Source organism: uncultured Kordia sp., from assembly GCF_947489565.1.
Taxonomy (GTDB): Bacteria; Bacteroidota; Bacteroidia; order Flavobacteriales; family Flavobacteriaceae; genus Kordia.
In genome coordinates this window covers 230,686-288,356 of the sequence record NZ_CANLEA010000004.1, presented here as the reverse complement: position 1 = coordinate 288,356, position 57,671 = coordinate 230,686, and the positions used below count along the sequence as shown (strand labels likewise).

Below are 57,671 nucleotides of genomic sequence, written 5' to 3'. Positions count from 1 at the left end.
AAAAGGGGATTTATCCTGTTGATTTTGGGGAAGTTACGTTTTTTTTAAATGTTTTTTGGATATTATATTTGCGCAAAATATATAATCTAATAAACCTAACACCATGAAAAAAAAGAGTTTAAAATCACTAGCACTTAACAAAAAATCAATCTCAAAATTAAATCGTCACTATGTATCTGGTGGAGCAGTGCATCAAGGAAATAATGCGAATGCAAATCCAGTAGGAGATGATATACCTTCAAGAATTAACTTATGTGGTAAATCTTGGGATGAATCGTGTCAATGGTCTGTAGATTTTTGCCCAAGTATCGATATTCCTACTATAGACATTCCAACAATCAATGATAGTTGTTTTTCTCTTTGTAATGACAAATGCAACGATTGGTAAATTAAAGCACTAATATTAGTATAGGATACGTGTTCTTGGATTTCTTCAATGCAAAAACACGTATTTCTGGTTTTCATAAAACGTATAAATACGCACTCATTCTGCATGCAAATCCATCAATCTTTGTAGTAAACAAAGAAATTATGAAAACAACGAACGCAAACAAACAGCAGAATAGTACAAATTCAACAGGAAACGATTGGGATCAGGCGTATGCATACTCTTTAGGAGTGCAGGCCTATATTTATGGCTTTCCATGGGTGTATCTCTCGTGGTTAAAATGGTTGTGGTCTACCGAAGGAGGAAAAGCCTATACAGAAGCAACAGGGACGAGTCTTCCTTGGGCTCCTGTAAATTCGTTTTTTAAAAGTCAAGAATTGGCAACACCCGAAAATGCTACGGGCGGATCGCCAAATTGTGATACCTTGTATGCAACCGCTTGGTTAGATGTAACTGATGAACCTATGATTTTATCTGTTCCAGAAGTAGACAATCGTTATTATTGTATACAAATGGCTTGCATTGACGCTGATAATTTTGCCTATGTAGGATCGTATGCTACGGGAACAAAAGCTGCAAATTATTTGATTGGCGGTCCTGAATGGAATGGAGAAGTTCCAGATGATGTCATGGATATTTTACCAAGATCGCGTACACCAGAAATTTTATTAATGGGAAGAACTGGAGTGAATGATTCCACTTCGCAAGAAGACATAAACGAAGCCATAGCCATTCAGGAACAATATATAATTACACCGCTGTCCAATTGGGTAAGTGGGGAACCTTTTATTCCAACGGCAGAACCAGAACCAGACATTCCAATAAATCCAACAGAAGAAACGGAAGGTACTTGGGAAGCTATGAATAGAGCAATGAATATCAATCCGCCAGGTGTATTGCCAGGTGTTGATCAATCACAATTACTAAGTTTATTTGCAACGGTTGGTGTTGGTCCGAATCAACTTTTATCTGCACAATCTGATGATACTGTAAAAGGATTGGATTTGGCAGCAGAAGAAGGTTTATCGCTTTTAAGAGAAATGGGTCAAGTAGCCACAACTGCTGCGTTGAACTATTGGTCGTATCCACCAAGAGATATGGGACAATCTGGGCAAAATGGCGATTTTATAACCAGAGCAGCAATACAAGCTTTGGGAGGAATTATATCGCATTATCCTGATGAAGCTGTTTATATCAATACCGCATTAGATAATAATGGAGAAAATTTAAATTCGACGTCTAATTATGAAATGTATTTTAAAGATGAAACGACCTTTCCTTCGTATGATGACAATTATAATGGATTTTGGTCAATTACAATGTATGAATCGAGCGATTTCAATTTAGTACAAGATTCTACATCATATACCATCAACAGTTACGATCCGCAGTATCAATCGAGAGATAAAAATGGTGGAATGACGATCTATTTACAAAGAGATGAACCTTCAGGAAATGGAGAAGATGGCGTGTATTGGTTGCAAAGTCCAGAAGATGGCGATTTTTATCTAATCTTAAGAATCTACGTACCAGGGCCAGATATTTGGAATACACAAACCTATGTTCCGCCAGCATTGGTAAAACAATAATTGTAATTCTTTAAGCATAAAAAAACTAAGGGTATTCCCTGAATTATAGAGATTCAGAGAATATCCTTTTTTGATTTTTTTCGGATCAGAATTTACTTTGTAAGTGTTTTATTTTTAAATATTTACATCGTAAAAACGACACATTTGCTCAGTATCATTGATCTCACAAATTTTGAAGACATTTCTTATCTAAAATAGATGCAAAAAATAGTGTAAGTATTCTAAAAATTACGGTGAGTTATTTATATTTCACATGAATCCACAAAAAAAGCCAAGACAGCTGCCTTGACTCTTTTTTTACTTCATTTACATTAGAATTAACTACAGTAGAAACCTGAACAATAGTGTTGTCCAGAAGCACCACCGCCACCAGTTCCACCGCCGCCTCCGCCGCAGTATCTGTCATTGGTACATCCAATGGTGTGGTCTGTACATCCTCGGTTGATAGTTCCACAACCTTCGTTTGGATAAGTGATGTCATCTTCACACTGATCGTGACATGTATCCCAAGTTCCACCAACTAATTTGATGGTTTCCAAATGGTCAAGCTTGGACAGGATTGTCTTGTTTAATTTCAACTTCTTTTTCATGGTAATTAATTTATAAATTAGTAATTTTATTGTGACATAAAAATAATGATTTTCTGAGGTAGGCTATCTGAATTTAAGACTTTATTAACGTTTATGAGTACTTTATTTTTATTATGCGGATTACCCGGAACTGGAAAGTCTACGTTAGCTCGTGGTATTCATACCATGTTCTCTCATTTTAATTATTTTAGTCTTGAAAATACCAGAAGAGCTTTAAAACACTCCACCTATTTACCAGAAAGAAATTTTGAAGTATATCAAAAAAATTACTTTGATATGCAATTTGTGATGGAAGCGAAGGAACCAATTATTTTTGACTCCAATGCTTCTCTCATACGACGCCGTTTAGAAGTCATAAAACTGGCGAAACGATATCAATATCAGGTCATTATTATTGAATGTGTATGTCCAGAAGAAATAGCAAAAACACGAATAGAAAATCGTCCTGTATACAATGACGGTTTGTTTGAAGAACCCAATACCACTTTTGTTTATGATAATTTAAAGCAACGATGGATCGCGATTGGAGATGCCGAATTGAAATATGATCATGTGCATTATTTCGTATATCATTCGCACACAAAAAAAATAGAAACCAAAGTGAGTTCAGCTGAAATAAAAGAAACGCTTGAAAGAATGTTGAATGCACTCAATCATGAAAAAGAAGTCTAAGTATGGAATCGTCAATCATTACTGAATTCATTACTGCCAATTTTACGACAGTTTCTGTTATTGGTGTCATCGTATCGGGAAGTTTTGTACACGGAGGTTACAATACAGATTCTGATATAGATTTACGTATTATAACGGCAAATTCTTCTAAACTGCATCAAAAAGGGATACAGCAGTATAAAGGATATATGTTTTCGTTTGTCATGTACAATCATCGTGAGTGTTTAAAAATGATGGAAATGCAGTTTTTTCATCATTCTAAGTTTGAAGCACGCATGTTAAGTACCGGAACATTGGTCATCAATAATGATACAGAAAACATGAAACGCTTGCTGACAAAAGCCAAAAGTATCATGCAGCAACCCTTTGGGAATATACCTTCACAACAGCATAAAATAATAGCATATACCATTTGGAATCATTTTAATAAAGTGATTAAGATGGATTCCGAAAATACCTTCTTTACGTATAATTATTTTTATTTTTTGCGCAACGTGTTATCTCAATATAGTACTTTTTTACAGCTAGAATATATTGTTGAAGATAAACTAGAACGTTACTTTTTTGATGAAGAATATCGAAAAAAACATCAAATTCCTGAGTTTCCAGATACTGAATTTGTGAAGCTTTTTACAGACTGTTTGAGAGATGCTTCTAAAAATAAATTGCAACAGTTATTTACGCATGTATTTCAAAAAATAGGCGCATACGATATGAAACATTTTACCATAGAATTTTAACCGAAAATCATGAAAAATACCGATTACTCAAAAATTGCAGAAACCTACAATAAAAGCAAAACACGGCATTATATTCAGCCAGATCCAAACATTAGTGAGTTAATTTACAAGAAAAAATACCGTCGTGTCTTAGACATTGGCTGCGGAACAGGAAATTATTTATTAAAACAAAAAGCTTACTTTAAAAATAAGGCGGATATTCAATGGTTTGGAATTGAGCCTTCTGAAGCTATGTTTTCAGTACTATCAGAAAGTGTAAAAGACCAAGATATAACTACAAAGCAAGCAGCAGCAGAAGCAATTCCGTTTGAAGATGATTATTTTGATTATGTCATTTGCAATCACTCATACCATCATTTTGTAGATAAAGAAAAAGCATTTCAAGAAATATATCGCGTATTAAAAAGAGGCGGAAGGTATTATATCAATACGATTCATCCGTATGAGATGAAAAAATCGTGGGTTTATCAATTCTTTCCATCTGTATACGAAGAAGATATTTTACGATTTTATCCAGAAGAAAAACTTTTTCAAACCTTAGAAGCTACAGGTTTTGAAACGCGGGTAGAAAAAAGAGTATTCACGTACAGAAAAAGTATGTTACTCATTCAGGAAGAAGCCGCACTTAGAAACTATTCACAACTACATTTAATATCTGATGCTAACTATCAAGAAGGTTTACAGGCAATGGAAGCGTATATGAAATCGAATAAAACACTGTTGATTGAGCATGCAAAATTATATCCACTGTCGTATAAAGATTAAAAAAATAAGAACATTATAGTTACGCAAAAGGTTTTCGGAATTTCTGGAGACCTTTTTGTTTTTTCTATGCTTCAAACCAGTTTTAGCTTAGTATATAAAAATAATTTAGAAGACTTTTTTATGACTCTTCTTTGAGAAAAACTACAAATTGTGGAAAATCATACATATCAGTTTCAGGTTTAAGACGATAACTATTTTTTATATATGAATATTTTACATGGAATTTGATATGTTGTTTTTCTTTTTGGAGGTGTAATTTTAGAATTGGTTGTGTAAATATTGTTGCTTTTCTGTCAAAATACACTATGAAGTCCATGCCATAGCTTGCATGATTTTCATTGAGGATGGTTTTAATATCTCCATAGATTTCAGAGGTTTTAGAAGAGTCAAAAATAAGCTTGTTGTCTTTCCATTGCTTCAATTGCACTTCAAGTTTATCAATGAAATAAAAATATCTATTGTCAGCATCTAAATAGGTTTTGATCACCTTTTTTTTAATTTCTAATTCGAGTCTTTGTGTAGAATCTGTGTAGTTATATTTCCCAAGATAATCATCATAAATTCCTTTAATATCTTGGTAATAAATATTTTTTTTGGGTTTATCTAAACGATCTCTAAGATCAGAAACTGGACGAATATTATAGAAAACAAGTGGAAGTTCTCTTTGCGGAGTTGGATTGAATGGATGACCAAATCTACTATTTATCTTGTATCTATTTCGTTCTTCAGTAGTCATACCCAAAATATCTGCCATACAAGTTGGACTAAAATCAAGATACACATTGTATTTTCCAGAACGTCCTTTAGTCACAATCGCAAAATTTCTGTAAACCATGTATTCGTTGTAATTATGGAGATCAGAAAACAAAGCTGTCAGCGGTTTTACATTTTTTAGAGAACTTACAAAATCTTTTGAAACCAAATACACATAGTCAAGATGACATTTTAAATGAAATTTTTTATCAGAAAACACCATAAAATCTCCTTGTGCATACTTATTAATTTTATTGATTTCATCATATTTTAAATCCTTTTTTTCTGTTTTAGAAAGAATCATGTTTTCATCAAAATAGAAATACTGTAAACGATGCTTTTTCAACAAATATGTTTCATCTTCATTTTGAGCAAATAACAGCGTACAAAAAAAGGAGAGTACTAAAAATAGGTAAAATTTAGATTGCCGAGAATTCACTGTACAATAGGTTGTTGGTTTCATTAATAAACTGAATTTATGTACAATTATTTTAAAGAATCAAAATTTTAATAAGGTTTAAAATCTATCAAAAACGGATTCTAGAGCCCATGAATTATTTTGAAATTAAGAGAAAAGCTCCATAATTTAAAATTCTGTTCATCAGAAATTATTTAAGTATTCATACTTATTCTCCTATTTGTGAATGTTACTTACAAAAGTACTCTTTAACAATTAAGATGTTGTAAAATATAATAATTTCACAAACGAAACACCAGATGTTTTTAAAAGATATACGTCTGTTAAAGAATCATTATGTTCTAAATATTTATAATTGTTTTAAGTTGCCATATACAACCTTTAATTCGATAATGGCTGGTTGTATGTCTTTTTTAGAGAGTGTATTTGAAGTTTATTTGTGCTATTAGTTAAACTTAAAAATACATTATGAAAAAAACACTATTTACATTATTGGCAATGGGATTTATGATTTGCTCATGTTCAGATGAGATCAAAGAAACCTCTCAAATAGAAGAAACAGTTGGAGTAATAGCAAAGACCCAAAAGGTAAATTGGATTGATAGCAAGCTTACTGAAACTGTTGTTAATAATCAGAAAAAAATCTCACATTACGAATTTGATGTCAAAGCATTAGAAGAGTTGGTTACTACCAAAGATGTGACTTATGTTTGGTTTGATTTAGGACTCAGTAAAGAAAATCAAATCACATTTACAGCAACAGGAGAACTAAGAGCAACTGGAGAAATAATAGCACAAGTAGCTTCTAAAATTATAAAAGAAGATACTTATAAAGCGGATTTATCTATTTTTCAATCAGTAGGAAATGTTCCATTAGACGCTTCTAAAGCATCTTCACATATTTTAGAAAATACGGACGCTTATGAATACATCACTTCAATGAAAAAGGCATACAATACTTTTGAAGCAACTTTAGATCAAGATGGACAACGTGTAGAGCGTTTTGGACTTGATGTTGTTGTCATAAAGCGTATGTTAGCAACAGACAATATCCATTCGTTAGCATTGTTTTTAGGTAAAAACAAGAAACAAAAAATGACGACAGTCTTCATCGGAAAAGGAAAAAAAGGAAATCTTTTGATTGATAATGGAACAGACATTTCAACAGCAGGACGTGCATTTGATTTTACAGATCCATGTCCAAATACTTGTGATAATTGTGGTTGTCCTGATGGCTCTAGAGTTTGGTGTTGGGAAAAATGTCCTGATGGTAGTGAGCCAAAGCGTGATTAATGAAGAAGATTCATTAGCTGTCTATTATATACTTCTGAGATAATTAATTATTGAAGTATTAAAAAAATAAAAGTTTAAAACAAAAAACCAAGCTTATTCAGCTTGGTTTTATATGTAACCCTTAATTCGATAATTACTGGTTATACTGATTTAATTACTCCCAATAATAAGGTTTATTTGGGTAATTGTAAATTATAATAAAAAAAGATTCAATGAAAAAAAGAATACTCATTTTACTAGGTATAATAGGTTTTATACATACCAGTCATGCACAATGGACACAAATAGGTTCAGATATAGATGGCGAAAATATGAATGATCTCTCAGGAGCTTCAATAAGTTTAAGCGCAGATGGTAATATTCTTGCGATTGGAGCGCTTCATAATGGTGGCAATGGAGGCAATTCTGGTCATGTCCGTGTGTATGAAAATATAAATGGAACTTGGACTCAAATAGGTGCTGATATTGACGGAGAAAATGGTGGAGATCGTTCTGGAGCTTCAGTATACTTAAGTGCTGATGGTAATATTTTAGCTATTGGAGCGTATGCAAATGCTGATAATGGAGAATTCTCTGGTCATGTTCGAATATATAGAAATATTAACAATAGTTGGACTCAAATCGGCGCTGACATAGATGGAGAAAATATGAATGATCTCTCAGGAGATTCAGTAAGCTTAAATGCAGATGGGACTATAGTAGCTATTGGTGCGCCGGATAATGACGACAATGGTACGAACTCTGGACATGTAAGAGTATACCGAAACGAAAATGACACATGGATTCAGGTAGGTTCTGACATAGAAGGAGAAGCTCCTAGAGATAATTCTGGGATTTCAGTAAGTCTGAATGCTGATGGTAATATTCTAGCTATTGGAGCATATTTTAATGATGACAATGGAGATGATGCTGGTCATGTACGCGTTTATCAAAATGTGAATGATGTTTGGGTTCAAATAGGTTTAGATATCGATGGGGAATCCGCTCATGATAGATCGGGGTTTTCAATAAGTCTAAATGCAGATGGAAATGTTATAGCCATTGGAGCATATCAAAATAGTGATAATGGCTCTAACTCAGGTCATGTTCGAATATATAGAAATATTAATAATTCTTGGACTCAGGTAGGTTCGGATATTGATGGAGAATCTGCTGGTAGTGAATCAGGTGTCTCTGTAAGTCTTAGTGCTGATGGAAATATAGTAGCTATTGGAGCTCCAGGAAACAATGGAAGTAATGGATTAGTTTCTGGACACGCAAGAGTTTACAAGAATGAAAATAACAGTTGGATTCAAATAGGATCTGATATTGACGGAGAAGATTCTTTTGATCATTTTGGACGATCAATAAGTTTAAGTGCTGACGGAAGTATTGTCGCCATAGGAGCGCATTTAAATAATGGTAACGGTAGTGATGCTGGTCATGTTCGTATATTTGAAAATCCAGTATTATCTGTAAAAGAATCTGACTATCAAAATCTCACCATATATCCTAATCCGACAGTTACTGATTTATTTATAAAAACTAAAACTATCATAGAAACAATCGAAATACTAGATTATAAAGGAATTGTAATAAAAACAATACTACCCAAGAAAAGAACAGACAATTATATCATAGATGTTACTCATTTAGCTACCGGATTATATTTTGTAAAACTAAAAACTGGAAAAGAAATGATAACTAAGAAGTTTATCAAAAATTAAAAAAGAAGTTTAAAGCTTTAAAACTGAACAAAAATTCTGTTTCTAATCTTAATCCTAAATCTATAAAAGGAGGAGTTGCTACGGCGACTTATGAACTTACATGTCCAGATTCTTTATATATATGTGCTCCACCTCTGTCTACACTATGTGAACCAGAAGAACCAAAATGCTATAGACAACATGGAGGCGCTTCTTGTGGATGGGCTTGTCAGCTAACAGATCCTAATTATTCAATATCATGTTCAAAACATTTCTAATGAATACCTAAATAATAACAAAGGCGAATTTAAAAGTTCGCTTTTTTCTTTTTTTACTTTTCTATCTTCCCTGTTTCTGGGTTTCTCAAATAGAAATATACATATCAACGCTTTGAGAGATCGCCTTTTGCATCATATATCTTAGGCTCTGAAAACATTTTTTTGCAATAGAAACATGCTTGTTTATATACTCGTTTGTTAAAATTTCATTGAGATTAGTCATAAAAAAATGGTTTACCAAAAGTGGTAAACCGTATAAAGTACTGACTTAAAGCCTATTTTATATTTGTAGCGAGATCGGGAATTGAACCTAGGACTTCCTCTAGTTTAGAAAGCACTAATTATTTTTTAAAACTCTGTTAGTTAAATCAGTATGTTTTTTTAAGAATACTGCAAAACTATCCTTTTTCACCCATTTGGGACTCCATAATAAATAAAATGAAGTAGAATTACCTTAAATTAAAATTAGTTAATAAAACTTATTCAAGATACTATCTTTCTTATGAAGTGATTAGAACAAGATTTACAAATTACTAAAATTCAACTTTTCACCGTTAAAATATATAAATCAACTACTACTACCAATTACTCCTTTTGATATGTTTATAAAAGTGTTGAACTCTTGTGGAGGTAGTTTTTTTTGTGTTGATTATCAATGTGTTTGATGTTTTTGGGTATCATATTCTTATCAAAAAAAACTTTATTTGAGTAACTATATGCTTTCTGTTTATGGAATTCCATAATTTTTATTAAGACGATGAATTTAGCTTTGTGAAGTAAGTAAAAAATAAAAAACTCATATGGCTATCAATTTACAAAAAGGACAAAGAGAAGCATTGTCTACAGAGAAATTTACAATTGGTCTCGGATGGGACACGAATGAATCAGCAACAGGTCTAGACTTTGATTTAGATGCTTGTATTTTTATTCTTGGGACGAATAAAAAGTTAATTTCAGACGAATATCTAATATTTTATAACAACTTAAAATCTCCTGATGGAGCTGTAGAGCATACAGGAGATAACTTAACAGGAGATGGCGATGGTGATGATGAATCACTTCTAGTCGATTTCTCTAAAATAGACCCCAAAGCAGAAGAACTACTCATTATTGTGACCATTCATGATTGGCAATCTAGAAGTCAAAATTTTGGACAAGTGCGCAATGCATTTGTGAGAATCGTTGATAATAATACAAACACAGAGATTATGAAATTTGAGTTGGATGAAGATTTTTCTGTGGAAACAGCTATTGAATTTGGAAGAATTTATAAACGGAATAATGAATGGAAATTTGAAGCTATAGGAATAGGGACAAAAAGTGATATGCAGGATTTTGTGAATAAGTATAACTAATAAAAATAAAAGTATGGCAATTAATTTGGCAAAAGGACAAAAGATTGATCTTCGAAAATCATCAGGAGAAAAACTAACTAGTTTTTGCGTAGGTGTCAATTGGGGAATGATTATAAAAAAAGGGTTTTTAAGTACCAAAAAAGTAGCAGTAGACCTAGATGCAAGCTGTGCTTTATTTGATGCCAATAACAATCTTTTGGAAAAAGTTTATTTCGGCAGATTACAATCGGACGACAGATCTATTATCCATAGCGGAGATGATTTGACAGGAGACGAGGATGGAGATGATGGCTTGGATAATGAAATTATTTCTGTGAATCTATCAAAAGTAGCAATAAACGTAGATAAAATAGTATTCTTTTTAAATAGTTTCCAACAGCAAGATTTTGCATCGGTACCGTTTGCAGCAATTAGATTATATGAAGGAACTCCTGAACATGTTCAAAATGTAGTGGCTACCTATGATATCGCTACCGATTCTAGCTTCAGAGGTTATGTTTCTATGGTAATGGGGAAATTATACAAGAGAAATGGTGAATGGAAATTTAATGCAATAGGAGACCCAACTAGAGACAGAAATTTAGAAGAAACAATAAGCACAATAATTAAAAAATACATATAATGAGAAGACTTCCAGTATACCTTTTATTAGATACATCAGGCTCCATGATCGGAGAACCAATTGAAGCTGTAAGAAACGGAATTCAAGTGATGGTTAATTCATTGAGACAGAATCCGCAAGCAATAGAAACAGCGTTTTTAAGTGTTATTACTTTTAATAGTACAGCACAGCAAATAGTTCCCTTAACAGATTTGACAACATTTCAAATCCCAGATATTCGAGCCACCGGAGTAACAGCTATGGGACAAGCCTTAAGTGTTGTAAGTAACTGTATAGACAATGAAGTAGCTAAAACAACAGCAGAAAGCAAGGGAGATTGGAAACCAATGATTTTTATTATGACTGATGGTATGCCTACAGATAGTTTACAAAATGGTTTGAATGAATTAAACAAAAGAAGAACAGCTGTAGTCGTAGCCTGTGCTGCTGGAAGTGGAGCAGATACAAATGTCTTAAAGAAAATTACAGAAAATGTGGTAAGCTTAGATACTGCTGATAGTCAGAGTATTGCTAAATTCTTTGCATGGGTAACGGCTTCTATTAGTACATCATCTACAAAAGTTGAAGAAGCAGGGCAAGAAGCATCTGGGCTGAATGAATTACCGCCGCCGCCTTCTGAATTAAATATAGTTGTATAACATTTACGCATAAAAAAATGAGAAGACTTCCTGTTTATTTTTTGTTGGATACATCTGGTTCTATGTTCGGAGAACCTATCGTTTCTTTGAATAATGCTTTAAGTGGTATGATCAATACATTAAGAGCAGATGCACAAGCTTCTGAAACACTCTGGATTAGTATTATTACTTTTAATAGAGAAGTAAAAGAGATTTTACCGTTAACGGATTTACAATCATTTCAATTACCTGAAATTACCTGCCCACAAAGCGGACCAACTTTTACAGGAAAAGCATTAGAATTTTTATGTAAAAATGTAAAAAACGATATTAAAGTAGGTACTCCAGAACAAAAAGGAGACTGGAAACCATTACTATTTTTATTTACAGATGGAAAACCATCAGATATTCAAAAGTATAATGAGTTCATCCCTAAGGTTAAGAAATTAAATTTTGCAGTTATTGTTGGTTGTGCAGCAGGAAATACAGCAGATGTTTCCAAATTAAAAAGGCTTACAGATGATGTGATTCGCCTAGAAACTACTGATAGTAATACGTTAAAACAATTTTTCTCATGGGTTTCTGAAACCATAGAACATGGAAATAAAAGTATTGGTACTACTGATAAGATACAATTACCACCACCGCCTTCAGAAGACATTATTGTTATCTAAATCAAATATGAACACCTAAAATCAAAAGTTAATGAGAAGACTACCCATTTATTTCTTAATAGATGTTTCAGAATCTATGATTGGAAACCCAATTGCAAACGTAGAAAAAGGAATAGAATCTATTATACGAGAACTAAAAACAAATCCTGTTGCACTAGAAACTGTATGGATTTCTATCATTGTATTTGCAGGGAAAGCAAAGACAATTATTCCATTACAAGATATCATTAGTTTTTATCCACCAAAATTCCCTATTGGAAGTGGAACATCATTAGGATATGGCATAGAACATTTAATAACAACACTTGATACAGATTTAGTAAAAACAACTCGAGAGAAAAAAGGGGATTGGAAGCCTATTATATTTTTATTCACTGATGGCGTGCCAACAGATGATAGTAGTAAAGCCATAAATGCATGGAATATAAAATGGCGGAATATGGCAAATATGATAGCGATTTCACTCGGAAGTGGTGCAGATAAAAATGTTTTAGGTCAACTAACAGATAATGTATTATTGTTTAAAGATAATGATATAAACAGCTATAAAGTGTTTTTCAAATGGGTGACTGATTCAATCAAGACGAATAGTCAAAACATAGAAAAATGTGAAAATGCATTTGAGCTAGATACTTTGCATAAAGAGCATCTTGAAAAAATTGACCTATCTAAAAAAGAGTATAATTCAAATAAAAAAGCAGATAATAATTTTGTAGTGTTAGAAGGTAAATGTCAAAACACAAAAGAGAAATATTTAATAAAATATAAAAAGAATTTTAAAAGTAAAAAGTTTGCGGGGATTCCATTAAAGACCAAATCCTATCAATTAATAGGAACATTTTTAGTAGATGATATGTATGATAAATTATCTAAAGTTTCTCAAAAAAAACATCAAGTTAATACTGACGAACTTGTAGGGTTTCCATCGTGTCCAAGTTGTGGAAATCAGACAGGTTTTGCCTTTTGTTACTGCGGGCAAATTCATTGTATCGGTCAAGAGAAGTTAAATACATGCCCAAGTTGTGGGAACACAGCTGAATATACATATTCAGATAATTTTAAAGTCAACAGAAAACAAGGATAAAATGAAAAATGAATATAAAAATTACATACAAAGGATATGCTTTTCATCTACCAAAAAACAACCAGAAAAGATAAGCCTCATGGTTAACGATTTTATGAAAGATGAAAAAGTACATGAAATCTACACCTCAATAGTCGAATTAGAAACTGAAATTATGAAAAAATGGAAGATACAAACACTAGTAACTGCATTTAAAAATAACGGAATATCTACAGATAATGGAACAGAAAAAGTACCGTACATATACACTTTTCCTCATAATTTTTTAGAAAAAAATAATTTGATTAAAATGAATTGTGTTGACTTAGATAAGTTCAACCTTACTTATAACCAAGACACAATGACCATTGAAGGTACGCCAGAAGTGAAATTAGATGATTTTTTTACTATAGAATTTTTAGTTGATGGAGAAGAAGCTTCAGAAATAAAACATCAAAAACAAGTAAAACTTCTTATTAATCCTGACCCAAAATCATTATGGAAAGATATTCCGAGTGACACTAATGCTTTGTTTTGGAAAGAAGATGATAAATCTGAGGCAACCAAAATTGGAGAGAAATCTATCGTAGTTTCCTCGAAGAGAGGCCGATCCCATAAAAATGTCGGAAGTTTTAGAGACGATGATTATGCTTTTAAATACTTTGAAGATTCCGAATGGACAATTGTCGCCGTTTCTGATGGAGCTGGGAGTGCAAAATTCTCTAGAAAAGGATCTGAAATTGCATGTTCAGAAACTATTAAGTGTTTTGAAAATGTAGCTATAAAAGAATTGGAACTTTTTGAAGAAGAATTCAATCAGTTTATTGATTTAAAAGAAGGAAAGCAACTTGAACAAGCAAAGGAAACAGCAATTAAGGCCATTTATAAAGTAGCAGTGCATGCGCATACTGAAATTGAAAAAATAGCTAGTGAAACCGCATTAGAATCTCCCAAAGCATTTGATAAAACAAAAATTTTAAATAAAGCAGATTATTTTCATGCAACTCTAATTTTTATTGCTTTTAAAAAAATCAATAATAAATATGTGTTTCTAAGTTTTGGAGTAGGTGACTGCCCTATTGGAATCATCAATAAAGACAGAACGGAAGCTAAACTTCTAAATTGGTTAGATATTGGTAAATATGGAGGCGGTACTCGATTTATTACAAATAGAGAAATATTTAGTTCTAAAGAAAGACCCATTGTATCAAGGTTTAATGTATATATAACAGAAGATTTTTCATTCCTATTTTTGATGACAGATGGTATTTATGATGCAAAATTTATTGTAGAAGCTAATTTGGAAAAAACAGAAAAATGGCTTGAATTTATAGCAGATTTAGAAGGGAGAAACGAAGACAATGTAACATTAGATTTTAGTAGAGATCTTAATCAACTCGAAGAAAATCTTAATAACTGGATGGACTTCTGGAGTAAAGGTAATCATGATGATAGAACATTAGCTATAATTTTTTAAAAGTAAGGCAGATGAATACCAAAACAGTAAAATCTATAATCGATACTACAAAAGAATACTATTATGTTGATAATGGTGACCCGATGCGAGGTGGGATGAAAGATGTATATTTTAGCCCAGATAAATCTTATGTAGTAGCAATATATAGAGATAAACAAGATGCCAACTCTATTGATAGATTAAAAAACATTGTTACAAAATATTTTGATAGTTTTTTTAAAAGAGAAGGAGGCAATTATTATAAAGAATTGTATTCCTGGCCAACGGACGTAATTCAAGAAAATGATAAAATAGGTATTATTGTTCCTTGTTATTCAAAAAACTTCTTTTTTAAAAAAGGGTATCAAGACAATGATTTATTAAAAGGGAAGGAAAAAGATGGTAAATGGTTTTCAAGTGCTAAATTCCGAACAGGAAAATCAAGATTGAAATTAGATAAATCAGAATTAGGGAATTGGTTAAGCTATTTTCAAGTTTGTGTAAATATTTCCAGAGGCGTAAAAAGAATGCATTCTGCAGGATTAGCACACTCAGATTTATCTTATAAAAATGTACTCATAGATCCAGTCAGTAAAAAAGCTGCCATTATTGATATTGATGGCTTGGTAGTTCCTGGCTTATATCCTCCTGATGTTATTGGTACTGCTGACTTTATAGCTCCTGAAGTTTTTTCGACAAAACATTTACCTGTAAATGATCCAAAAAGAAAACTACCAAATCGACTAACAGATTTACATGCGTTGGCAGTACTAATTTATATGTATTTGCTATACAGACATCCATTGCGAGGAGGAAACTATTTTGGTGCTTTAGATTCAGATGAAGAAGAAGATTTATTAATGGGATCCAAAGCTTTATTCATAGAACACCCAACAGATGCGAGCAATAGAAATTTCAAAAGAGAATATGGAGATAACGAAAAGAAATTTTATCCATGGACAGACCTTAAGACAACCCCTTATTTAATTACAGGACCATATTTGAAAAAATTATTTGACCAAGCTTTTATAAAAGGACTTCATAACCCTAAAGAAAGACCACCAGCAGTTATGTGGGAAGAAGCATTGATCAAAACAAATGATTTAAAACTAAAATGCAGTAATAATTCTTGTGATCAACAATGGTTTATATACAATAATACCAAAGTTACCAAGTGTCCATTTTGCGGAACAACTTATAAGAACTCAATTCCAGTATTAGATTTCTTTTATCAATTTAAACCTAATATTTGGAAGCCAGAAAATATGCGGTTAGTTGTATATAATAATACCACATTACATGCATGGCATGTAAGTAGAGATGTTATTAGAAATGAAAAATTGACAAGTGATGATAAATTACGTGTAGGTTATTTTGCATATCACAATACTAAATGGTTGCTTATTAATGAAAGGCTTCCGTATTTAAAAGATGTCACAAATAATAAGATTGTAAACAAAGGAGAATCTATAGAACTTATTGATGGAAATAAGATTTTACTATCAAATGAAAAATCAGGTAGAGTAGTAACCGTTACTATAACTAACTAAAGAAATCTATCAATACTATTAATAATTTTTTGAAGCCTTGTCATATGACGGAGCAACTAATGGATTTAAAACAATTTCTGAATATTTAGGTAGAAACTTAAGCAAAGCACCTCGTGGAGCAACTATAAATGCAATTAGTTCTTCAACGCCAGAGTTTTTTTACTGCATTATTCTTTTTATTTGTTTTAAAAGGAAGTATTGGTACTACTGCAGGAAGTACATTTTGCTGCTTCTTATATATGTCGTATTCATCTTATATGTTCAAGGAAGGTCGCGAGATTCAGAAATAACTAGACAAATTAATGAATGGTAAATTCATATTAATAACTGTTTTAAATCTATTTAGATCTTTGTAAACAGTTAAACTAAAACATGTATATGCCTACGTTTAATTTTCTTCATTTCATTTATGGAATTCCATAATTTACTATGTAGTTGATTGTATACATTTATTTAAAAATAAATAACAATCATGACACAAAACAACACACAGGACAAAGAATATCATTTAGGAGGAATAGTAACTTTTATCGTTGGTATCGCAGGTTTATTTTTAGGGTTAGACTTCACAAACAACCATTGGGTCGGCGGGGTTATAGGATTCATTATTGGCGTAATCATTGGTTCAGTATTGGAAAGTATTGTAGCTAGAATTATATTTTTCGTAATAGGAGTTATAATTATAGTTCTTCGTCGAGAATTGATTTCAAATATATTTGAAGCTCTACTAGGTCTATTTTCGTAATGTATTTACTGGTAGGTGTTTAAGTGTAAATTATTAGATGGGTCATTCAATAGCTTATATACTATCAATAAAAGATATATAAATAAGGAGTTCGCAGAAAATCCTAAGAAGAGTATGCATTATTTAACAATAAATCATGAAATGGAAATGTAGTAAATGTGGTCAGGTAGTAACAAGTCCACCACTAAACAATAATTGCCCAAAAGGAGGAAATCATTCTTGGACTTCAGCTCAATATCAAGAAGTAAGTCATTTGTTAATTGAAAATTTACAGTGAATGAAGAAAAGTTACTGTATTGTAATAGTTGAAATAAAATAATAATACATGTGTCAATTTGTAAAAGAACAAGGTGTAATATCATGTATATAAAGAAAATCACAAATAAATTTAAAAAAAATGAAATTAGTAATAAGTAAGAATCAAGCAGATAAAAAAGGTTTTTTCGGAGGAAATAAAGGCGTTAATTTTTCTCTTACATATAGAGTACAATTGACGGAGGATGAACAAAAATTAATTAAAAAATATAAAGTTGAGGATGAAACATTGATGACTAATGACAGAGGAGACAGGATTACAATTCAAGATATGATTAATGGTCGTTCATTAACTACGCAAAATATAGAGGTATTACAGAATAATGAAAATATAGCGATCAATGTCTGTAAAACTTTTAAAAACTATTTAAGCACATTAAAATCTTTCGGAGGTAAATATATTTTAGACTTTAAGGATGATGGAATTTATACGCCGGATGGTGATAAATTAGAGTAAATAATAAAAATTATTAAAACTTTTACAAATGAGTGATGTTACAATAATGGACGCAGGTAATGAATTACCAAAACGATTTGAAGATAAAGATGATTATATATCTTTTCTAACAAAAATGCATGGCAAAAAAGCTAATAAAATACAATCACTTATTGATAAAGATGATTGGAATTTAATGCAGCGCATGTTTACACAAAAACAACTAATTCAAGTAGCCAAAGATCAACGATTAATTCAAACGCAAAGGCATTTTAGTCTGGTAAATAGAGCTGAAGAAATTATAAACGATGTAGTCATAACTTCTTTAGAAAATAGAGCTAAATCAATATTGGTACAGGATTTATTTAAACATAAAGCAGAAGATGTACAAAAAATGCTCGAGAAGCTATCAAAGCTAAAAATGAAAATTACTGATGCAAGAGAAGAGTTTAGCGATTATTATATTCAAAAGAAAAAAAACTTCAATGCTAAATATGCTGAAGATGACGAATTGCGAAAAGAAATGATTGATGATTTAGTTGAATTAAGAAAAAGCTATAGGGATGCTGGTCAAACAGCACTAGAAAGTATTAAAGAACAACTATCACAAATTGAACGTAAAATTTCTAGGTAAAATCAAATTCAAAACATGAAAAATTATTGCTACCATTTTTTTATTTGGTGTGCTGGCTCAGATACAAATATATTAGATGAATGCTCGCATTCTGAAAGAGTAAAACACGCCGGATATGGAGTCTTAATCTGTATTCCGGCGATTCTAGCTTTTGTATCCATGTCGTACGCAATATCAACACTTACAGATAATTATTTCTTCATTATTTTATCTGGACTCATTATGAGTGGGATCATATTTTCCATAGATCGTTTTATTTTAAGTACGTTTAGAAAAGGTGAAACGATAAAAGAAGATTTGTTTAGTCGTTCATTTATATTGCGATTGATTATGGCTTCTATTTTAGGATTTGCATTATCACATCCGTTTGTATTGTTCTATTTTGATGATAGTATCAATCAAGCTTTGAAAGAAGATCTTTTATTAAGTGTAAAGGAAAAAGATTCTGTATCCAAGATTGAAAGAAATGAATTAGTAGTCTCCAATAAAGAACGAATTGAAGTATTCAGAACAGATAGGTCTGATGTTCAAACTCGTATAACTAATAGAAATCAGCAAATTATAGATAAACAGGCATTAATAGATTGCAAAAGACGTTTACTAACAGCAGAACAGTCAGGGGCTAAAATTTCATTGCCTTGTGGTGAATCTTCTGGGAAACTTAGATACGGTCCAAGAACGAAGGCTATCCAAGATCAAATAAATATCTTAATAAATGAATTGGATGCTCTAAAGCAGGAAAGTCAATCCATACTAAATGTACTAAATGCAGAAATAATACGCTCTGATAGTTTGCGTACTTTGACAGAATTTCAGAATAACAAAAAACTTCGAGAATTTGATAGTTTGCAAAGAATTGAAATTGAAGAATTGAAGAATAACTTTTCTAACGATTATTTAGCAAAAGAAAATGCTTTGTATGGTAAACTAGCAGAGAAAAATCCAAGTACAGTTTGGATAACTTCTTTATTTATCATACTTGTATTTTTTATAATCGATGTTGTTGCTGTAATGTTAAAAGTCCTGGTGAAAAGAGGAAGTTATGATGATAAATTAGATGAATTACATTTACAGTCTTCGAGTTCTTGGTTTAGATTAAAAAATATGGAGACAATGAAGAGAAATGCTGAAAAACAATATTATGCTCAATATGCACATGACATCTATAAAGAGCAATTATTTGTGGAAGAAAAAGCAAAGCAACGCGAGAAAATGATTTCTTTATTATTAGACTCAGCACAAAAATTCAATAAAAAACTATGTAAGGATCATCAAAAATTTGCTGATTTTTATTTTGATAATTTAGAAAAAATAAACAAGAGAAATAATGTAGATGAAGAAATTCAAAAGGAAGACAAAGAAATGCTAAATGATGTAAAGTTTATTTTTTATAAAAACTCTAAAGAAGCAAGGGAGCAATTTAAAAAGTAAAATCAATTATGCTATGCTAGCATTTATAAATGTTTAAGAGAAGAAATTTTGAATTTGTTTAATATATTTTTTCAAAGAAACGATTAAATCAGTCCAAAATCTTTTAAAATAGCAATAAGATGTAGTGTATTATTTGCATTAAAGTCAATTTTTAATTTTTCTATTCTTTTTTCAATAATACTAATACTATTCGGAGTGATATTATGTTTTTTAAAGTACTGTTGTACTTCTCTTTGCGATAAACCTTCTAATAACTTTTCAATTAAAATTTTCTGGTAATCAGTTAATTCCATTGCCTTTTTTTGATCTAATATATTTTGTAGTTGAGTTGGCTTATAGATTTTACCTGTATATACTTCTCTTACAGCATTCACTAATTCTTTAGCATCATAACCATCCTTAGCTACAAAGCCATTAATTTTTTGATCACTAAATAATGAATTTATCTTTGAAATTTTATTTTCTATAGAATACACAATTACTTTAATACTCGATTGAATATTTCGTATTTTTTTTATGAGCTCTAAACCAGAAGCAATATCCTCATTCCAATAATTCCTTTCAAAAGATAAATCAGTAATTACCAAATCAAACGGATCTTTTTTCTGCATAGCTTCTTTGAACATAACAAAAGCTTTATCACAATACTGTGTATGTATAATTCCTGTTTTTAATATAATTTTTTTATCTACTAATATTTTAATAATGCCATAGTTTGCAATCTCTATGTCTTCAACGACTAAAATTTTTTTGAACATATAAAGTGTATTTTTGAATATTAATCAGTACTAGGAATCTTAATAATTACTTTTATTCCTTTTTCTCTATCTAATTCAAATGTAATTGTTCCATTAATGCTCTTAATAAGGTTTTCCATAATCATGAGGCCATTTTTTTTATTCTTGTTTGTTTTTTTTAAAAAACCAACGCCATCATCTGTATATGTGATGGATATCTTAGGAGCATCGTAACTAAAAATTAGACTTACTAGTTTTGCACAGCTATGTTTCTGCATATTTACCATCAATTCTTTAACTACTTTGTAGACAACTATTTTTTTAATAGTACTAACTTTCTCCCAAGGAATTGTTTCAATGCCTCTATCAAATACTTTTACATCATTTGTGATATAATTACGGATGCGATCTTGTAAATGTTCTGTATAATGCTTAAAATCAATATGACTGTTATCTCTAGAAATATCTCTAGCACTGTTATATATAATATTCAATTTATCAAGAATTTTAGCCTCATCTTCATTATTTGTTATCAGCATTTTAATAAGGTGAATATCATTGGCGATATGGTCGTGTACTTTTTTTGAAATTTTATTTTCTACCTCGTATACAGCTTGAATCTTCTCCTTTTTTGTACGTTCTTTTATCGTTTTACTTCTTTGTGTGAAAAATGCAATTGCGCCAAATAAAACGATTAATGCCATAATGATAATCCAAAAAGTTTTCTTTTTTTGCTCTTTTATTTTTAATTCTTTTTCTGCCGCTTCAGTTGCTAATTTTTCATTTTGAAATCGTGTAGGAGCATAAATTTGACGAATTTCTTTTCTAGCTTCTTCTAGTTGTTGACTAATAACTTTATACTCTAATAATTTATCTAAAGCAGTTGTATCTAAAGCGGTAATTAAATCCAAAGCATTGAGTGTTTCTACCTTATTGAATATTTTTTTTGCATTTGTATAAGCTTCTTCGGCATGATATAAAGCTTTCTCAGGATTTGACTTTGCATAAAATTTTGAAAGATGTGTGTGACTTGCGACGAGTCCAGATAAATCTTCTTCAGTAATCCTTATATCTAATGCTTTTAAGAGTAGTTTTTGTATTTCATGAATATTATCACCTCTTTTCCATTTTACAAAACCTAAATTACTCAATAAACGAGCATATTCAAGAATGTTCTTAGTAGCTATAGAATCTTGGAGTAACTCTTCATAAATTAAAATACTTGCATCAAATTCTTTAATGTCAGCATTTATATTTGCCTTAGTAATTTTAGTTTTAAACACTTCAGAGTATATTTCAGAATTCTTTTTTGCAAAATTTAGTGCTTTGGCATTCCAGTTTAGTGCTTCTTTGTAATTTGTGAGCTCTCTTAGTGAAGTAGATATAGAATGTAATAAACCTAACTTTGTTTTTAAATCTTTCGGGCTGTCAAAATTTTTCAATCCATCTGTTGCAATAATATTGCTAACGTGATAGCCTCCCAATTCTTTTTGAATATTTGCCATCGACAAAAGTCTTCTTCTAGCTAATACAGTATCCTTTAAATCTCTAGATGCTTTAAAAGATTCATTAAAATAAGAAAAGGTAGCTACAAGGTTTTTATCTTTTTTGTAAAGCTTTCCAAGCTTGTATGAAGATTTTGCAATATATTTTTTGGCGTTTTCATCTTTTGCAATTTCCAATAACTTTTCAGCAACTTTCTTAGCTTCATTATACTTTCTATATTTTTCTAGTAATTTTATTTTTATATTATATGCTTTATATTTTAGAGTATCTATATTGAGTAATATTGTAGTTTCAATAAAATCATCAACAATTCCTATAGAACCAGTGATAGTATCTAATTTTCTAATATTTTCTTGGTAGTATACACTCAAACTGTCTGCTTGTTTCCTAGAACTATCCTTTGAGCTATTTTGTATAATACTACCCTTTTGAAAGAAAAATAGTGTTATAGCTAAAAGAAAGAGGGACGATAAAATGTAAAATTTTATTTTCATCCCTCTAAAGTTACCATTTTTTTTGAATTGAAAAATGACTATTTATTCATTATCATCATCATCATCTGGATCAATTTTTGGATCTTCTCCTTCAATAGCTGTATAACCACAGTGAATGGGACAGCATCCATCATCGTCAGTATGGTCACATTCATAAACTTCATGTGTTTGACAATCGTCGTCATATTCGTTTAATGGTTCTTTTGTGCAGCTTGTGTTCATTGTTATCATTACGACAGCTACAAGTCCTAATACATTCTTTTTTGATATATATATTGATAAATTCATAATTTTTAATTTTTTAAAATTTGACATAAGTTTCCTATCACCTTTTTTAAGGCGAGTTGTTAAATAATTCCAAAGCGCTTTGGATATTTGAGAAGGGTATCTTGTTTAGAAATCTTTCTTTGTCTCCTCCACAGAGATTTCAATCAAAACAAGTATTGATACTAAGCTTAGTATTGTTACGATTGATCATACGTAACTATCAATGTTCGAAACAAAGAAATAGATATAAGAATGAATTTAATGTCCAGCTTATGGACAGCTTATGGACAGGTTGGACACTTTAGTGTTCGTAGAGATTTTTAATGATCTTGATGTCCGTATAACAAGTCATGAATAGCTGAAAAGCATAAAATATTTTGAGTATGATTATTATGGATTTCCATAATTATATACTCTCTTTTGATATTATGTTTGTAATATGGACACAGATAGTATTATAAAAGAGATAGTAAAAGAGGCATTTAAGATAGCTGAAGCTAATGTGATCAATTACAGTGTTAATGGAATGTGCGTTTTTGTTAGTAATTGGATAGACGAAAATATACCTAGTTCTGGAGTTTCAGCTAAAACACTCAATAGAGTCTACAATAAATATATTAATGGTAGCAAAGAAAATTATCAGATAAAGGAATTGACAATAAAATTACTCTGTAATTATATTGGATTTGATACTTACGAAGCTTTTGTTCAAAAATATAAATCAGAAATTCGTATTAGTGATTTATCATATAAACTTATATCCAAACTAACCAAATTAGAAGTAAGTAAGTACATAGCAGATTTATCTAAAAAGAGTCAAGAAAATATTAATAATGACTCAATTTTTTTCTGGCTAGGAGTGCTATTAATGGAAAGAAAACGATTTGATGCAGCAATAATATGTTTTAAAAAAGCTATAGAATTAAATCCTACAAGTGACGAATATTACTACAACCTAGCATTATCAAAATTTAAAGGGAAACACCCTTTCCGATTACATTTTAACGAAATCATAGAAATTTTAGAAGATGTAGATATGTCTATATCTATAAATGACAAAAAGTCAAAATATTATCGCTTAAAGCATTTAATACATGAAGACTTTTTTAAAAGAAGAGGTTTGCAAGTAAGAGAAAAAGTAATCGAATTACAAGCTGTAGATCGTTTGGAAAAAAATATTTCAGAATTACAACGTCTATGTAGATTACTAAATATTGAATACGAAGATTTACTATTTACTAAAAATAACCACCATAAAAACCACGACAATGACATTAAATGGAAGGAAGATTAAAAATTATTTTAAAAAGTATAGCTTTTCTAGAATTTCCGATCAGGAATTTGATAAACTAGTTAGGGAATCTATGAAAGGATTAAATGATAGAGCTTTAGCAAAAACTTTAATAGATCCTAACGATTGTATTCGACAACCTAAAATGATAACTGGTTTGAAAGCAAAAGATTTTGGAGGTGCAGAAGCAAACTATAGGAAAGGAAAAGACGGATATATTCGCTACATACCTAAAGTTGTTACTATACTAAACTTTACATTGAATGAAATTGTAATTTATCAATGTGTTTTTGATCCCACAAAAGAAATAGCTTTAAATGAATCTACATTTGCAGTTTTTTATGAACATGTAGTTTCAATAGAAACAATAACAGACTCACGAGGAGATACAACATATTCCACAGTTGAAAAACTTATGAATAAAATTCCTGTTATTAAAAACTTTATAGAAGGAGAGCTAAATCATGTCAATGTCTCAAAAAAGTTTGTTTTAAGCACACAAGGAAATACTAGTATAGAAATTAAACTGTCAGATTATGAGGTTGTTGATGAAATTGGAGGACAGTTTAGAACTTCAGATGTAGATAACGTAATAAGGGCCGTACGCACAGCACTAAATGACAAGAAATCCAGAAATTAAAAGTATTATGTTTGGCAGAGTAAGTGTGAAAACAATAAAAAAAGCAGACAATATTACTAAAGTAGTAATTGTACTAATTTTTTTAAGAATGATATATACTCATACCGTTCCATATGGAGCAGGAGCTATTATACTATTAATTTTATATATGTTCCTTAAAAAAAGCAATAACAATCTTAAGATTGGATTATGTATTCTTTCTATACTAGTTATGGTATTACAATATACAGATAGATTTGATATTGTGATAGGTAATATTTTATCACAAGTTTTTAGTTTTGTTATTGCAATAGCTTTTTTTTATTTCTTATTTAGAATGTTTTTCAAAAGGTAAGTTTTGGATATCAAGTTGTCTACCCAAATTCATAATTCAACTATAGCTTTAAGTTGTTTATATATCCTAAAATTTTATAAACACATCCTTTACATAATTTCTAGAAGATAAAACTCAGTAAACATGCTCTTGTAATTTTCAAGCAATTATGTGTTATTTGAAAAACATTATGAAGAAATTTCTTTATGATTAATGTTGATTATAAATATTAAATAAAAAAAATATTCTTATATTTTTCGAGTTTTTTATTTAATATTAAGAATTGGAATTTTACATCATGCACATACTTAAAATCATACACGGATTTCCACCTTTATATAATGCAGGATCAGAAGTATATAGTGAAGCTATTACAAAACAATTATCAAAAAAACATCGTGTTACCGTATTTACAAGAGAGGAAAATGTGTATCGTCCAGATTTTGAAATTAGACAAGAAATACGGAATCAAAATTTAGTTATCTATTATATAAATAATCCACAGAGTAAAGATGGTTATAAGCATTCTGAAATTGACAGTATATTCGAAAATCTTATTCAAGACTTACAACCAGACATTTCGCATGTAGGTCATTTAAATCATTTATCAACAGGTATTGTTGATGTATTATATAAACATTCCATACCTATTGTATTTACACTTCATGATTTTTGGCTAATGTGTCCTAGAGGTCAATTTTTAACACGTAGTATTGGTCAAGAAAACAACTATCAAGTTTGTAACAAACAAGATCATACCAAATGTGCTTCAGATTGTTATCGGGTATATTTCAGTGGGAAGAAAGAAGAAGAGAAGGTTGATCTAGGACAATGGACTCATTGGATAGAAAGACGTATGAAGGAAACCAAATCTATTGTAGATAAAGTCTCGACTTTTATAGCTCCTGCAAACTATCTAAGGAGTCGTTTTATTAATGATTTCAATATGCCATCAAATAAAATTCAATATTTAGACTATGGGTTTGATACAAGCTATTTGAAACCTGTTGAAAATAATACAGAGCGTCCTTTCACATTTGGTTATATAGGAACACATATTCCTGCAAAAGGCATCAACCTTTTAATAAAGGCTTTTAAAAAACTTGATACAACAGCAGAATTACTTATCTATGGACGCGATAGAGGACAAAGTACGAAAGCGCTCCGATTACTTGCATCGAGTTCAAAAAATAAAATTGAATTTCTACCTGAATATAAAAATGAAAATATTGTCAGCGAAGTGTTCTCAAAAGTTGATTGTATTGTTGTTCCATCCATTTGGGCGGAGAATTCGCCATTAGTAATTCACGAAGCGCAAGCATGTCACATTCCTGTGATAACTGCCAATTATGGAGGCATGAAAGAATATGTACATCACAAAGTAAACGGTTTATTATTTGAACACAGAAACCATGAAGATTTATATGGTAAGATGTTGTATGCTTTAAAGAATCCTAATGAGATGAAAATACTAGGAAAAAAAGGGTATTTGTATAGTGAAAATGGTGAAGTAGTTTCTATAGATATGCATTGTGAAATTCTTGAAGATATATACAAGAGTCAACTTGATACAAAATTATGGCGCTTAACGATTGACACAAATCCCGAAGATTGTAACCTTAACTGTATTATGTGTGAGGAACACAGTCCTTACAGTGATTTTATTTCTAATCTATATAAAACAACTGGAATAAAACGAAGAAGAATGAATTTTGAGATGGTCACTTCAATTATTGAACAAGCAAAGGATATAGGAATTAAAGAGATCATTCCATCCACTATGGGAGAACCACTTTTATACAAAGAGTTTGATGCGTTATTAAAACTAGCTTCCTCTAAGGGATTAAAAATCAACTTAACAACAAATGGAACATTTCCAAAAAAAACAGTATTAGAATGGGCAAAACTTATTGTACCTGTAACCACTGATGTGAAGATTAGTTGGAATGGAGCAACTTCAACAACTGCTTCAACAGTAATGAAAGGTATTGACTTTGATAAAGCCATAGAGAATGTGAAAGCTTTCATAGCATATCGAGATTCTTTTTATGAAAAAATGGGAGTTTATTGCCGTGTGACATTTCAACTTACATTTATGCAGAACAACATGCACGAACTAAGTGATATCATAAGACTTGCAGCATCTTTAGGAGTAGACAGAGTAAAAGGGCATCAACTTTGGGCACATTTTGATGAAATAAAGCACTTATCAATGCAGCATTCTAGCCAAAGTATATCAACATGGAATACCTATGTAAGTGAAGCAAATCACGCAGCAAATACATACTTAAAACCTAACGGAGAAAAAGTACTACTAGAAAACATTACACCGCTTACAAGTCATAATGAAAAAAACGTACCAACAGCTTACGAATGTCCTTTTTTGGAAAAAGAATTGTGGATTTCTGCCACTGGAAAAATATCGCCATGTTGCGCTCCAGATGAGTTAAGACAATCATTAGGTGATTTTGGAAATATTAATGAAACATCAATAGCTGAGGTTGTGAAAAGTGGGCAGTATAGAAATTTGGTGAAGAATTATAAATCAAATGCACTTTGTCAAAGCTGTAATATGAGAAAACCATGTTAAGTCACCCTTGTTTATCATTAGTCACGCAAGTAATAGCTGATCAAAGTAAGATCAAAAGTCTTGTGTTGTATGGTTCTTATGGAAGAAAAAGCGCGACTGTAAATTCAGATGTAGATCTTATATTAGAAACTGAAAAAAGTTTTGATAAAAGAGAACTCATACAATCGTTAGAACCTAGACTAGAAGATGTAATTGCTATTGTATTTGTAAAACTCCGTTCCAAAATTGTGATCTATTTTACTTCAAAACCAAAAATTGAAATTACTCTTTGTGTAAACCTTAAAGATCAAGCTACATATTATAAAGGTTCAAATATCGATAAAGAGCAGATCAAAAATTCTATATTGATTGACAGAACAGGAATTACGCAGCAAACTCTTGAAATGATTGTTGATACTCATCAGAATGTAGTTTACGATATTAATGATTTGATCACAAAATTTATATATGAATTTGAAAGTTCATCTCGAATGCACGCCAGAAGTGATGCATATCAAAGTTACTTTTTCTACAATATTGCTTTAGAAGTTTCGATTCAATTACATTGTTTGAACAATGGTATTCACGAATATTTATTTCTTCCTAAAAATTTTAGTACAACTGTTTTAAATACTGAATTAAAAAACGTGTTCTTTCAGTTATCAGGAGAATTGCTCTTATCAGAAGTAAACAAACAAAAAAGACAACTCCTAGATTTTTTTTACAAAGCAATCGAAAGCCAAGTCGAAAAAACCCGCTATTCAGAAATTAAAAAAATGTTAGAAAGCATCTACAAGAGAGATTATTTTTGGAATTATAGAGATGTCGCCACTTATAATGATAAATTAAAAAATGAAATGATTTATCGAGGAAGTTGCCCAACTTTGATACAACCTTTTGAAGCTTATAAGGAGTTATTGGTAGAGAGAAATATAAAAATAATCATTGATTTAAGAGCGCCAAGAGAAGTAGAGGAAGTACCATTTACAAAATCACACCTAAATGGTATTCAATATATAATTGCGGCTTTCGATCCTTGGAATCAATCGCAAGAATTTAAAGAAAAGTATGCACATGGAAGTAATGTAGAAATTGCATATCGTTTTTTCAGTAGATCGTGTAAAAAATCTATATATAAAGTTGTAAAAACAATTGCTGAAAGTGAACAAAACATTCTATTTCATTGTCATGCAGGTAAAGATCGAACAGGCATCATTGCCACAATACTGCATTTAGTTTCTGGGTCAAATTATGAAGTTATTTTGAATGATTATCTCGCATCTGAATCAGATACAAAAAAAGAAAACCTTCAGATTTTCTTGGATGTCGTGAATGAGCACGGAAATATTCAGTTGTATTTAGAATCTTGTGGCGTTAATGATATATTATTTAAAAAACTAAAAGCAAGAATTACGAAATGAACTATTTTGACATAACAGTAAATACATCACAAACTCAGTATTTATATCAAGGGAAACCTCTTTTTAGTCATACTTTTTTGAATGCACTTAACTTTCACAAAGAAGGACTTGCTGCGGTTCTTGATGAAAGTGGAGCATATCACATTAATATTAAAGGAGAAGCAATTTATAGAGAACGTTATGATAGGACTTTTGGATTTTACTATGAAAAAGCGGGTGTGATCAACAATAAAGGAGCTTTTCATATTGATATAAACGGAAAACCAATTTATAATCAGCGTTACAAATGGGTTGGAAATTATCAACAAAATGTGTGTGCAGTCAGAGATTTTTATAATTTCTACTTTCATATTGACGAAAAAGGAAATTCACTATATGACGAGAAATATACTTATGCTGGAGATTTTAGAGATGGAATTGCCTGTGTGCAATTGGAAAATGAAAAATTTACACACATTTATAAAGATGGCTCAAAAGTTCACAATAGGTATTTCTACGATTTAAATGTATACCACAAAGGATTTGCCTGTGCAAAAGATGAAAAGGGTTGGCATCATATCGATATTTATGGAAAAGAAATATACCAATATCGATTTTTAATGATTGAACCTTTCTATAACGGATTAGCCTTAGTAACAGATTTAGAAGGAAAAAAGGGAGTTATCGATGAGTATGGAGACTGCTCGTAACAGTCAAAAAAATAAAAATATTAATTTGTCCCTTCAATTAACCCCGAACCTTTAAAGTTTGAACTTTTTGGTGAGGAATTTGAGAGAGTTTTTTTTGTATAAACAGAATTACCCTTTAAGTACTCTTTAAGTATTATAAGAAAAATTAATATGTTAACGTCATGAAGGAGATTTCTTAAACATGTATGTTGTGTTATTAAAAATTGTACTTCACAAGCTACTATGATAGAAGATAAAAACCTATTAATTGAGAAAACGTAAGAAAGAAGATGAACGTTCTGATTTAAAACAGCACGCAGATGGTATGCTTCGCAATTTTGAAGAGTTCAATAAAAACTCATCTAATCGAGCTATTTTGGGAATTAGTGCAGAACGCTTGTGACTTAACTACTCAATGTAAAATTGAAATTGATTGTCGTGATAACAAATTTTCTTTCTCTTATAATCGCAAAGTGCTTACTATTAATGATTTAACAACATCAACAAATCTATTGTAATGACCATTCATTGTTCCCGCAGTTTTCTTTTTCCAATGCGGTTTACGTTGCTTTAAAGCAAAAAATAGCGCTTCTTTTACAGTATAATTTTTTCGTTGACTGTCAAATTCAATACCTTCTTCTTGTATTTTCTGTTGTTCAATGCGTTTATCAGTTTCTGTGTAAGATTCATAAGGATTATATCCCTTTTTCAGTAGTTCATGCAATACTATTTGATTAATGACGAGCATTTTCATTCGTTCTTTTTTAGTCTTTAATCTATTGACTCCCATATATAAAGGTGGTTGTAAGACTAATTTTTCTGTTACGGGATTCCGATAGTAGTAGTAGAAATAACAACGTTTGGAAAGATCACCTTTTGCATCATATATCTTAGGCTCTGAAAACATTTTTTTGCAATAGAAACATGCTTGTTTATATACTCGTTTGTTAAAATTTCGTTGAGATTAGTAATAAAAAAACGGTTTGCCAAAAGTGGTAAACCGTATAAAGTACTGACTTAAAGCCTATTTTATCTTTGTAGCGAGATCGGGAATTGAACCCGAGACCTCCGGGTTATGAACTCAATTACTAAAATAATCGTAGTTGATTATCAGTTTGTTAAGTTTTTAAAACCCTACTTATAATAGACAATCTATATGCGTTTGTATATGCGTTTAGATTTTCATCATTTGATGATTAAATATATCCAAAGATAGAAATAAATAAGTTAATAAAAGAAAGGAAATCTTCAATTACTTCAACATTTCAGGTGTTGCAACAGTTCTAAATCCTAAATGATCTGAACCGGAATCTTTACTCGTAGACATACGTGCGGAAATTCTAAAGCTTGCACAATAAGAATCGTGACACAAATAAGAACCACCTTTCATCACCATTTCTACTTGATACGGATTTTGAGGATTGTAATAGGTATCTGCACCTTTTGGATTCAAAATGGGTTTTGAAGTATCCAAACTATTGTAGTAATTCATATTATATACATCCGAAGTCCATTCCCAAACATTCCCTAACATATCGTAAATTCCAATATTATTCGGATCATACGAACCTACAGGCGCAATGTATGTAAACCCATCTTTTGATAAATTTTCAGTTGGAAACGTTCCTTGCCAAGTATTTGCTTTTTGGTTCAATACAGAAGTATCATTTCCCCAAGTAAACACAGCATCTTTTTGAGTTCCTTGTGCTGCGGCTTCCCATTCAGCTTCCGTTGGCAAACGTCTGTTGGCCCATTTACAATATGCCAGCGCATCTTCAAAAGCAACGTGTACTACAGGATGATTTTCTTTACCTTCTATCGAACTTCCTTTCCCTTCCGGTTGCTTCCAATTGGCGCCAACTTTCCATGTCCACCATTGTGCATAATTGTTCATATTTGCAACAGCATTCACGCTTTTATTAAAAATTAAACTTCCAGGCTGTAAAATAGAATCGTGTGGTTTTGGAGTGCCTTTTGGTAATTCTTTTTTCATAACTTCCCAATCAATTGGACGCTCGGCAACAGTAACATAACCTGTAGCATCCACAAATTTTTTAAATTCTTCATTTGTCACTTCGTGAATGTCCATAAAAAAACCATCAACAGTGACTTCGTGGGCTGGTTTTTCTCTTGGCATCGCATACGAATCACTAGCTTTGGCTCCTTGCGTAAAGGTTTTCCCAGCAACCCAAACCATTCCTTTTGGTGTATTTATATTTGAAGGTTTTTCTTGTTTAACAGGCGTTTCAACTTTTTTGGTTGTCTTTTGGTCATTTTTACAACTAAAACAGATCAAAATTAGAAGAATGGCAATTATGGGAAGTTTATATTTCATATTCTTGAAAATATTGAGGTATATTTAAAAAACAATTATATTTATCGTCAAATATAAGTATTAGCGCCTAAAATTGAAGCCCATTCAACACATATTCCTATTCCTCTTTGTAGTTTTTATAACAACTACGCATGCGCAACATAAAATTGCGTTTGAACAATTGGCAGGTAATAATGAATATTCGCAAAGTATTGTATACGATATCAAACAAGATAGTATTGGAAATGTTTGGATTGCTTCCGAAGAAGGAATCGCAAAACACAACAGCAAAACATTTAAATTTTACAATACATACAATGGTTTGCCAACGTCGTTAAATAATAGAATCACGGAAATTTTTATCGATTCAAAACAGCAAATTTGGGCAGGTTCGGAAAAAGGCATCTGTAAATACAACGCCAACAAGGATATATTTGACATTGTAGACAATAAAAAAGCAATCAATCCTTCATTGGTAGAAGCGTTTTGTGAAGATAAAAATAATACCGTTTGGATTGGTGGTTATAACGGACTTTGGAAATATTCGCCCAACAAAAGCGATGCGCAACTTGAAAACGTATTAGAAGGACATGTAATTCATGCGCTACATGCGTTTAATGATACCATTGTTCTCGGAACAAGCAAAGGTTTATATTCTTACGATATACAAACGGGCGAAGTTGTCAAAATCAAACTTGATGGCAATCCTCAAAACATCAGTAGTATTGTTTTACTGAAAGATCAATTGATGGTTGGAACAAAAACAGGAATGATTTTTACAGTTCACACGAAATCATTTGATGTAAATTCCATCGAACTTTCTAAAAATTTCAATTGTCCAATCAATGATTTTATTCTGGATGACAAGCAAAATATGTTCATTGCAACGGATGGCGACGGACTCTACTACACAGATCAAAAGTTCAACATACTTCAACATTACACAGAAGATGCGGACAATCCGAAATCAATCTCAAGTAACGGAATTTACGATCTAGAATTCGGTAAGCGAGGTATCTTATGGATTGCGTCCTATGGTGGTGGCGTGAATTATTTCAACTCAAATCAATTGCCATTCGAGAATATTACACATGAACTGAATAAAAAAAATAGTCTTGCGGTCAATTTTACACGTTCCATTGCAAAAGATAACAACGGTAAACTATGGTTTGGAACGAAAAAAGGAACAAGTATTTATGATAAAAAAAATGATTCTTGGACACATATTGAAAATCTCTCAAAAAAACCAGACAATGTAAAAGATATTGTATTGGCTTTTGAAGCAGATGGTGATGATATGTGGGTTGGAACCTACAATAACGGACTGTACAAAGTAAACATCAATTCGCTTTCAAGTGAACGTTTTACAGCGATAGATGACGATAAAACACTTCTCAAAAAAACATACACCATTTACAAAGACGTTCACGGAAACTTATGGTTTGGCGGAATTGGTGGGTATATGACAATACTTCGTAAAAACGGTGATTTGGACAACTATCCAATCAATAATATCAAAGCAATACAGTCTGATAACGAAGGAAATATCATTGCAGCAGGAAGAAACGGAATATATGTCATCAACGATGCAAAGAAAGAATTCAAGTTATTAGAAGCGTTAAAACCGAACGAAAAAACATTGGCTTTTTCAACCATAAATGCTGTTTATTGTACAAATGACAATCGCTATATTCTTGCAACCAATGGAGAAGGTTTGGTTTTTTACAATCCGAAGAATAAAGCAATTCAAAAATTATCAATCCAATCAGGAATGCCTTCCGATATCATTCAAGGAATTCTAGCAACAAATGACAACAATCTTTGGGCAAGTACGACTAAAGGATTGGTGCAAATCAACATTTCTGAAAAAGATACCATCATCAATACATTCGACAAAAAAGATGGTTTGACTAGCACCGAATTTAATTATGGAAGCTTTGCAAAAATAAACACGAACGAATTCGCATTTGGTGGTGTAGATGGTATTGTTCGATTTGATCCCACAAAAATAAAAGGAGAAAATCATCGGCCAATCATCGTTTTAGAAGAATTCAAACTGTTCAATAAAGCTGTGCAACCAGGTACAAAAATTCTTGAAAGCCATATCAATGTTACGGACAAACTCACACTAAAAAGTCACGAAAACTCCATAGAAATTGGTTTCACAGGAATCTCGCACGGAAGTTCATCCAAACTAAAATACTCATGGAAATTAGATGGTTTTGAAGAAGAATGGTCAACACCAACAGCAACAGACTTTGCAACATACACCAACCTAAATTCAGGAACGTACACATTTCGCGTGAAAGCGTCTAGCAAATACGGTGACTTTGGACCTGAAAGAAAACTACAAATTCACATAAAAACAGCTTGGTGGGCAAGTAATTTAGCTATCATATTATACATATTACTAGGAATTGCGATTGCATACACCATTTATCATTACATCTCTGTTTTGGTGAAAAAACGAAATGCCGATGAACAAATCAACTTTTTAAACAACATTACACACGAAATCAAAACACCGTTAACGATTTTAATTTCTTCGTTAGATAAAGTGACTGATTCCAAAGAAACGCAAGACACATCAAAAGATCAAATCAAAACAACAGTCAAGCGCATCAATTCATTATTTGAGCAAATGCTGAATTTCCACAAAGTGACTTCCCAAGAAACATTGGCACAAGACATTCAGAAAATAGCACTCAAAAAACACTTACTACAACTTATCAACGATTTTAAACCTTTACTATCAGAAAGGAATCTTGAAGTTGAACTCGATACTGAAAAATTACAACACGAAAACTTCTTCTTTGACATTGATACGTTTGAAAAAATTATATTAAATCTATTTTCGAACGCGATTAAATATTCACATGACAACGGACATATCAAAATTGTATTAGCACATACCAACAATCAACACTTAAAAATTGATGTCATTGACAACGGAATCGGAATTCCAAAAGACCAACAAAAATTTATTCTAAATCGTTATTACAGAGCGCGAAATGTCATTAATAGTCAACGTCCGGGAACTGGTTTGGGTTTAATTATGATTAAAAATTTGGTCGATAAAATAAAAGGAACAATTTCTTTTGTGAGTGAAGAAAACAAAGGAACAACGTTTACGGTCACGTTGCCAGATTACGTAAAAGAATTCCACGATCATGTAGCGAGTATAGAAGATACTGTAGAAGAAGTGCCAAATACGATTGAAATTCAGGAAGAATTAGAAGAATTCAGCGATAGCAAAATCTTAATCGTTGAAGACAATGACGAACTTCGTAAACTTTTGGTAGACACTTTAGCAACCTATTTTCAAGTACACGAAGCCAAAAATGGAAAAGAAGGTTTGGAAACCGCATCCCAACTCTTTCCTGATATCATTTTGACAGACTTAATCATGCCAGAAATGGATGGAATGGAAATGGCGCGTCAACTCAAAAAAGACATCAATCTAAATCATATTCCTGTATTTATGATGACTGTTTTACAAAACTCCAATCAAAAAATAGAAAGTTTGGAAAGCGGTATCTCAGAATACATTGAAAAGCCAATCAATATGAAAATATTGTTTGCTAAAATGATCAATACGCTCAAATTCCAGAAAAAACTACACAAAAAATACGTTCACGAAAGCGATGCAGAAAACGCATCCATGTTTCGAAACAAAAGCGATCAAGAATTTTTGAACAATCTCGAAAAAACCATCATCGAAAACATCAACAACAGTTCATTTTCGGTACACGATTTATCGGCAAGTTTTGGCATGAGTAGAACGTCACTATACATGAAACTCAAAAACTTGGTCGATCTTTCGCCGCAAGATTTTATCATTCATACCAAACTCAAACACGCCAAAGAATTACTCATCAAAGGTGACAAAACGATCAAAGAAGTGGCGTACAGTTCTGGATTTTCCAATCCGAAATACTTTAGTACATCGTTCAAAAAATTCTACAAAATGACGCCGAGTGGTTTCTTGGACAGTCTAAAATAAGTCAAAAAGACACCTTTTTTCAGAATAAAAACTGCAAATAGCTTTTAAAAATTATCAAAAATCAACTACGATAATTCATAAATTCCTATTTAAAACCGCCGTTTACTGCTTAATTTTAAAGGGTTTGACAATAAACAGACCTTTTGTGATGTATTTTAAAACCTTTAAAAAACATTTAAATAGTAGTTTAGCACAAACGAACGAATCAAAATTATGAAACACGTACAGTTTTTATGTTTTCTGGTTTCCCTTTTCACGATAACGTTATCGGCGCAAACCAACATTACAGGTAAAATTACTGACAACACAGGATTTCCACTTCCGGGCGCATCTGTAGTCGTAAAAGAAACTTCCAAAGTTGCCATTGCGGATATTGATGGTAACTATACCATTGAAATCAAAACAACTCCTGCAACATTGCTATTCAGTTACATTGGTTTCAAAACGAAAGAAGTCACCATTACCAACCAAAAAAATATAAACGTACAACTCGAAAAAGACGAACAAGCCTTAGATGAGGTCATCTTAATTGGATATGGACAAGTTGACAAAACAGACGTTACAGGAGCAATTACAAGCATCAAAGCAAATGAAGACATTGTAGCGCAATCGCAAACGGTTGAAAACCTCATTCAAGGTAGAGCCGCAGGTGTTCAAGTTACATCAAATGGTTTTGAACCTGGCGCGCCAATAAGTATCAAAATTAGAGGACTTAACAGTCTTACAGGAAATACGGAACCTTTATACGTTGTAGATGGAATCATTGTCGATTCTGCTACAGAAGACGCTGCCGATCCATTATCGGGCGGAAACAGCTATTTAGCACCACAAGGCGGACTTTCAGGAATCAATCCGAGAGATATTGCCGATATTCAAATCTTAAAAGATGCTTCTGCAACATCTATTTATGGTTCGCGAGGAGCCAATGGAGTTGTACTAATTACTACAAAAAGAGGAAAATCTGGAAAAACAGAATTCACATACAATGTAAGTACGCGCGTAGGAACAATCACAAATAACATTGACGTACTCAACACGGCAGAATATGCACAATATCAAAATGATGTTCGTGCCAATCAAGGATTCAGTCCACGTTATTATACCTATCCTGATGGAAGTATCGCGAATTTTCAAAACGACGAGCAATTCATGATTGACAATGCGGCAACCATTGCGCGTATTCAAGGTGTCGATTGGAGTGATGAAATTTACAAAGCTTCAACAGTAGTCAATCATCGAATTTCTGCCGCTGGTGGAAGTGAAAAAAATACATTCTACATTTCGGCTGGTTTCTTAAACAATGAAGGAATAGTGCCAAGAACATTTGTAAGACGTGCAGATTTCAATGCAAATCTCACCAATCAATTCTCTGAAAAACTAAAACTATCAACAAAATTTTCCGCAGCATTCACTAAAAATTCAGCTTCCAAAGGAACAGATAATTTAGGTGGAACAAACAACAATATCATTCGCCAAATAGTTTCCGCAGCTCCAATTTTAGAATTTGAAGACAACTTTGGCGGTTTTGAATTCAATCAAAGTATCGACGGACCAAGAGCTTGGCTCACTGATTACGACGATTTATCAAAAGAATTACGTTTGCTAGGTTCATTGCGATTAGATTACAAAATCTCAAATGCTTTCACCTACAGAACCACGGTTGGCGTAGACTACAGAAACAAAGAACGTCAAATTTGGTACGGAACAGGCTTATTTCGTGGGGAACGAAGCAATGGAGAAGCAGGAATAAGCACATTAGATCGTTTTCGTTACAACATTGACAACACCTTACTTTTCAAGCATAAATTCAATAGAAATCACCGTGTCAACGGAACCTTAGGATTTATTATTGACCAACGAGTGTCAACGAATACAATCAATTCTGCAACCAATTTTCCTTTGCAAGACTTGCGTGCGGATGGAATTTCTTCAGGACAAAATCAACAACCTGTATTCTACAATGAAAATCCAGAATCGTTACTATCGTACTTAGGAAGAATCAACTATACTTACAAAAACAAATACATTTTTACAGGAACATTCAGAGCAGATGGAAGTTCAAAATTTACCGATGGTAACAAATGGGGCTACTTTCCTGCGTTTGCTTTTGCGTGGAAAATCAACAAAGAAAAATTCTTGCGCAAATCAAAATTTGTCTCAGATGCAAAACTGCGTTTAGGTTGGGGAATGACGGGAAATCAAGCCATTCCAAACTTTAGTACGCTAACACGATTCAATCTCACACAAACACAATATTCAGATGCTTCTGGCGGACAATTAACTTCGATCGTTCCACAAAACCTAAAAAACACAGGACTAAGTTGGGAAACCACAAGTCAATACAATGCAGGTTTAGATTTTGGATTCATGGAAGATCGTATTGTAGGTTCGGTAGATGTTTATTACAAAGAAATCTATGACTTACTGCTAAATGTATCGTTGCCAGGTTCTGTAGGATTTGAAAACTATATCGCCAATCAAGGAGATTTAATTAATAAAGGAATTGAGTTAAGCATCAATGCAGATATAATTAAAAATGATAACTTTCGTTGGAATGTATATGGAAACATCTCATTCAATCGTAATGAAGTTGGCGATATCGGATTTGCACCTTCTTCATTCGGCACACAAACATACAGCGCTTATTTAGGAAGACGTATTTCTGCTGGAAACTTCTTCAAATCGGAAGCAAACATTTTCATAGAAGGTGAAGCACCAGGATTATTTTACGGATATGCCACCAATGGAATCATTTCAAACGATGAACAACTTGCAACTGCAGCGAGTTTCAACGGAACGGCTCCACAATTAGGAGATGTAAACTTAGTCGATCAAAATGGCGATGGTATCATTGATGCAAGCGATTTAACAATCATTGGAGATCCCAATCCAGATTTCAACTACGGTTTTGGAACAAGTATCGAATACAAAAACTTCTCACTATCTGCATTATTCAATGGAGTATATGGAAATGATATCGCAAACGGAAATCTTCTCAGAGATGCATACGCAGATAACTTATTTACCAATGTTCGCTCGGAAGCGTATTACAATGCTTGGAGTGTAGACAATCCAAACGGAACATTTCCAAGAGTTGGATATGACTTAGCTGACGAAACAGGCTTTACAGACAGAATTGTAGAAGATGGAAGTTTCTTGCGCTTGGCAAATGTCGCAATTGGATACAATGTGCCGATAAAAGAAAATTCATTCATCAAAAATGCATACATCTCAGTATCAGGTCAAAATCTATTACTATTTACAAAATATAGCGGATTTGATCCAGAAGTAAACAGTTTCTCTTTTGATCCGAGTCGTGTAGGAATCGATTGGAATTCTTTTCCAAACCAACGTTCTTATTCACTATCACTAAACCTAACATTCTAAACAACAGTAACATGAAAAAATATCAAATAATCATCAGTTTTGTATTGGCTACTTTTTGTGTAAGTTGTCAAGATTTCCTAGAAGAAGAACCAGAAACATTCTTCAGTGAAGAACAAGTATTCGGTACGGAAGATGGCGTAGAAGCTGCCATCAACGGACTATACCAAAGCTTTGCCAATCCTGCATATCACGGAACATCCATTCATGGATTTATTGCGCCGATATCAGGGAAATTCTTCTCCAACCAAGGAGCAAGTCAAGATGCAACAAGCCTCAACTGTTTGCCAAACAACATTTGGGTGACGCGTTTATGGCCACAAATGTATTCAACGATCAATGTATCAAATACAATCATCAATAACTTAGAAAACACAACACTAACACTAGCAAACAAAGAAACGGCGTTAGGACAAGCATATTTCATAAGAGCAGCAACATATTTTGACTTAGTTCGCTACTTTGGAGGCGTTCCCATCAGAACAATTCCAGCAACAGAAGACAATCTATTTCTGCCAAGAAATTCCAAACAAGAAGTGTATGATTTAATCATTTCTGACTTTGAAAAAGCAAAACTCATGTTGCCAAATGCAGGTGAATATTTGCAAGGAAGACCTGTAAAAACTGCCGCAAATGCATACTTAGCAAAAGTATACATGACACAAGCCAGCGAAACCAACGATGCGGCATTGTGGCAACAAGCTTATAACGAAGCAATTCAAGTGTACGGACAATACAGCTTAACAGCTACCTACGCAGAACTCTTTGAACCAAACAATGAAAACACATCGGAAGCTATCTTTGAATTGCAATACGGAGCCAACGGAGCCGTAAGAAACTCTGATGTTGTTCGTTCATACACACCAAAAGACTTGTTTTCGTATGCAACATTTGGTAGAATTCGTCCAAACAAAGAAACGTACGAGCAACACCTAACACAATATCCTGGCGATCCTAGAATTGACGCCATGTATCTCATTGATTCTTACACAAAAGTAGATGGTTCTGTGAAAAATATCTATCCAAATCAAGTAAATGGAAATGACGGATATACAGTATTGACAAAATATTTCGATCCAAGTTTCAACGGAACGACAACAGATAGAAACTTTATCAAAATCCGCTATGCAGATGTCTTACTAATGTTAGCAGAAATCACCAATGAATTAAACGGACCAACTACGGAAGCATTAGGCTATGTAAATGAAGTATTGACAAGAGCGCGAAACACAGAAACTGGAGTCGCAACTGAACCTGCTGATTTTTCTGCAACGCTTTCGCAAGATGAATTCCGAACACGTATCATGCGCGAACGTCAATACGAACTCTTAGGCGAAAATCACGAATGGTTCGATACACGTCGTCGCGGATACGAATACTTCTTACAAGAAGTCATTGAAAATCATAACAACTTTTCAAATCTTGGAAACACAGACTTTATCTATCCTGTGAGCGTAAAAAATATGCTATTACCAATTCCATCAACTGAAATATCAAACAATCAAGCAATCAATCAAGCAGACCAAAATCCAGGCTACTAATTGCCAAAAATATGAAAAGAACGACATACATATTTGCATTTCTTGCGATTACAATACTTTCACTTTCGTGTGAAAACAAAAAAAATACACAAAACGATCAAAACCCAGTTTACATGGATGCATCTGCAAATGTAAACGACAGAATTGACGACTTAATGTCTCGCATGACCATTGAAGACAAAGTCCATCAAATGTGTCAATACGTAGGTTTAGAACACATGAAAGCGGCAGAATCTAAAATTTCTCCAGAAGAATTAGAAAAAAATGATGCGCTAGGATTCTATCCAGGCATGCGAAGCGATAGTGTTGCACGTTTGGCAGAAGCAGGAAAAATTGGTTCTTTCTTACACGTTGTTACGCCAGAAGAAGCCAATCATCTACAAGAACTGGCGCAAAAATCACCACTAAAAATTCCGCTACTTATCGGAATTGATGCCATTCACGGAAATGGTTTAGTAGAAGGAGCAACGATCTATCCGTCACCAATCAGTCAAGCAGCTACATTTGATGATGTACTCGTAGAAGAAGGAAATGTACAAACGGCTTTAGAAATGCGCGCCAACGGAATGCATTGGTCATTTACACCAAACATTGACGTATTACGCGATCCACGTTGGGGAAGAACAGGAGAAACCTTTGGCGAAGATCCATACTTAGTAGGAAACATGGGAATTGCCACCATAAAAGGATTGCAATCTGATGATTTCTCTGGGAAAGAAAATGTAATAGCTTGTGCAAAACATCTCATCGCAGGAAGTTCATCCATCAACGGTTTAAACGCTTCACCAACAGATGTATCCAAACGTACACTCTTTGAAATATTCTTACCACCATATCGCAGAGCGGTACAAGAAGCAAATGTATTTTCCATCATGGCTGCACACAATGAAGTTGCAGGAATGCCAGGACACATGGACAAATATATGATGACAGAACTCATGCGCGATCGTTGGAAATTTGAAGGTTTCTACGTGAGCGATTGGAACGATATTTCACGAATTGATATATGGCATCATGTAGCAAAAGATTTCAAACAATCCATTGAATTCTCTATCAATGCAGGAATGGACATGAACATGCACGGACCAATTTTCGATGAACTCTTAATCGAATTAGTCAAGGAAGGAAAAGTAGACGAAGCACGTGTCAACGAAGCATGTCGCAAAATACTAGAAGTCAAATTCAAACTTGGTTTATTCGAAAATCCTTTCGTAGACATTGAAAAAACGAAACAAGTCAATTTTGCAAATCCACATCAAAAAGTAGCATTAGAGCAGGCGAGACGCGCTATTGTATTGCAAAAAAACAAAAACAAATTTTTACCATTAACTGAAAACGGTAACGGAAAAACGATCTTCATCACAGGTCCAAATGCAGACAATCAAACCACTTTGGGCGATTGGGTTTCTCCGCAACCAGAAGAAAACATCATTACAATGGTAGAAGGAATCACGAAAATCGGAGAAGAAAACGGTTATAAAATCAGCTATTTTGACTCGGGCGATCGTTCTAAAGAAATCACAGAAGAAAACATTAACAAAGCGGCACAAAAAGCAAAATCGTCAGACATTATTGTATTGGTGTTGGGTGAAAACTCTTTTCGTCACGACTGGAAACGTAAAACTACAGGAGAAAACATTGACAGAGCTACACTCAAACTCTCTGGAAACCAAATGAAGTTAGCAGACAAAATGTTCACGCTTGGAAAACCTGTTGTAGTGGTCTATGTAAGCGGAAGTCCAATTGCAGAACCTTGGTTAGAACAACGTGCAAAAGCAGTATTAAATACTTGGGAAAGTGGCGCTTTCGCGGGACAAGCTACGGCGGAAATCCTATTCGGAAAAATAAATCCATCAGGGAAACTACCATTAACCATTCCGCGCAGTGTTGGACAATTACAAATGGTGTACAACCACAAACCAACTGCGTACATTCACAAATACAATACAGAAAAGAAAAAACCATTGCATCCATTTGGTTTCGGATTGAGTTATGCAAACTTTGAATTTTCAAAACCAACAGTTTCAAAAGAAACATTCAACGGAATTGAGGACGAAATCAAAGTTACAGTCAACATCTCAAACAAAAGTAACGTTGACGGCGAAGAAGTTGTGCAACTCTACATTAGAGACAACATCAGTTCGTACACACGTCCTGTAAAAGAACTAAAAGCTTACAAAAGAATCATGGTCAAAGCAGGAGAAACGCAAACTGTTGAACTATCCATCACAGCCGAAAGTTTAGCGATGTATGATCGTGATTACAATTTTGTAGTAGAACCTGGAGAATTCACCATCATGACTGGAAATTCTTCTGCAAACAAAAATTTAAAAACAACAACGATTTCTGTGAACAACAAAATCATGTTAGACAAAAATAACGAACGATGAGAAAAAAACTCTATATAATTATTGTTGGAGTCTTAGCATTCTATGCGTGTAAAGAAAATAAAAAAGAGCAAGTGCTCAATACCGTAGAAGTTGCCGAATTTCAGCAGCCAAACATCATCTATATCATGGCTGATGATTTAACAACGCAAGCAATTAGCGCTTACGGCGGAATTTATAAAGACATTGCGCCAACGCCAAACATTGATCGTATAGCAAAAGAAGGTATGTTGTTTCAAGATGTATTGTGTACCAATGCCATTTGTGGTCCATCACGTGCCGCAATTCTCACAGGAAACTACAGCAATCTCAATGGATACTACAAAAATGAAAGTGGTGGAAAATTCAATGCTTCACAATGGACATTTCCACAAGAATTTCAAAAAAGTGGCTATCAAACCTCACTCTTTGGAAAATGGCACTTAGGAACGGAACCAAAAGGTTTTGATGTATTCAAATATCACAATTCCGCAGGACAACAAGGTCATTACTGGAATCCTAAGTACAACGAAAACGGAAAAAACGTTAAGGAAAAAGGATATGCAACCAACCTAAGCACCGATTTTGCAATGAATTGGTTACAAGAAGGACGCAAAAAAGACGCTCCGTTTATGATGGTATTGCAATACAAAGCACCACACAGACCTTGGCAACCAGACAAAAAATACGAACAATTGTGGGAAGATGTTGAAATGCCTTATCCTGCAACGTTTAATGACGATTACAAAGGTCGTGAACTCACGGCAGGCGATACAGAAATGACGATGGAATACTTTTCACGTCGTGATATGAAATTCGAAGAACCAGCAAATCTCAAAGGAAAAGAAAAACTAAAATGGGCGTTTTACGGAGCAAAAAAGGGCGAAGTAGTAAAACCAGAAGGTATGTCGGACGAAGAAGCGCGCAAATGGAGATATCAAACCTATATCAAAGACTATCTAGCATGTGTAAAATCAGTTGACGACAATATTGGTCGTGTGTTGGATTATTTAGACAAAAACGGATTAACAGAAAACACAATCATTGTCTTAACATCAGATCAAGGTTTTTACCTAGGAGATCATGGATTCTTTGACAAGCGTTTCATCTATGAAGAATCGATCAGAATGCCGTTTATGGTAAAATATCCAAAAATGGTAAAAGCTGGCACGATCAATGAAGATGTCATTACAAACATTGACTTTGCACCAACATTATTAGACTTGGCAAACATTCAGTCTGATCAAAAAATGCAAGGAAAAAGTTTCAAAACAATACTTGAAGGAAATACGCCAAGTGACTGGCAGCAAGCCATGTATTATCACTATTACGAATTTCCGTATTGGCATCACGTACAACCACATTATGGCATACGTACGCAAAAATATACGCTAGCACATTTTTACTATAACATTGACGTATGGGAATTGTACGATTTAGAAAAAGACCCGAAACAAGTCAACAATATCATCAACGATCCGCAGTATGCAAGTGTTGTTGAAAATTTAAAAGGAGAACTCAAAAATCTCATGAAAAAATATGAAAATGATAAATCATTGGCAGACTTTAGAATGATTACGGACAAAGATTTTGGTTCTATTGTAGACAAAAAAGATGATGAAACTTCGGTTCAAGATATTTTAACGAATAAAAAATAACATGAAAAAACTACTCATACGTCTATTGTGCATAAGCGCTATCATTGTAACGGCATGCAATGCACAAAAATCTGTGAATTCTACTGCTTCAACAGAAACGTCACAGACAGCAAACAACACGAAGAAAAACATACTTTTCATTGCTATTGACGATTTAAAACCGCTACTTTCCAACTATGGAGAAATGCAAATGGTCACACCAAACTTTGATCGTTTAGCAAAAATGGGCATGACGTTTACCAACGCACACGTGCAATACGCTGTTTGTGGTCCGTCGAGAGCAAGTGTGATGACAGGCGCAAATCCTGACAAAACGAAAGTTTGGGATTTGCATACAGACTTCAGAGAATCGGCACCAAATTTAGTTTCCATGCCAGAACATTTAATCTCGCAAGGGTATGAAACTACTGCTGTTGGAAAAATTTATCACAAAGGTTCATCTGCCAAAGGACATGATGGAAAAAGTTGGAGCATGCCACATCAACTACCAAAAAACTTCGACCCTAAATATGGAGAAGCAGCCTTTTACTACTATCAAAATCCAGAAACCAAACGTAAAATGGAAGCACTAGCTGCTGAAGCAAACGCCAAAGGAATTACGCGTAGTGGAAAAGTACGAAACTATGTTTTCAAACGTCTCAAACCTTCCACAGAAAGTGCTGATGTCAGTGATACGGCTTACCAAGATGGTTTATACACACAAACAGCATTAAAACAATTGGAAACATTAGAAAAAGGTGGAAAACCTTGGTTTTTAGGAGTTGGATATCAAAAACCACACTTGCCATTTGTTGCACCAAAAAAATATTGGGATTTATACGACAGAGATAAAATTGACTTAGCAAAATTTCAGCAAGTAGCCGATGGAACACCAAAACTTGCGTATCATTCCTTTGGAGAATTGCGTGCGTTCAGTGATATCGACAACAAATTAAGAGTAGGAGACAAGGTACCAGAAGCCAAACAACGCGAGTTAATTCACGGATACATGGCGTGTATTTCATACATAGACGCACAACTTGGATTATTATTAGATGATTTAGAACGCAGAGGAATTTTAGAAGACACAGTCATCGTACTTTGGGGCGATCACGGTTGGCACTTAGGCGATCATACGCAATGGTGTAAACACTCTAACTTTGAACAAGCAACACGAATTCCGTTCATGTTTGCAGGACCAAAAGTTGCTAAAAATCAAAAAAGCGATCATCCTGTAAATTTAGTAGACTTATTTCCAACTGTTTTTGAATTGGCAAACGTAGCACAACACTCACAAACCGACGGGAAATCCTTAGTTCCTTTGCTAGACAACGATAAAAACACGAACCTAGACATGGACTATGCGTATCATCAATACAAAAGAGGAAAACGTATGGGATATTCTATCAGAACAGATCGTTACCGTTACACAGAATGGCATGGAGACGATTACAGAAGTTACGAAAGCTACAACGGAAACAACATTGTAGGACGCGAATTGTACGACTATGAAGCAGATCCGTTGGAAACAAAAAACTGGGTAAAAGATGCCAATTATGCCAAAATTGTCAAAGAACTCAAAGCCAAATTGAAAGCGCATTTAACAAAATAAAAACTTTCAAATTAAACAAAATTCATTTTCAATAGTCTAATTGTTACAAATACTATAAACATGAAAAAACTAAGTTTCATCATTTTACTATTACAAATAGTTTTGTTGCATGCGCAAGAAAAACCAAACATTCTCATCATCCATACGGACGATTTAGGATACCATGATTTAAGTTTCACAGGTTCTCAATTATACAACACAAACAACATAGACCAATTGGCAAAAGAAGCTGTGTCGTTTACAAATGCATACAGTAGTTATCCACGTTGTACGCCATCGCGTTACGGAATGATGACAGGAATGTATCCTGTAAACGAAAACAAAGGACATTTAGGCGGTATTCCGAAAGAACGAAACTTTATCAAACTTTTCAATGATGCTGGTTACAACACTTCGTATGTCGGAAAATGGCATTTAGGAAAAGGTGATAGCAATCCAGAAAACTTTGGTTTCTCACACACGTATGCGGCAGGAGAAGCTGGTGGAATTTCATCGCGATTCTTTCCATTCAACCAAAAAAAGAATGGTAAAAAAGGCAAATATGTTGTTCCAAATGTAGAAGAAGATGGCGCAGAAGGTGACTACGCATCCGATTTATTAACAGATGCAACAATCAACTTCATCCAAAACAATCCAAAAGACAAACCGTTTTTGGCAGTATTGGCTTTCTATGCTGTACATACGCCAATTGAAGCGAAACCTGAAGATGAAGCAAGAAACAAAGAACAATTAAAAACAATTGAATTTGGTGACACGCCAGCATTTATCAAAGAAGGAGAAGGCAGACGTAAAATGCGTCAAGATGATGCCGCTTACGCGGGAATGGTGGAAAATGTAGATGAAAACGTAGGACGCGTACTCAAAGCATTAAAAGACTTGAACATTGACGAAAATACCATCATCATTTTTTCTTCAGATCATGGCGGATTGTCCAATGATGGAAACAAACGAGAACGTCAATTGGCAACAACAAACATTCCACTAAAAGCAGGAAAAGGACACTTATACGAAGGCGGAATTCGTGTGCCATTATTTGTAAAATGGAGCAAAGAATTACAACCACGTGTAGATGAAAAATCCATCGTGTTAGGAATGGACGTATTTCCAACATTACTAGAATTAGCACTGAACAAAAACGTAGCAAATGTTGATGGAGAAAGCTACGCGAATGTGTTAAAAGGAAAAGATTCTTGGGAAAACAGAACCGTATATTGGATTTCACGCAAAGCGCGTCCGCACAGTACTGGCGACAGCAAAGCAGCAGTTGTACGTAAAGGTGATTACAAACTCATACAATTCTTAGGTACGGACACTATCGAACTATACAATCTAAAAGAAGACATTTCAGAAGAAAACAATTTGGCAAACAAAGAACCTGAAAAGGCAACTGAATTGTTACAACTATTGAAAGATTGGAAAAAAACATACTTAGTTCCTGAGCGACTTGACGTGCTGAAACGTAATAAAAAGAATAAAAACAAAAATAAAAAAAGAAAAAACTAGCATACATTTCCCCAAGATGTACTGCCCCAAATCTTTTCAATCCTACAACATGAACTGTAAAAACTCCTATCTTTTTCTGCTCATTTTCACTTGCTTCTTTACAGGAAATAACAGTTCTGCACAAACGGTTACCACAAATTTAGATACTACAATTCAGGACATTACGTCATTGGATATTGGTTTCAATCGCAGATCTGATAACGGAACATGGTGGACAGATGCTTCTTTTCAAAACGTAGTTTCTGACATGAATCCAGATATAGTGCGTTATCCAGGCGGAACGCAAGCAAACTATTGGGATTGGCGCGAAGGACGATTTTTAGAAAACACAGACAAATCGTGGGGAAACAAAGAAATTTTAAAAATTCCACAATTTGTAAATGCACTGCCAACTCGCACCAAAATCATATATGTGGTCAACTTAACACGTCCGACACCAACAACAGGCATTTCTGTAAATGCTTCGGAAGCAATTTTAAAAAGTGATGCAACACTCCAACTGAAAATTACGGATATGATTGCCGCACTAGACGAATTTGTAGCACAAGGAAAAGAACCGTATGCGGTTGAAATTGGCAATGAATTTTACTTTGGAAACATTGAAAGTGGCATCTTCGAAATCAAAGAAATTAACGGACAATTCTATTCAGGTTGGGACGAAGCCAACAATCAACCTTACGTATCTGCAACCAAAAAAGATGCAACAGACATCACAGCAGCTTTCTATCTAAAACAATGCAAAACCATTGTAGAACAAATAAAAGCGGCATATCCAAACATAAAATTTGCGCTAGTAACCACAAAAGTTGGCAATGGAAACTCTGCCCGCGAACGTTGGAACAATACCATTTTCGATCAACTGGAAAACAATGCGACATACACTGCGCTCAAAAACGATATTTACGCAGTAACGCAACACCATTATTTAAACACAACGTACGGTGTGCAAACAACTATTACAGACAACGCTTCCGCAGAAATTGCGATTTCCGAAGGCATTCAATATCCGATTGACAAACAATCTGATTACAATCTTGTGCCAAATGATTACAAAATCTGGATTACAGAATTTGGTGAAGTCAAAGAAATCGCAGAAGAAACTTGGGCATCTGCCGTACGATACGCAGCTTTTGTGTACGGTTGGTTGAATTTGGGTGACAAAATCGATCAAATGGAATGGCATTACATTTCTGACAACAATGTGGTCAATGACAACAACAATCCGATGATTTTAGCGCCTGTAGGAATTGGTTTTAAACTCTTTTCGCTCGCTTCCGCAGATATGACGCAGATGCAAAAAATAACATTCAATAACAACCCTACTGTCGTAAACAATGTACCATCGTTGTTTGGTTACAAATTTTCAAATGCAGAAAAAGAAACCTTACTCATCATCAACATCAGTGATACCAACTTTTCACAAGTACAATTTAATAATCTATTTACGTACACAGGACAACCAACAATGACACAATACTATTCAAATACGCCGTACGTGACAAATGTATTTGATGGGAATTCTAATATCACTTCAAACATGAATACTGTCAACAATTCCACCGCAATTCCAAACTTTTCTATAACCGTAATAGAAGCAGAAAGTGGCACTTTAGCTGTAGAAGAAATCATTTCAGACGAAATCAAACTATATCCAAATCCGACAGCGTCTAAAATTCACATTCAAACCAACAAACAACTGGAAAGTATCGCAATTTATGATCGAACAGGAAAATTAATTCAAAAAAGTGATATAATCTCTCAAAACACCATACGCATTACTGATTTACAAGCAGGAATCTATTTCATTACAATAGAAACTACCGAAGGAATCATCACCAAAAAACTCATCAAAAAATAACATGAAAAGGCTTCAATTACATATCGGATACTTGCTAATATTGATGGTTTTATGCAACTGTAAAACCAAAGCGATTGATGCAAAAAGTAGCACTTCCGTAGAAAAACCAAACATTCTCATCATTCATGTTGACGATTTAGGATATCACGATTTAAGTATGAACGGTTCACAAATCTACCAAACGCCAAACATTGATGCGCTCGGAAAAGAATCGGTCGTATTTACCAATGCGTACGCGAACTATCCGCGTTGTGTGCCGTCGCGTTTTGCAATGATGACAGGAAATTATCCCATTCAAAACGGAAGTGTTCCTGATGATGGTTTTAAAATGAATTCCGTTCGTGACGATCAAAATTTTATCAAAAACATTAAAAATTCAGGCTACCAAACAGCATATTTTGGCAAATGGCATTTGGGCAACAAAAACAGTTTACAACAATTTGGATTCGATTACAGTTTCGCGGCAGGTCATGCAGGTTCGCCCATCAGTTTTTTATATCCGTTCAACGAAAAAAAAGGAAAAGGAAAAACGAAGAAAAAGCCAATTACTGATGTTGATGAGGTTGGTAAAAAAGGCGATTATCTCACAGATGTCATGACGAATCAAATAATTGATTACATTCAAAAAGCAGACAAATCCAAACCGTTTTTAGCCATGTTTTCTCTGTACGCAGTTCACCAACCGTTGGAAGCGAAAAAAGCAGACATTCAACGAAATCGTAAAGAAATCAAAGCATTTAATTTTGGCAATCAGCCTGAATACATTTCGGAAGGAACTGGACGTACCAAAATGCGTCAAGATCACCCAACGTATGCCGCAATGGTAGAAAATATGGATGAAAATATTGGTAAATTGCTAAAAGTGTTGAAAGACTTAAACATTGACGACAATACAATTGTTATCTTTTCTTCCGATCACGGCGGATTGTCCAATGATGGCACAAAAAAACGTCAATTGGCAACGTCCAACTATCCGCTTCGTGCAGGAAAAGGTTGGTTGTATGAAGGTGGTATTAAAATTCCGTTATTCATCAAATGGAAAGGAAAACTAAAACCAATAACTGAAAAAAAATCATTGATTATGTTGATGGATATTTTTCCAACCTTACTAGACATTACAGCAAATCAAAGCATAAACACAGCAGGCAAAAGCATACTTCCGATATTAGAAAATAAAGAATCTTGGAGTAATCGAACGGTTTTTTGGCATTCTGAAAAAGCACGACCTGTCAATACAGGAGACACGAAATCGTCTGCCATTCGCAAAGGAAATTACAAACTCATTCATTGGTTTAAAGAAAATAGAATCGAATTGTACGACATCGAAAAAGATCCGTATGAAAGGAATAACATAGCAACTCAGAAGCCAGCGTTTACAAAAATGCTTTTGGATGAATTAAATCAATGGAAAGCCACATTTTAATATGAAATCAATCTCAAAAAACATACAAAACCTCGGTTGCATTTTTGTTTTCCTAATAACAAGTTTGGGAATTGCTCAAAATTACAAACAAATCAAAGCGGAAACGATTACGTACAAAAAGATTGATTCGATCAATTTAAAACTTCACGTATACAAACCGTTGGATTTTGACGCGAACAAAACTTACAATTGCATTGTTTTTTTTCACGGTGGCGGATGGAATAGCGGAAATCACAAAGCATTCAGAAGACAAGCACAATACTTGGCATCACGCGGAATGATTGCAATTTCGGCAGATTATAGAATCAAAAACAAACACAATACGACACCTTTTGAAGCGGTAGAAGATGCAAAATCTGCCATACGATTCGTTAGAAAAAATGCAAAATCATTACACATCAATCCGAATAAGATCGCTGCTGGCGGTGGCTCTGCAGGCGGACATTTAGCCGCAGCGTGTGGAAACATAGAAGGTTTGGAAGGCGACAATGAAGATTTGAGTATCAGTTCCAAACCGAATGCATTGGTATTATTCAATCCTGTATACGACAACAGTAAAAACGGATTTGGATATCGTAGAATGAACGGAAGACATTTAGAAATTTCTCCATTGCATAACATCACCAAAGGTGCGCCACCAACGATTGTATTTTTTGGAACGAAAGACAAGACAACGCCTGTAGCATCCTCAAAAGCTTATGAAAAACGTATGAACGAAGTAGGAAGTCGATGCGATTTATTTTTATATGAAGGACAAGAACATTCGTTTTTCAATCGTGGAAAATATTTTATAAAAACGCTTTATGAAACAGATGTTTTTCTAGCATCTTTAGGATATTTACAAGGAAAACCTTCGATAGTAGCAACACAAAATCGACCAAAGGGCACAGATTTAGTAAACAAAGACAAATTGCCATATTTACGAACAAAAGGTGATTTTTCAAAGATTACAGCTTCAAAAAAAAATAAAACAGTGGAGTTTTTAATAGAAACTATCAAAGAGCCAAAATTCATTTACAATTGTGCTACGAGCATTCCAATTGAAAAGAAAAGTTATCCAAAAGAAACTGTTTTTTTACTGTCGTATCAAGCGAAAACAGTATCCGCAAGCTTAGAAACTGGAGAAGCCAAACTCTTATGGTTGTTCAAACAATTAAAATCGTACAAAGGGAACATTTCTTCTACGCAAAGTATTTCTTCCGAATGGCAAACGTATTACATTCCGTTTCAAGCCAATCAATCGATCGACAAAAAAGATTTAGCAATTGTGATGCAATACGGATTTCGTCCACAATCATTTCTAATTAAAAATATCAAATTTGAAGTCTTCCCGAAAGGAACAAAACTCGCAAAGCTTCCCAAAACAAAAATAAAATATGCGGGAATGGAAGCAAATGCCGAATGGCGAACATTGGCAAATCAGCGTATTGAAGCCATTCGAAAAGGAAATTTTACGGTTGAGTTCACCAAAAATGGCAAGCCTGTCACCAACAAAACCATTCAAATAGAATTAAAAAAGCACCTGTTTCCATTTGGTGCGCGCATGGCGGCTAAAGACATTGTAGAGAATACTAATGACTATAAAAACTTCAAAAAAGCATTCAATAGTTTGGTATTAGGAAACGATTTAAAAATCAAACATTGGCAACGAGAAGACAAGCGTGAAACAACATTGGAGGCTTTGGAAATTTTAGAAAAAGATGGTTTTCCAGTAAAAGGTCATGTTTTGGTTTGGCCAGGATTTCGATATTTACCAAAATCGATCCAAACTCATAAAGACAATCCTGAGAAAGTGACGCAAATCATTGAAAACCATGTAAATAGTGTTTTGGAAGCAACAAAAGGTAAAATTACGCATTGGGACGTTGTCAATGAAGCATACACAAATCAAGACGTACAAAAAATTACAGGAAGCGAAACTATTCTGTACGATGCTTTCAAAATAGCTGCCGAAAAACAACCAAAAGCGCGACGTTTTACCAACGAATACGGAATCATTAGTAAAGGCGGAACAGACACACAAAAACAACAATGGTATTACGATTTCATCAAGCGAATTGACAAAAATACCAACGGTTTGTTGCAAGGAATCGGAATTCAGTCACACATTGGAAGCGATCTCACACCGCCAGAACGCGTGTTGGAAATTCTATCTTACTACGCTACCTTAGGGAAACAAATCAGTATTTCTGAATTCACGATGGACATTCAAGATGCAGTAATCCGAGAACAATACACGCGCGATTTTATGATTGCGGCGTTCAGTCACCCAAATGTAGTAGAATTTCTATTTTGGGGGAATACGGAAGACGGACGCAACAAGTGTGATATTTTTACAGAAGAAAACGAAATAGGAATCATGGGAAAAGCCTTTTTCTCATTAGTGCACAACGCTTGGAAAACAACACTGAACGGAACCACTTCCAATGCGGGACTCATTACGGGACGCGGTTTTTATGGAGAATATGAATATTCATTTGTGGAAGATGGAAAAGTAAAAAAAGGAACGTTTGTTTTAAAACCTAGAGGTGAGCGAATTATTAAAATTGAATTGTAGATTGGATTTTAGTATTGAGTATTGAGTATTGAGAATTTCTGATGTCATATCTGTGAAGGCAAAAATCTAGGATTATGTAGTAAAAAATGAATTTCAAAGCTGTTCTCGATACATTTTCCTTCGGAAAATACTCGAACTGACGGTTTGAGTTTTGAATGTACAGATTGAAAAAAAACAAAACGTCACTTCGAGTGAAATTCTGAAAGAATTTAGTATCGAGAAGTACTATGAAAGGCTAAATGTAATATGATAAATTTTAAATTTAAAAGTAAGTTACGTATAAGAAGCTGAATCAAGTTCAGCTTGACGAACTTCTTATTTTAAACTTAAATATAAATATACAAGTCTAAAGGATTGAAATTCTGTACATTGAGTGGAGTCGAAATGAAAGAATTTTGTATCGAGAAGTACTATGAAACAGCAATAAAATGAAACTAAAACTTGGCTTTATAATTATCATTCTCTGTGTTTCTTGCGGAACAAAAGTTAGCGAAGAACCTGCATCTACTACTGAAAAATCACAGCCAAATATACTATGGATTGTCACAGAAGACATCAGTCCAACACTTTCATTTTACGGCGATTCTACTGCAAAAACACCAAACTTAGATGCAGTGGCAAAGGAAAGTATGATTTACGACAATGCGTTTGCCGTAGTTGGCGTTTGCGGACCAAGTCGTTCTTCTATTATTACAGGAATGTATCCTACAAGTATTGGTACGATGCACATGCGTACAGGAAAAGACATTCACTCTTGGGGAAAACGCTCTTACAACAAAGAAGCAACCAAAAAAGACCTACAAAACAATCCCATTATTGAGTATTCGGCAGTTATTCCTGCGCCTGTAAAATGTTATACGGAATACTTACGCATCAATGGTTATTATTGTACCAACAATCAAAAAACAGACTATCAATTTGCACCGCCTGTTACAGCTTGGGATGAAAATAACAACAAAGCACATTGGCGCAATAGACCTGAAAATACTCCATTTTTCTCAGTATTTAATATTGGAATCACGCATGAAAGTCAACTTTGGAAAAAAGAAAAATTACCATTAACGGTTGATCCAAAACGTGTCAAAGTTCCGCCATATTTGCCAGATACGGAAGCAACAAGACAAACCATTGCGCGTCATTACAGCAACGTAGAATTGATGGACTCAAAAGTAGGCGAGATTATTCAACAATTGAAAAATGATGGTTTATACGACAATACGATCATCTTTTTTTACAGCGATCACGGCGGACCATTACCGCGACAAAAACGAGAAATCTATGACTCAGGATTAAAAGTTCCGTTCATCATCAAAGGAATTGATGGTAAAAAAGGGCGTACCGATCGCATGATTTCTTTTGTCGATTTGGCGCCAACCATGTTAAGTTTAGCAGGTATTGAACCGCGAAACTATATGGAAGGGAAAGCATTTTTAGGTGAATTTGAAACTGAACCACGGGAATACATCATTGGAACTTCCGATCGTTTTGACGAATTTACCGATCGTATGCGTGCATTGCGTACCAAACGGTATTTATACATCAAAAATGACTTTCCTAACTTACCAAAATACAAAGATGTTTCCTATCGAAAAAACATTCCGATGATGTTGCCATTTTTAGAAATGAGAGACAACTACGAACTCACGGAAACAGAGCGATTGTGGTTTCAAACCAAAACAAAAGAAGAATTGTACGACTGTAAAAAAGATCTGCATAATATCAATAATTTGGCAAACGATCCTGAATACCAAAAGATATTGGCAGAAATGCGCGTAAAACTCATCAATCATCAATTGAATCGGGAAGATTTCGGTCTGACGCCAGAATCGTCTTTGATTCAACAAATGTGGCCAAATTTTCAACAACCTATCACGGAAAAAGTCACGTTTACTTTTGAACCTGAAACGGGAAGAAAAGTCGCGTTAGCGAGCAAAACCAAAGGTGTTTCTATAGGATATATAGTATCGGAAACAGCTATTGCGAATCCAAATTTGAATAGTGGATGGAAAGTTTATAGTGAACCAATTCGCGTACAGCCAGGTCAATTTGTATATGCGATGGCGCAACGAATCGGTTTTAAAGAAAGTGAAATTACAAAAACTAAAGTGCCATGAAAAAATACAACGTATTCTTGTTTTCTATACTAATTATGATGCTTTATTCTTGTTTAGCAATCTTACTGTTCATTTCCTGTAAATCGGCTGAAAAAAATAGCAGTGTTGTTGAAAAGTCAACTGAAGTCAAAGCAACATTAATACGACAACCTTATTTGCAAATTGTGCGTTCAAACACAGTGACAATTACTTGGAAAACAGATGTCAATGCTAAAAACTGTCATGTTCGTTTTTCAAGAGCAAGAGATAGAAAAGGTAGAATCGTCCAAGGAACTTTAGTACAACACGAAGGAAATAGTTTCAATGAAGTGGTGATTAATAATTTGGAGCCAAATACAAAATATCAGTATCAAATTTATACGAATGGGCATCCGCTAACACAAGGAGTTGGATATTATTTTATCACTGCGACAAACACAAAAAATGCAGCTTTTTCTTTTTATGCTTTGGGTGATATTGGTGCAAAACAAAACCAAAGTTTTGCCAAAGCTTCGGCGAATACAATTCATAATTTGACTGAAAAACCCGATTTTGGACTTGGTTTGGGTGATATTGTATATCCAAAAGGAGAAAGTAAAAACTACGATATGCACTTGTTTGAACCATTTCAAGAGGTTTTTAAAAATACTCCATTTTATCCTGTAGCGGGAAATCATGATTGGTTGACTGCGCCCGATCTGAATTTTGAAAAAGAATGGTCGCTTCCAGGGAACGAGCATTATTACAGTTTTGCGTATGCGAATGCTTTTTTTATTGGATTGGATTCCCGAGATGGAACTTTTTACGAAATTGAAAAACAAACCACTTGGCTAAAAAATGAACTTCAAAAAGCCAAAGGAAAGTACGATTGGATTATTGTGTATTTGCATCACAACGGAAAAACATGTACGTATAAAAAAGACTATGAACATGTGATTGCTTTGTATGAAATTTTTGCTAAAAATGACGTGGATTTAGTGTTGAACGGACACGCACACACATTTGAACGATTGAAACCGTATGATGCAAATGGTACTGTTGATGCTTCAAGAAAAAATCAAAATACATATACATCTGCTGATTTAAGGGATAAATTCATTTCCATCACTTTAGGAGCTGGTGGAAAATTGAATAAAAAGTGGAAACCCAATCCTGAAAACGATTCCAACTGTAATGATGGTACTATTGTGGCACATTTTGAACATGTACCAAGTTTTGGTCTTTTTAAAATTGCAAATAAAACACTTACATTTCAAGGAATAAACTCTTTGACAGGAACTACTTTTGATACATTCACAATTCAAAAAGAATAGACAAATACGTGAAGCAAATCATTCAAAAATGATTGTTGCAAATTTTATTATAAGTATAAAATTTATATCGAATATTTTACATTTTGATTCAG

The 57,671-nt window shown here is 33.4% G+C and carries 44 protein-coding genes; 37 read left to right on the top strand and 7 right to left on the bottom strand.

The annotated features are described in order from the left end of the window. Nucleotides 1-103 precede the first annotated feature (103 nt). Nucleotides 104-388 (top strand): hypothetical protein, encoded by a 285-nt coding sequence (locus Q0845_RS07280; protein ID WP_298511238.1) that lies wholly within the window; start codon nt 104-106, stop codon nt 386-388. A 143-nt stretch (nt 389-531) separates the two neighbouring features. Then, nucleotides 532-1,977, top strand: a complete 1,446-nt coding sequence (locus tag Q0845_RS07275; protein WP_298511236.1) for a DUF1254 domain-containing protein — start codon at nt 532-534, stop codon at nt 1,975-1,977. A gap of 317 nt (nt 1,978-2,294) precedes the next feature. Here the strand turns inward: Q0845_RS07275 and Q0845_RS07270 are convergent, their stop codons facing one another. Next, nucleotides 2,295-2,567, bottom strand: coding sequence for a hypothetical protein (locus Q0845_RS07270; protein WP_298511234.1), 273 nt, complete (start codon nt 2,565-2,567; stop codon nt 2,295-2,297). 93 nt (nt 2,568-2,660) lie between these two features. On the opposite strand from Q0845_RS07270, the gene Q0845_RS07265 reads away from it, so the two are divergent. The 3 genes from Q0845_RS07265 to Q0845_RS07255 are packed head-to-tail and all read left to right on the top strand — an operon-like array spanning nt 2,661 to nt 4,744. Further along, nucleotides 2,661-3,239 carry an ATP-binding protein gene (locus tag Q0845_RS07265; protein WP_298511232.1) on the top strand — a complete coding sequence of 193 codons (579 nt, stop codon included), beginning with the start codon at nt 2,661-2,663 and terminating at the stop codon, nt 3,237-3,239. A gap of 2 nt (nt 3,240-3,241) precedes the next feature. Next, entirely contained in the window at nt 3,242-3,979 is a 738-nt protein-coding gene (locus tag Q0845_RS07260) for a nucleotidyltransferase domain-containing protein (RefSeq protein WP_298511230.1), read from the top strand. Between the two features lie 9 nt (nt 3,980-3,988). Beyond that, nucleotides 3,989-4,744: a class I SAM-dependent methyltransferase gene (locus Q0845_RS07255; RefSeq protein WP_298511228.1), complete on the top strand. Its 756-nt coding sequence runs from the start codon at nt 3,989-3,991 to the stop codon at nt 4,742-4,744. 118 nt (nt 4,745-4,862) lie between these two features. On the opposite strand, the gene Q0845_RS07250 is transcribed toward Q0845_RS07255, so the two are convergent. Continuing rightward, nucleotides 4,863-5,801 (bottom strand): hypothetical protein, encoded by a 939-nt coding sequence (locus tag Q0845_RS07250; RefSeq protein ID WP_298511226.1) that lies wholly within the window; start codon nt 5,799-5,801, stop codon nt 4,863-4,865. A gap of 582 nt (nt 5,802-6,383) precedes the next feature. On the opposite strand from Q0845_RS07250, the gene Q0845_RS07245 reads away from it, so the two are divergent. The 14 genes from Q0845_RS07245 (at nt 6,384) to Q0845_RS07180 (ending at nt 20,069) form a co-directional block, all read left to right on the top strand. Beyond that, entirely contained in the window at nt 6,384-7,208 is an 825-nt protein-coding gene (locus Q0845_RS07245) for a hypothetical protein (protein WP_298511224.1), read from the top strand. A 212-nt stretch (nt 7,209-7,420) separates the two neighbouring features. Next, nucleotides 7,421-8,914 (top strand): T9SS type A sorting domain-containing protein, encoded by a 1,494-nt coding sequence (locus tag Q0845_RS07240; protein ID WP_298511222.1) that lies wholly within the window; start codon nt 7,421-7,423, stop codon nt 8,912-8,914. Nucleotides 8,915-9,971: 1,057 nt separating this feature from the next. Then, a complete protein-coding gene (locus Q0845_RS07235; protein WP_298511220.1) occupies nt 9,972-10,526 on the top strand; it encodes a TerD family protein in 555 nt (184 codons plus the stop codon). 13 nt (nt 10,527-10,539) lie between these two features. Then, a complete protein-coding gene (locus Q0845_RS07230) occupies nt 10,540-11,148 on the top strand; it encodes a TerD family protein (RefSeq protein ID WP_298511218.1) in 609 nt (202 codons plus the stop codon). Beyond that, nucleotides 11,148-11,786, top strand: coding sequence for a VWA domain-containing protein (locus tag Q0845_RS07225; RefSeq protein ID WP_298511216.1), 639 nt, complete (start codon nt 11,148-11,150; stop codon nt 11,784-11,786). Before Q0845_RS07230 ends, Q0845_RS07225 begins: the two co-directional genes overlap by 1 nt. A 17-nt stretch (nt 11,787-11,803) precedes the next feature. After that, the gene (locus tag Q0845_RS07220) at nt 11,804-12,439 is read left to right on the top strand and encodes a VWA domain-containing protein (RefSeq protein ID WP_298511214.1); all 636 of its coding nucleotides are present in this window, start codon (nt 11,804-11,806) and stop codon (nt 12,437-12,439) included. Between the two features lie 31 nt (nt 12,440-12,470). Further along, nucleotides 12,471-13,523: a TerY-C metal binding domain-containing protein gene (locus tag Q0845_RS07215; RefSeq protein ID WP_298511212.1), complete on the top strand. Its 1,053-nt coding sequence runs from the start codon at nt 12,471-12,473 to the stop codon at nt 13,521-13,523. Nucleotide 13,524: 1 nt separating this feature from the next. After that, the gene (locus Q0845_RS07210; RefSeq protein WP_298511209.1) at nt 13,525-14,979 is read left to right on the top strand and encodes a PP2C family serine/threonine-protein phosphatase; all 1,455 of its coding nucleotides are present in this window, start codon (nt 13,525-13,527) and stop codon (nt 14,977-14,979) included. 11 nt (nt 14,980-14,990) lie between these two features. Next, nucleotides 14,991-16,508 (top strand): kinase, encoded by a 1,518-nt coding sequence (locus tag Q0845_RS07205; RefSeq protein WP_298511207.1) that lies wholly within the window; start codon nt 14,991-14,993, stop codon nt 16,506-16,508. A gap of 472 nt (nt 16,509-16,980) precedes the next feature. Then, nucleotides 16,981-17,253, top strand: coding sequence for a hypothetical protein (locus Q0845_RS07200; protein WP_298511205.1), 273 nt, complete (start codon nt 16,981-16,983; stop codon nt 17,251-17,253). 136 nt (nt 17,254-17,389) lie between these two features. Then, nucleotides 17,390-17,530, top strand: coding sequence for a hypothetical protein (locus Q0845_RS07195; RefSeq protein ID WP_298511203.1), 141 nt, complete (start codon nt 17,390-17,392; stop codon nt 17,528-17,530). Nucleotides 17,531-17,650: 120 nt separating this feature from the next. Further along, nucleotides 17,651-18,025 (top strand): hypothetical protein, encoded by a 375-nt coding sequence (locus Q0845_RS07190; RefSeq protein ID WP_298511201.1) that lies wholly within the window; start codon nt 17,651-17,653, stop codon nt 18,023-18,025. A 28-nt stretch (nt 18,026-18,053) separates the two neighbouring features. Then, complete coding sequence (locus Q0845_RS07185; RefSeq protein ID WP_298511199.1) at nt 18,054-18,638, top strand: hypothetical protein; 585 nt, start codon at nt 18,054-18,056, stop codon at nt 18,636-18,638. 15 nt (nt 18,639-18,653) lie between these two features. After that, nucleotides 18,654-20,069, top strand: coding sequence for a DUF4407 domain-containing protein (locus Q0845_RS07180; protein ID WP_298511197.1), 1,416 nt, complete (start codon nt 18,654-18,656; stop codon nt 20,067-20,069). Between the two features lie 83 nt (nt 20,070-20,152). Here Q0845_RS07180 and Q0845_RS07175 read toward each other — a convergent pair whose 3' ends face one another. Genes Q0845_RS07175 through Q0845_RS07165 form a run of 3 tightly spaced genes read right to left on the bottom strand, consistent with a single transcriptional unit; the run spans nt 20,153 to nt 23,094 of the window. Continuing rightward, nucleotides 20,153-20,827, bottom strand: a complete 675-nt coding sequence (locus Q0845_RS07175; protein ID WP_298511195.1) for a response regulator — start codon at nt 20,825-20,827, stop codon at nt 20,153-20,155. A gap of 20 nt (nt 20,828-20,847) precedes the next feature. Then, nucleotides 20,848-22,806: a tetratricopeptide repeat-containing sensor histidine kinase gene (locus Q0845_RS07170; protein WP_298511193.1), complete on the bottom strand. Its 1,959-nt coding sequence runs from the start codon at nt 22,804-22,806 to the stop codon at nt 20,848-20,850. A gap of 42 nt (nt 22,807-22,848) precedes the next feature. After that, nucleotides 22,849-23,094: a hypothetical protein gene (locus tag Q0845_RS07165; protein ID WP_298511191.1), complete on the bottom strand. Its 246-nt coding sequence runs from the start codon at nt 23,092-23,094 to the stop codon at nt 22,849-22,851. A gap of 418 nt (nt 23,095-23,512) precedes the next feature. Between Q0845_RS07165 and Q0845_RS07160 the strand changes: the two genes are divergently transcribed. From Q0845_RS07160 to Q0845_RS07135, 6 genes are all read left to right on the top strand, one after another. After that, nucleotides 23,513-24,367 (top strand): tetratricopeptide repeat protein, encoded by an 855-nt coding sequence (locus tag Q0845_RS07160; protein ID WP_298511189.1) that lies wholly within the window; start codon nt 23,513-23,515, stop codon nt 24,365-24,367. Continuing rightward, nucleotides 24,342-25,004 (top strand): hypothetical protein, encoded by a 663-nt coding sequence (locus Q0845_RS07155; protein ID WP_298511187.1) that lies wholly within the window; start codon nt 24,342-24,344, stop codon nt 25,002-25,004. Before Q0845_RS07160 ends, Q0845_RS07155 begins: the two co-directional genes overlap by 26 nt. A gap of 611 nt (nt 25,005-25,615) precedes the next feature. Then, nucleotides 25,616-27,907, top strand: coding sequence for a glycosyltransferase (locus Q0845_RS07150; RefSeq protein ID WP_298511185.1), 2,292 nt, complete (start codon nt 25,616-25,618; stop codon nt 27,905-27,907). Then, complete coding sequence (locus tag Q0845_RS07145; protein ID WP_298511183.1) at nt 27,901-29,307, top strand: tyrosine-protein phosphatase; 1,407 nt, start codon at nt 27,901-27,903, stop codon at nt 29,305-29,307. Before Q0845_RS07150 ends, Q0845_RS07145 begins: the two co-directional genes overlap by 7 nt. After that, nucleotides 29,304-29,996 (top strand): WG repeat-containing protein, encoded by a 693-nt coding sequence (locus Q0845_RS07140; RefSeq protein ID WP_298511181.1) that lies wholly within the window; start codon nt 29,304-29,306, stop codon nt 29,994-29,996. The genes Q0845_RS07145 and Q0845_RS07140 overlap by 4 nt, the downstream gene beginning before the upstream one ends. 247 nt (nt 29,997-30,243) lie before the next feature. After that, a complete protein-coding gene (locus tag Q0845_RS07135) occupies nt 30,244-30,378 on the top strand; it encodes a hypothetical protein (RefSeq protein WP_298511179.1) in 135 nt (44 codons plus the stop codon). Between the two features lie 57 nt (nt 30,379-30,435). Here Q0845_RS07135 and Q0845_RS07130 read toward each other — a convergent pair whose 3' ends face one another. Both Q0845_RS07130 and Q0845_RS07125 read right to left on the bottom strand, forming a co-directional pair. Beyond that, nucleotides 30,436-30,882: a hypothetical protein gene (locus Q0845_RS07130; RefSeq protein WP_298511177.1), complete on the bottom strand. Its 447-nt coding sequence runs from the start codon at nt 30,880-30,882 to the stop codon at nt 30,436-30,438. A 345-nt stretch (nt 30,883-31,227) separates the two neighbouring features. Continuing rightward, nucleotides 31,228-32,310 (bottom strand): formylglycine-generating enzyme family protein, encoded by a 1,083-nt coding sequence (locus Q0845_RS07125; RefSeq protein ID WP_298511175.1) that lies wholly within the window; start codon nt 32,308-32,310, stop codon nt 31,228-31,230. Nucleotides 32,311-32,383: 73 nt separating this feature from the next. Between Q0845_RS07125 and Q0845_RS07120 the strand changes: the two genes are divergently transcribed. The 12 genes from Q0845_RS07120 (at nt 32,384) to Q0845_RS07065 (ending at nt 57,579) form a co-directional block, all read left to right on the top strand. Then, nucleotides 32,384-36,292 (top strand): two-component regulator propeller domain-containing protein, encoded by a 3,909-nt coding sequence (locus Q0845_RS07120; protein WP_298511173.1) that lies wholly within the window; start codon nt 32,384-32,386, stop codon nt 36,290-36,292. A gap of 213 nt (nt 36,293-36,505) precedes the next feature. After that, nucleotides 36,506-39,679, top strand: coding sequence for a TonB-dependent receptor (locus Q0845_RS07115; protein WP_298511171.1), 3,174 nt, complete (start codon nt 36,506-36,508; stop codon nt 39,677-39,679). A gap of 11 nt (nt 39,680-39,690) precedes the next feature. Beyond that, nucleotides 39,691-41,217, top strand: a complete 1,527-nt coding sequence (locus Q0845_RS07110; protein ID WP_298511169.1) for a RagB/SusD family nutrient uptake outer membrane protein — start codon at nt 39,691-39,693, stop codon at nt 41,215-41,217. 11 nt (nt 41,218-41,228) lie between these two features. Beyond that, on the top strand, nt 41,229-43,607 hold the full coding sequence (locus tag Q0845_RS07105; RefSeq protein ID WP_298511167.1) for a glycoside hydrolase family 3 N-terminal domain-containing protein: 2,379 nt from the start codon (nt 41,229-41,231) through the stop codon (nt 43,605-43,607). Continuing rightward, entirely contained in the window at nt 43,604-45,241 is a 1,638-nt protein-coding gene (locus tag Q0845_RS07100; RefSeq protein WP_298511165.1) for a sulfatase, read from the top strand. The genes Q0845_RS07105 and Q0845_RS07100 overlap by 4 nt, the downstream gene beginning before the upstream one ends. Nucleotide 45,242: 1 nt before the next feature. Next, a complete protein-coding gene (locus Q0845_RS07095; protein WP_298511163.1) occupies nt 45,243-46,832 on the top strand; it encodes a sulfatase in 1,590 nt (529 codons plus the stop codon). Nucleotides 46,833-46,892: 60 nt separating this feature from the next. Beyond that, a complete protein-coding gene (locus tag Q0845_RS07090; RefSeq protein WP_298511161.1) occupies nt 46,893-48,335 on the top strand; it encodes a sulfatase in 1,443 nt (480 codons plus the stop codon). 49 nt (nt 48,336-48,384) lie between these two features. Next, a complete protein-coding gene (locus Q0845_RS07085) occupies nt 48,385-50,193 on the top strand; it encodes a T9SS type A sorting domain-containing protein (protein WP_298511159.1) in 1,809 nt (602 codons plus the stop codon). Nucleotide 50,194: 1 nt separating this feature from the next. Next, nucleotides 50,195-51,616 carry a sulfatase gene (locus tag Q0845_RS07080; protein ID WP_298511156.1) on the top strand — a complete coding sequence of 474 codons (1,422 nt, stop codon included), beginning with the start codon at nt 50,195-50,197 and terminating at the stop codon, nt 51,614-51,616. Nucleotide 51,617: 1 nt separating this feature from the next. Beyond that, nucleotides 51,618-54,173 carry an endo-1,4-beta-xylanase gene (locus tag Q0845_RS07075; RefSeq protein ID WP_298511154.1) on the top strand — a complete coding sequence of 852 codons (2,556 nt, stop codon included), beginning with the start codon at nt 51,618-51,620 and terminating at the stop codon, nt 54,171-54,173. Nucleotides 54,174-54,601: 428 nt separating this feature from the next. After that, a complete protein-coding gene (locus Q0845_RS07070) occupies nt 54,602-56,287 on the top strand; it encodes a sulfatase (RefSeq protein WP_298511152.1) in 1,686 nt (561 codons plus the stop codon). Next, on the top strand, nt 56,284-57,579 hold the full coding sequence (locus Q0845_RS07065; protein ID WP_298511150.1) for a metallophosphoesterase family protein: 1,296 nt from the start codon (nt 56,284-56,286) through the stop codon (nt 57,577-57,579). Before Q0845_RS07070 ends, Q0845_RS07065 begins: the two co-directional genes overlap by 4 nt. Nucleotides 57,580-57,671: the final 92 nt, after the last annotated feature.

Bases quoted from the DNA above. Each gene is read 5' to 3' on its own strand.
- Q0845_RS07085 (WP_298511159.1), top strand. From the start codon at position 48,385: ATGAACTGTAAAAACTCCTATCTTTTTCTGCTCATTTTCACTTGCTTC.
- Q0845_RS07140 (WP_298511181.1), top strand. From the start codon at position 29,304: ATGAACTATTTTGACATAACAGTAAATACATCACAAACTCAGTATTTA.
- Q0845_RS07225 (WP_298511216.1), top strand. From the start codon at position 11,148: ATGAGAAGACTTCCAGTATACCTTTTATTAGATACATCAGGCTCCATG.
- Q0845_RS07105 (WP_298511167.1), top strand. From the start codon at position 41,229: ATGAAAAGAACGACATACATATTTGCATTTCTTGCGATTACAATACTT.
- Q0845_RS07230 (WP_298511218.1), top strand. From the start codon at position 10,540: ATGGCAATTAATTTGGCAAAAGGACAAAAGATTGATCTTCGAAAATCA.
- Q0845_RS07160 (WP_298511189.1), top strand. From the start codon at position 23,513: ATGGACACAGATAGTATTATAAAAGAGATAGTAAAAGAGGCATTTAAG.
- Q0845_RS07185 (WP_298511199.1), top strand. From the start codon at position 18,054: ATGAGTGATGTTACAATAATGGACGCAGGTAATGAATTACCAAAACGA.
- Q0845_RS07190 (WP_298511201.1), top strand. From the start codon at position 17,651: ATGAAATTAGTAATAAGTAAGAATCAAGCAGATAAAAAAGGTTTTTTC.
- Q0845_RS07220 (WP_298511214.1), top strand. From the start codon at position 11,804: ATGAGAAGACTTCCTGTTTATTTTTTGTTGGATACATCTGGTTCTATG.
- Q0845_RS07215 (WP_298511212.1), top strand. From the start codon at position 12,471: ATGAGAAGACTACCCATTTATTTCTTAATAGATGTTTCAGAATCTATG.
- Q0845_RS07250 (WP_298511226.1), bottom strand. From the start codon at position 5,801: ATGATTCTTTCTAAAACAGAAAAAAAGGATTTAAAATATGATGAAATC.
- Q0845_RS07125 (WP_298511175.1), bottom strand. From the start codon at position 32,310: ATGAAATATAAACTTCCCATAATTGCCATTCTTCTAATTTTGATCTGT.
- Q0845_RS07155 (WP_298511187.1), top strand. From the start codon at position 24,342: ATGACATTAAATGGAAGGAAGATTAAAAATTATTTTAAAAAGTATAGC.
- Q0845_RS07065 (WP_298511150.1), top strand. From the start codon at position 56,284: ATGAAAAAATACAACGTATTCTTGTTTTCTATACTAATTATGATGCTT.
- Q0845_RS07240 (WP_298511222.1), top strand. From the start codon at position 7,421: ATGAAAAAAAGAATACTCATTTTACTAGGTATAATAGGTTTTATACAT.
- Q0845_RS07150 (WP_298511185.1), top strand. From the start codon at position 25,616: ATGCACATACTTAAAATCATACACGGATTTCCACCTTTATATAATGCA.
- Q0845_RS07205 (WP_298511207.1), top strand. From the start codon at position 14,991: ATGAATACCAAAACAGTAAAATCTATAATCGATACTACAAAAGAATAC.
- Q0845_RS07130 (WP_298511177.1), bottom strand. From the start codon at position 30,882: ATGTTTTCAGAGCCTAAGATATATGATGCAAAAGGTGATCTTTCCAAA.
- Q0845_RS07270 (WP_298511234.1), bottom strand. From the start codon at position 2,567: ATGAAAAAGAAGTTGAAATTAAACAAGACAATCCTGTCCAAGCTTGAC.
- Q0845_RS07090 (WP_298511161.1), top strand. From the start codon at position 46,893: ATGAAAAAACTAAGTTTCATCATTTTACTATTACAAATAGTTTTGTTG.
- Q0845_RS07180 (WP_298511197.1), top strand. From the start codon at position 18,654: ATGAAAAATTATTGCTACCATTTTTTTATTTGGTGTGCTGGCTCAGAT.
- Q0845_RS07235 (WP_298511220.1), top strand. From the start codon at position 9,972: ATGGCTATCAATTTACAAAAAGGACAAAGAGAAGCATTGTCTACAGAG.
- Q0845_RS07080 (WP_298511156.1), top strand. From the start codon at position 50,195: ATGAAAAGGCTTCAATTACATATCGGATACTTGCTAATATTGATGGTT.
- Q0845_RS07210 (WP_298511209.1), top strand. From the start codon at position 13,525: ATGAAAAATGAATATAAAAATTACATACAAAGGATATGCTTTTCATCT.
- Q0845_RS07260 (WP_298511230.1), top strand. From the start codon at position 3,242: ATGGAATCGTCAATCATTACTGAATTCATTACTGCCAATTTTACGACA.
- Q0845_RS07175 (WP_298511195.1), bottom strand. From the start codon at position 20,827: ATGTTCAAAAAAATTTTAGTCGTTGAAGACATAGAGATTGCAAACTAT.
- Q0845_RS07200 (WP_298511205.1), top strand. From the start codon at position 16,981: ATGACACAAAACAACACACAGGACAAAGAATATCATTTAGGAGGAATA.
- Q0845_RS07170 (WP_298511193.1), bottom strand. From the start codon at position 22,806: ATGAAAATAAAATTTTACATTTTATCGTCCCTCTTTCTTTTAGCTATA.
- Q0845_RS07070 (WP_298511152.1), top strand. From the start codon at position 54,602: ATGAAACTAAAACTTGGCTTTATAATTATCATTCTCTGTGTTTCTTGC.
- Q0845_RS07095 (WP_298511163.1), top strand. From the start codon at position 45,243: ATGAAAAAACTACTCATACGTCTATTGTGCATAAGCGCTATCATTGTA.
- Q0845_RS07100 (WP_298511165.1), top strand. From the start codon at position 43,604: ATGAGAAAAAAACTCTATATAATTATTGTTGGAGTCTTAGCATTCTAT.
- Q0845_RS07280 (WP_298511238.1), top strand. From the start codon at position 104: ATGAAAAAAAAGAGTTTAAAATCACTAGCACTTAACAAAAAATCAATC.
- Q0845_RS07195 (WP_298511203.1), top strand. From the start codon at position 17,390: ATGAAATGGAAATGTAGTAAATGTGGTCAGGTAGTAACAAGTCCACCA.
- Q0845_RS07275 (WP_298511236.1), top strand. From the start codon at position 532: ATGAAAACAACGAACGCAAACAAACAGCAGAATAGTACAAATTCAACA.
- Q0845_RS07245 (WP_298511224.1), top strand. From the start codon at position 6,384: ATGAAAAAAACACTATTTACATTATTGGCAATGGGATTTATGATTTGC.
- Q0845_RS07145 (WP_298511183.1), top strand. From the start codon at position 27,901: ATGTTAAGTCACCCTTGTTTATCATTAGTCACGCAAGTAATAGCTGAT.
- Q0845_RS07115 (WP_298511171.1), top strand. From the start codon at position 36,506: ATGAAACACGTACAGTTTTTATGTTTTCTGGTTTCCCTTTTCACGATA.
- Q0845_RS07165 (WP_298511191.1), bottom strand. From the start codon at position 23,094: ATGAATTTATCAATATATATATCAAAAAAGAATGTATTAGGACTTGTA.
- Q0845_RS07110 (WP_298511169.1), top strand. From the start codon at position 39,691: ATGAAAAAATATCAAATAATCATCAGTTTTGTATTGGCTACTTTTTGT.
- Q0845_RS07255 (WP_298511228.1), top strand. From the start codon at position 3,989: ATGAAAAATACCGATTACTCAAAAATTGCAGAAACCTACAATAAAAGC.
- Q0845_RS07265 (WP_298511232.1), top strand. From the start codon at position 2,661: ATGAGTACTTTATTTTTATTATGCGGATTACCCGGAACTGGAAAGTCT.
- Q0845_RS07075 (WP_298511154.1), top strand. From the start codon at position 51,618: ATGAAATCAATCTCAAAAAACATACAAAACCTCGGTTGCATTTTTGTT.